This window comes from Streptomyces sp. NPDC001532 (assembly GCF_040298625.1).
Classification (GTDB): Bacteria; Actinomycetota; Actinomycetes; order Streptomycetales; family Streptomycetaceae; genus Streptomyces.
This window is the reverse complement of sequence record NZ_JBEPAL010000008.1, coordinates 1-57,122: the sequence shown is the minus strand read 5'-3', so window position 1 is coordinate 57,122 and position 57,122 is coordinate 1. Positions and strand designations below refer to the sequence as shown.

The 57,122-nt window shown below is 69.4% G+C and carries 53 protein-coding genes and 1 pseudogene (1 of these 54 running past the window's edge); 27 read left to right on the top strand and 27 right to left on the bottom strand.

The features are described from left to right. Positions 1-1,201, bottom strand: partial view of a chromosomal replication initiator protein DnaA gene (dnaA, locus tag ABT232_RS10250; protein ID WP_351838574.1) — the 5' portion only. Its footprint begins 779 nt before the window's first position; 1,201 of the gene's 1,980 nt are visible here — the first part of the coding sequence; its start codon is at positions 1,199-1,201; the stop codon falls past the left edge of the window. Between the two features lie 395 nt (positions 1,202-1,596). Between dnaA and rpmH the strand changes: the two genes are divergently transcribed. The 9 genes from rpmH (at position 1,597) to ABT232_RS10205 (ending at position 8,495) form a co-directional block, all read left to right on the top strand. Further along, positions 1,597-1,734 carry a 50S ribosomal protein L34 gene (gene rpmH / locus ABT232_RS10245; RefSeq protein WP_003956500.1) on the top strand — a complete coding sequence of 46 codons (138 nt, stop codon included), beginning with the start codon at positions 1,597-1,599 and terminating at the stop codon, positions 1,732-1,734. A 21-nt stretch (positions 1,735-1,755) separates the two neighbouring features. After that, positions 1,756-2,127 (top strand): ribonuclease P protein component, encoded by a 372-nt coding sequence (rnpA, locus tag ABT232_RS10240; RefSeq protein WP_351838571.1) that lies wholly within the window; start codon positions 1,756-1,758, stop codon positions 2,125-2,127. Continuing rightward, complete coding sequence (yidD, locus tag ABT232_RS10235; RefSeq protein ID WP_351838568.1) at positions 2,124-2,492, top strand: membrane protein insertion efficiency factor YidD; 369 nt, start codon at positions 2,124-2,126, stop codon at positions 2,490-2,492. The genes rnpA and yidD overlap by 4 nt, the downstream gene beginning before the upstream one ends. Before the next feature lie 3 nt (positions 2,493-2,495). Further along, entirely contained in the window at positions 2,496-3,767 is a 1,272-nt protein-coding gene (gene yidC, locus ABT232_RS10230) for a membrane protein insertase YidC (RefSeq protein WP_351838565.1), read from the top strand. 15 nt (positions 3,768-3,782) lie between these two features. Then, a complete protein-coding gene (locus ABT232_RS10225) occupies positions 3,783-4,295 on the top strand; it encodes a Jag family protein (protein WP_351838562.1) in 513 nt (170 codons plus the stop codon). Positions 4,296-4,413: 118 nt separating this feature from the next. Then, positions 4,414-5,130: a 16S rRNA (guanine(527)-N(7))-methyltransferase RsmG gene (gene rsmG / locus ABT232_RS10220; protein ID WP_351838559.1), complete on the top strand. Its 717-nt coding sequence runs from the start codon at positions 4,414-4,416 to the stop codon at positions 5,128-5,130. 328 nt (positions 5,131-5,458) lie between these two features. Continuing rightward, positions 5,459-6,532, top strand: a complete 1,074-nt coding sequence (locus ABT232_RS10215; RefSeq protein ID WP_351838894.1) for a ParA family protein — start codon at positions 5,459-5,461, stop codon at positions 6,530-6,532. Continuing rightward, the gene (locus tag ABT232_RS10210) at positions 6,529-7,629 is read left to right on the top strand and encodes a ParB/RepB/Spo0J family partition protein (protein WP_351838556.1); all 1,101 of its coding nucleotides are present in this window, start codon (positions 6,529-6,531) and stop codon (positions 7,627-7,629) included. Before ABT232_RS10215 ends, ABT232_RS10210 begins: the two co-directional genes overlap by 4 nt. A gap of 248 nt (positions 7,630-7,877) precedes the next feature. Further along, a complete protein-coding gene (locus tag ABT232_RS10205) occupies positions 7,878-8,495 on the top strand; it encodes a GNAT family N-acetyltransferase (RefSeq protein WP_351838554.1) in 618 nt (205 codons plus the stop codon). A 102-nt stretch (positions 8,496-8,597) separates the two neighbouring features. On the opposite strand, the gene trxA is transcribed toward ABT232_RS10205, so the two are convergent. The 7 genes from trxA to ABT232_RS10170 all read right to left on the bottom strand — a co-directional run bounded on the left by trxA (position 8,598) and on the right by ABT232_RS10170 (position 18,420). Then, a complete protein-coding gene (gene trxA, locus ABT232_RS10200) occupies positions 8,598-8,930 on the bottom strand; it encodes a thioredoxin (protein WP_351838551.1) in 333 nt (110 codons plus the stop codon). A gap of 46 nt (positions 8,931-8,976) precedes the next feature. Then, a complete protein-coding gene (trxB, locus tag ABT232_RS10195; protein ID WP_351838549.1) occupies positions 8,977-9,948 on the bottom strand; it encodes a thioredoxin-disulfide reductase in 972 nt (323 codons plus the stop codon). Positions 9,949-10,108: 160 nt separating this feature from the next. Continuing rightward, positions 10,109-11,089: an RsmA family anti-sigma factor gene (locus ABT232_RS10190; RefSeq protein ID WP_351838546.1), complete on the bottom strand. Its 981-nt coding sequence runs from the start codon at positions 11,087-11,089 to the stop codon at positions 10,109-10,111. Then, positions 11,086-11,820, bottom strand: coding sequence for an RNA polymerase sigma factor SigM (gene sigM / locus ABT232_RS10185; RefSeq protein WP_351838543.1), 735 nt, complete (start codon positions 11,818-11,820; stop codon positions 11,086-11,088). The genes ABT232_RS10190 and sigM overlap by 4 nt, the downstream gene beginning before the upstream one ends. An 18-nt stretch (positions 11,821-11,838) precedes the next feature. Beyond that, a complete protein-coding gene (locus ABT232_RS10180; protein WP_351838541.1) occupies positions 11,839-13,551 on the bottom strand; it encodes a protein kinase family protein in 1,713 nt (570 codons plus the stop codon). Positions 13,552-13,689: 138 nt separating this feature from the next. After that, positions 13,690-15,963, bottom strand: coding sequence for a murein biosynthesis integral membrane protein MurJ (gene murJ / locus ABT232_RS10175; RefSeq protein ID WP_351838539.1), 2,274 nt, complete (start codon positions 15,961-15,963; stop codon positions 13,690-13,692). 45 nt (positions 15,964-16,008) lie between these two features. After that, a complete protein-coding gene (locus ABT232_RS10170; protein WP_351838536.1) occupies positions 16,009-18,420 on the bottom strand; it encodes a DUF6049 family protein in 2,412 nt (803 codons plus the stop codon). Between the two features lie 256 nt (positions 18,421-18,676). Here ABT232_RS10170 and ABT232_RS10165 point away from each other — a divergent pair, with 256 nt between their 5' ends. Continuing rightward, entirely contained in the window at positions 18,677-20,128 is a 1,452-nt protein-coding gene (locus tag ABT232_RS10165; RefSeq protein WP_351838533.1) for a CCA tRNA nucleotidyltransferase, read from the top strand. Positions 20,129-20,251: 123 nt separating this feature from the next. Here the strand turns inward: ABT232_RS10165 and ABT232_RS10160 are convergent, their stop codons facing one another. The 4 genes from ABT232_RS10160 to ABT232_RS10145 all read right to left on the bottom strand — a co-directional run bounded on the left by ABT232_RS10160 (position 20,252) and on the right by ABT232_RS10145 (position 24,049). Then, the gene (locus ABT232_RS10160) at positions 20,252-20,761 is read right to left on the bottom strand and encodes an LppU/SCO3897 family protein (RefSeq protein WP_351838530.1); all 510 of its coding nucleotides are present in this window, start codon (positions 20,759-20,761) and stop codon (positions 20,252-20,254) included. A 121-nt stretch (positions 20,762-20,882) separates the two neighbouring features. Continuing rightward, complete coding sequence (locus ABT232_RS10155) at positions 20,883-22,160, bottom strand: MFS transporter (protein ID WP_351838527.1); 1,278 nt, start codon at positions 22,158-22,160, stop codon at positions 20,883-20,885. Positions 22,161-22,237: 77 nt separating this feature from the next. Beyond that, positions 22,238-23,320 carry an inositol-3-phosphate synthase gene (locus ABT232_RS10150; RefSeq protein ID WP_351838525.1) on the bottom strand — a complete coding sequence of 361 codons (1,083 nt, stop codon included), beginning with the start codon at positions 23,318-23,320 and terminating at the stop codon, positions 22,238-22,240. A gap of 45 nt (positions 23,321-23,365) precedes the next feature. Next, positions 23,366-24,049, bottom strand: coding sequence for a PadR family transcriptional regulator (locus ABT232_RS10145; protein ID WP_351838523.1), 684 nt, complete (start codon positions 24,047-24,049; stop codon positions 23,366-23,368). A 735-nt stretch (positions 24,050-24,784) separates the two neighbouring features. Here ABT232_RS10145 and ABT232_RS10140 point away from each other — a divergent pair. Together ABT232_RS10140 and ABT232_RS10135 are read left to right on the top strand one after the other, a co-directional pair. Then, positions 24,785-27,058 carry a transglycosylase domain-containing protein gene (locus tag ABT232_RS10140; protein WP_351838520.1) on the top strand — a complete coding sequence of 758 codons (2,274 nt, stop codon included), beginning with the start codon at positions 24,785-24,787 and terminating at the stop codon, positions 27,056-27,058. A 152-nt stretch (positions 27,059-27,210) separates the two neighbouring features. Next, positions 27,211-28,716, top strand: coding sequence for a glycosyltransferase family 87 protein (locus ABT232_RS10135; protein WP_351838517.1), 1,506 nt, complete (start codon positions 27,211-27,213; stop codon positions 28,714-28,716). 93 nt (positions 28,717-28,809) lie between these two features. Here ABT232_RS10135 and ABT232_RS10130 read toward each other — a convergent pair whose 3' ends face one another. The 3 genes from ABT232_RS10130 to ABT232_RS10120 all read right to left on the bottom strand — a co-directional run bounded on the left by ABT232_RS10130 (position 28,810) and on the right by ABT232_RS10120 (position 31,530). Continuing rightward, positions 28,810-29,841, bottom strand: coding sequence for an alanine racemase (locus ABT232_RS10130; protein WP_351838514.1), 1,032 nt, complete (start codon positions 29,839-29,841; stop codon positions 28,810-28,812). 101 nt (positions 29,842-29,942) lie between these two features. Next, positions 29,943-31,064 (bottom strand): peptidoglycan bridge formation glycyltransferase FemX, encoded by a 1,122-nt coding sequence (gene femX / locus ABT232_RS10125; RefSeq protein ID WP_351838511.1) that lies wholly within the window; start codon positions 31,062-31,064, stop codon positions 29,943-29,945. 163 nt (positions 31,065-31,227) lie between these two features. After that, positions 31,228-31,530: a hypothetical protein gene (locus ABT232_RS10120; protein WP_351838509.1), complete on the bottom strand. Its 303-nt coding sequence runs from the start codon at positions 31,528-31,530 to the stop codon at positions 31,228-31,230. A gap of 286 nt (positions 31,531-31,816) precedes the next feature. Between ABT232_RS10120 and rpsF the strand changes: the two genes are divergently transcribed. The 4 genes from rpsF (at position 31,817) to rplI (ending at position 33,512) form a co-directional block, all read left to right on the top strand. Continuing rightward, entirely contained in the window at positions 31,817-32,107 is a 291-nt protein-coding gene (rpsF, locus tag ABT232_RS10115) for a 30S ribosomal protein S6 (RefSeq protein WP_004985983.1), read from the top strand. 77 nt (positions 32,108-32,184) lie between these two features. Next, positions 32,185-32,766, top strand: coding sequence for a single-stranded DNA-binding protein (locus ABT232_RS10110; protein WP_351838506.1), 582 nt, complete (start codon positions 32,185-32,187; stop codon positions 32,764-32,766). A 45-nt stretch (positions 32,767-32,811) separates the two neighbouring features. Next, positions 32,812-33,048, top strand: coding sequence for a 30S ribosomal protein S18 (gene rpsR / locus ABT232_RS10105; protein ID WP_003949403.1), 237 nt, complete (start codon positions 32,812-32,814; stop codon positions 33,046-33,048). Between the two features lie 17 nt (positions 33,049-33,065). Then, positions 33,066-33,512, top strand: a complete 447-nt coding sequence (gene rplI / locus ABT232_RS10100) for a 50S ribosomal protein L9 (protein WP_351838503.1) — start codon at positions 33,066-33,068, stop codon at positions 33,510-33,512. Positions 33,513-33,716: 204 nt separating this feature from the next. Here rplI and ABT232_RS10095 read toward each other — a convergent pair whose 3' ends face one another. Further along, a complete protein-coding gene (locus tag ABT232_RS10095; protein ID WP_351838500.1) occupies positions 33,717-35,054 on the bottom strand; it encodes an MATE family efflux transporter in 1,338 nt (445 codons plus the stop codon). A 460-nt stretch (positions 35,055-35,514) separates the two neighbouring features. Between ABT232_RS10095 and dnaB the strand changes: the two genes are divergently transcribed. Continuing rightward, on the top strand, positions 35,515-36,990 hold the full coding sequence (gene dnaB, locus ABT232_RS10090) for a replicative DNA helicase (RefSeq protein ID WP_351838497.1): 1,476 nt from the start codon (positions 35,515-35,517) through the stop codon (positions 36,988-36,990). 94 nt (positions 36,991-37,084) lie between these two features. Further along, positions 37,085-38,470: a serine hydrolase domain-containing protein gene (locus ABT232_RS10085; protein ID WP_351838493.1), complete on the top strand. Its 1,386-nt coding sequence runs from the start codon at positions 37,085-37,087 to the stop codon at positions 38,468-38,470. A 93-nt stretch (positions 38,471-38,563) separates the two neighbouring features. On the opposite strand, the gene ABT232_RS10080 is transcribed toward ABT232_RS10085, so the two are convergent. Beyond that, on the bottom strand, positions 38,564-39,016 hold the full coding sequence (locus ABT232_RS10080; RefSeq protein WP_351838490.1) for a GNAT family N-acetyltransferase: 453 nt from the start codon (positions 39,014-39,016) through the stop codon (positions 38,564-38,566). Positions 39,017-39,025: 9 nt separating this feature from the next. Continuing rightward, positions 39,026-39,484, bottom strand: coding sequence for a MarR family winged helix-turn-helix transcriptional regulator (locus ABT232_RS10075; protein ID WP_351838487.1), 459 nt, complete (start codon positions 39,482-39,484; stop codon positions 39,026-39,028). Between the two features lie 141 nt (positions 39,485-39,625). Here ABT232_RS10075 and ABT232_RS10070 point away from each other — a divergent pair, with 141 nt between their 5' ends. Both ABT232_RS10070 and ABT232_RS10065 read left to right on the top strand, forming a co-directional pair. Then, on the top strand, positions 39,626-40,834 hold the full coding sequence (locus ABT232_RS10070; RefSeq protein WP_351838484.1) for an MFS transporter: 1,209 nt from the start codon (positions 39,626-39,628) through the stop codon (positions 40,832-40,834). 142 nt (positions 40,835-40,976) lie between these two features. After that, entirely contained in the window at positions 40,977-41,399 is a 423-nt protein-coding gene (locus tag ABT232_RS10065; protein ID WP_351838481.1) for a GlcG/HbpS family heme-binding protein, read from the top strand. A 104-nt stretch (positions 41,400-41,503) separates the two neighbouring features. Here ABT232_RS10065 and ABT232_RS10060 read toward each other — a convergent pair whose 3' ends face one another. Further along, positions 41,504-42,370, bottom strand: coding sequence for a GNAT family N-acetyltransferase (locus ABT232_RS10060; RefSeq protein ID WP_351838478.1), 867 nt, complete (start codon positions 42,368-42,370; stop codon positions 41,504-41,506). 222 nt (positions 42,371-42,592) lie between these two features. Here ABT232_RS10060 and ABT232_RS10055 point away from each other — a divergent pair, with 222 nt between their 5' ends. Both ABT232_RS10055 and ABT232_RS10050 read left to right on the top strand, forming a co-directional pair. Beyond that, positions 42,593-43,225 carry an HAD family hydrolase gene (locus tag ABT232_RS10055; RefSeq protein WP_351838475.1) on the top strand — a complete coding sequence of 211 codons (633 nt, stop codon included), beginning with the start codon at positions 42,593-42,595 and terminating at the stop codon, positions 43,223-43,225. A 342-nt stretch (positions 43,226-43,567) separates the two neighbouring features. Further along, positions 43,568-45,073, top strand: coding sequence for a globin domain-containing protein (locus tag ABT232_RS10050; RefSeq protein ID WP_351838472.1), 1,506 nt, complete (start codon positions 43,568-43,570; stop codon positions 45,071-45,073). A 94-nt stretch (positions 45,074-45,167) separates the two neighbouring features. Here ABT232_RS10050 and ABT232_RS10045 read toward each other — a convergent pair whose 3' ends face one another. From ABT232_RS10045 to ABT232_RS10025, 5 genes are all read right to left on the bottom strand, one after another. Further along, positions 45,168-45,650, bottom strand: a complete 483-nt coding sequence (locus tag ABT232_RS10045; protein WP_351838469.1) for an NUDIX domain-containing protein — start codon at positions 45,648-45,650, stop codon at positions 45,168-45,170. 73 nt (positions 45,651-45,723) lie between these two features. Beyond that, positions 45,724-46,629 carry a LysR family transcriptional regulator gene (locus ABT232_RS10040; RefSeq protein WP_351838466.1) on the bottom strand — a complete coding sequence of 302 codons (906 nt, stop codon included), beginning with the start codon at positions 46,627-46,629 and terminating at the stop codon, positions 45,724-45,726. Between the two features lie 373 nt (positions 46,630-47,002). Then, positions 47,003-48,145: a cystathionine gamma-lyase gene (locus ABT232_RS10035; protein ID WP_351838463.1), complete on the bottom strand. Its 1,143-nt coding sequence runs from the start codon at positions 48,143-48,145 to the stop codon at positions 47,003-47,005. Beyond that, entirely contained in the window at positions 48,142-48,633 is a 492-nt protein-coding gene (locus tag ABT232_RS10030) for a low molecular weight protein-tyrosine-phosphatase (RefSeq protein ID WP_351838460.1), read from the bottom strand. Before ABT232_RS10030 ends, ABT232_RS10035 begins: the two co-directional genes overlap by 4 nt. Positions 48,634-48,638: 5 nt before the next feature. Then, on the bottom strand, positions 48,639-49,016 hold the full coding sequence (locus ABT232_RS10025) for a phage holin family protein (protein ID WP_351838458.1): 378 nt from the start codon (positions 49,014-49,016) through the stop codon (positions 48,639-48,641). A 57-nt stretch (positions 49,017-49,073) separates the two neighbouring features. On the opposite strand from ABT232_RS10025, the gene ABT232_RS10020 reads away from it, so the two are divergent. The 4 genes from ABT232_RS10020 (at position 49,074) to ABT232_RS10005 (ending at position 51,805) form a co-directional block, all read left to right on the top strand. Continuing rightward, positions 49,074-49,391 (top strand): cupin domain-containing protein, encoded by a 318-nt coding sequence (locus tag ABT232_RS10020; RefSeq protein WP_351838456.1) that lies wholly within the window; start codon positions 49,074-49,076, stop codon positions 49,389-49,391. 126 nt (positions 49,392-49,517) lie between these two features. Beyond that, positions 49,518-49,730, top strand: coding sequence for a DUF5326 family protein (locus ABT232_RS10015; RefSeq protein ID WP_351838453.1), 213 nt, complete (start codon positions 49,518-49,520; stop codon positions 49,728-49,730). Positions 49,731-50,553: 823 nt separating this feature from the next. Further along, positions 50,554-51,267, top strand: a complete 714-nt coding sequence (locus ABT232_RS10010; protein ID WP_450871785.1) for an IclR family transcriptional regulator — start codon at positions 50,554-50,556, stop codon at positions 51,265-51,267. Positions 51,268-51,367: 100 nt separating this feature from the next. Next, complete coding sequence (locus tag ABT232_RS10005) at positions 51,368-51,805, top strand: SsgA family sporulation/cell division regulator (RefSeq protein WP_351838451.1); 438 nt, start codon at positions 51,368-51,370, stop codon at positions 51,803-51,805. A gap of 144 nt (positions 51,806-51,949) precedes the next feature. On the opposite strand, the gene ABT232_RS10000 is transcribed toward ABT232_RS10005, so the two are convergent. Next, entirely contained in the window at positions 51,950-53,551 is a 1,602-nt protein-coding gene (locus ABT232_RS10000; RefSeq protein ID WP_351838448.1) for a YibE/F family protein, read from the bottom strand. 253 nt (positions 53,552-53,804) lie between these two features. On the opposite strand from ABT232_RS10000, the gene thiC reads away from it, so the two are divergent. Further along, positions 53,805-55,610, top strand: coding sequence for a phosphomethylpyrimidine synthase ThiC (gene thiC, locus ABT232_RS09995; RefSeq protein WP_351838446.1), 1,806 nt, complete (start codon positions 53,805-53,807; stop codon positions 55,608-55,610). An 84-nt stretch (positions 55,611-55,694) separates the two neighbouring features. On the opposite strand, the gene ABT232_RS09990 is transcribed toward thiC, so the two are convergent. Together ABT232_RS09990 and ABT232_RS09985 are read right to left on the bottom strand one after the other, a co-directional pair. Then, entirely contained in the window at positions 55,695-56,561 is an 867-nt protein-coding gene (locus ABT232_RS09990; protein ID WP_351838443.1) for a hypothetical protein, read from the bottom strand. A gap of 193 nt (positions 56,562-56,754) precedes the next feature. Further along, positions 56,755-57,122: pseudogene (locus ABT232_RS09985) on the bottom strand (serine/threonine protein phosphatase); the annotation flags it as partial.

The following is a 57,122-nucleotide window of genomic DNA, read 5'->3' as shown; positions in this document are numbered from 1 at the left end:
AGTTGATGAACTCGTTGGTGAACTCCTCCGAGCTCACGTACCGCACCCGGGTGCCCGGGTAGAGGCTCCGCGCGTAGTGCCCGATCGCGTGCAGCAGGTGGGTCTTGCCCAGCCCGGACTCGCCGTAGATGAACAGCGGGTTGTAGGCCTTCGCGGGTGCCTCGGCGACGGCCACCGCGGCGGCGTGCGCGAAGCGGTTGGAGGCGCCGATGACGAAGGTGTCGAAGAGGTACTTCGGGTTGAGCCGCGCGGTCGGCTCGCCGGGACCGCTCGCCGGTGCGGGCTGCGCGGCCAGCGGGCCGGGGGCACCGCCACCCGCGGAGGGCGGCTGGGCGCCGGCCGGGCCGCGGTGCACGGGCCCGCCGCCCGACGGCTCGGGCATGTCCCGGCGGCCGCCCTGCTGGTCGTAGTCACCACGCGACGCCTCGTACTCGGAGCGCTTCTGCTCGTACTCCGACCGCTTCTGCTCGTACTCGGAGCGCTGCTGGTCGTACGACGGGCGCTCGACGTCCTGCGGGCGGTAGTCCTGGGACGGCGCGCCGTAGCGGTCGCCGCCCGCCGGGCCGCCGTAGGAGTCGTTGCCGGAGGACCCGTAGGGGTCCTGGGAGGGAGGCGGCCCGTAGGAGTCCTGCCCGCGCGAACGGTACGTGTCCTGCGGCGGCGAGGCGTACGGGTCCCGGTCGGGGAAGCCGAGGCGCTGCTGCTGCCAGCCGTACTCGTCCTGCGCCGGCCGCGGCCAGGCGCCCGGCTCGGGCCGCTGGTACTCCGCCGGGTAGGCCGGGCGGGCCGTCGGAAGCTGGTCGTCGGAGGGCCCGGGCAGCGGCTCGGCGCGGTGGCGGCCGTAGCCCTCGTACGGGCCGGAGGGGAGCTCGGGCTCCTCGTAGCGCGGCTGGGCGGGAGGCGCCGAGGGGGCCGGGGGCTCGCCCGCGGAGTCGTCGACGGTGATCGCGATGCGGATCGGTCGGCCGCACTCGCGGCTCAGCGTCTCGCTCACGATCGGCGCGAGGCGGCCTTCCAGGACGCCCTTCGCGAACTCGTTCGGAACGGCCAGCAGGGCGGTGTCGGCGACCAGCGCGAGCGGCTGGCAACGCCGGATCCAGTGCTCGTCCTTGGCCTCGACACCCTGCCCACGGCCCTCTCCGAGGAGTTGCTCCAGTACGCGTGGCCACACTGCGGCAAGATCGGCAGGTACGTCAGCCACAGGGCACGCTCTCTCACAGGTCCCACGAACGTGTGGTTGTGGGACGGGTCGGGATGTAAATCGGGGAGGGTAGGGATAAGGGAACGAATCGGAGTCCAGTCACGGTAGTCAGCGCGACCGGTACGGTTCAAGTTGTTGTCCCCAGCCTGTGGATAGTGTCCCTCAGGCGCCGCCGGTTTGACCGGATGGCGTAGTCGCGCGTACCGTAACCAGGTCGAGTTGTCGATGGCTGCTGCCGCCTGCCTCCGATGGGCACAGATCACGTCCCCGCCAGTGTGGGGGTAGTCCGGTGATCGGAAAGCGGTGCACTCGGGCGTAACGCGAGCTACTCGTGGGCGCACGGTGACAGCCAGGACGGCACCCCGCCACCACCGATTTATCTCTGGAGCCCCCGAGTGAGCAAGCGCACCTTCCAGCCGAACAACCGTCGTCGCGCGAAGACCCACGGCTTCCGGCTGCGTATGCGCACCCGTGCCGGCCGCGCGATTCTCGCGTCCCGCCGTAGCAAGGGTCGCGCCCGCCTGTCCGCCTGATCCCGGTCAGGTCATGCCGTCGTGCTGCCCACCGAGAACCGGCTGAGGCGGCGCGAGGACTTCGCGACCGCGGTACGACGAGGACGCCGAGCCGGCCGCCCGCTGCTCGTCGTCCATCTTCGAAGCGGTGCCACGGACCCGCACGCGCCTGGGGAGAGCGCTCCCCCGACGCGTGCGGGTTTCGTCGTCAGCAAAGCCGTGGGCGGTGCGGTCGTGCGCAACACGGTGAAGCGCAGGCTTCGCCATCTCATGCGCGATCGAGTCGCCCAGCTTCCCCCCGGTAGCCTGGTAGTCGTACGTGCGTTGCCCGGTGCGGGCGACGCCGACCACGCCGAACTGGCCCGAGACCTGGATGCCGCTCTTCAGCGGCTGCTGGGAGGGGGCGCGCGATGAAGTACCCACTGCTGGCGCTGATCAAGCTCTATCAGTGGACCATCAGCCCGCTGCTCGGGCCGGTGTGCAAGTACTACCCGTCGTGTTCCCACTACGGCTACACGGCCATCGACCGGCACGGGGCTCTCAAGGGCACCGCACTTACGGCCTGGCGCATCCTGCGTTGCAATCCCTGGTCGCTGGGCGGCGTGGACCATGTCCCGCCGCGCAAGCGTCCACGGTGGCACGAGATGCTGCGCAACGCCTGGAGCGCACGCAAGGGCGGGCCCTCCGCCGCCGAAACGGCCACCGAAGAGAATGTCCCTACGCACGACGTTCCTTCGAGCCCGGCCGCAGAGACCCCGCCCCATGCCCAAGGAGCATGATTAGTGGACACGATTGCCAGCCTCTTCAGCTTTATCACCACACCCGTCTCGTGGGTCATCGTCCAGTTCCACTCGCTGTACGGTGCGATCTTCGGCCCTGACACGGGCTGGGCCTGGGGCCTGTCCATCGTGTCCCTGGTGATCCTGATCCGTATCTGCCTGATCCCGCTCTTCGTGAAGCAGATCAAGGCGACCCGGGCCATGCAGACGCTCCAGCCGGAGATGAAGAAGATCCAGGAGCGCTACAAGAACGACCGGCAGCGCCAGTCCGAAGAGATGATGAAGCTGTACAAGGAGACGGGTACCAACCCGCTCTCCTCGTGCCTTCCCATCCTGGCGCAGTCCCCGTTCTTCTTCGCCCTGTACCACGTGCTCAACAGCATCGCGTCGAACGACACCATCGGCGTGATCAACGACCGGCTGCTGGAGAGCGCGCAGAAGGCCCACATCTTCGGCGCCCCGCTCGCGGCGAAGTTCACCGACAGCTCGGACAAGGTCGAGGCGCTCGGATCCTCGATCACCGATGTGCGGATCGTCACGGCGATCATGATCGTCCTGATGTCGCTGTCGCAGTTCTACACGCAGCGCCAGCTGATGACGAAGAACGTCGACACCTCGGTGAAGACCCCGTTCATGCAGCAGCAGAAGATGCTGATGTACGTCTTCCCGGTCATCTTCGCCGTCTTCGGCATCAACTTCCCGGTCGGTGTCCTCGTCTACTGGCTGACCACCAACGTGTGGACCATGGGCCAGCAGATGTACGTCATCCACAACAACCCGACCCCGGGTTCCAAGGCCCAGGCCGCTTACCTGGAGCGCCTGTACAAGCACGTCACCAGCCACGGCAAGACCCGCAGCCGGCGTGAGCGCGCCATCGTCAAGGCGATCGTCGCCAAGGGCCGCGACCGCAACGACCACGAGCGCAAGTTCATCAACGGCCTCAGCAAGGCCGGGCTCGCCGCCCAGGCCGACGGCACCGTGGTGAAGAGCGACAACACCGTGGTCGTCGAGGCCGAGGACGGTACGACCACGACGGCCGCCGCAGCCGCCAGGCGGCAGCAGCCCAAGCGGCAGTCCAAGTCCCAGCGCCAGACCGGCGGCGCCAAGCCGGCGGGTGGCGAGAAGACGTCGCTGATCAAGTCCGACGAGCCGCAGGACAGCAAGTCCACGGGCTCCGAGGGCAAGGCGGCGTCCAAGTCCGGTGGCGGCCGCAGCCGCGCCCAGTCCGGCCAGCGCAAGGGTCCGCAGCGGCCCAAGTCCCCGTCCAAGAAGTAAGAAGGAGTCCATCCCGTGACGGAAGGCACCACCTCCGCCGCTGCCGAGGGTGCAGACACCCTGACTCGCCTGGAGCAGGAGGGCGAGATCGCGGCGGACTACCTCGAGGGTCTGCTGGACATCGCCGACCTCGACGGCGACATCGACATGGACGTCGAGGGCGACCGCGCGGCTGTCTCGATCATCAGCGACTCGGGCAGCCGTGACCTCCAGAAGCTGGTCGGCCGGGACGGCGAGGTGCTGGAGGCGCTCCAGGAGCTCACCCGCCTGGCAGTGCACCGGGAGACCGGGGACCGCAGCCGCCTGATGCTGGACATCGGGGGCTACCGGGCCAAGAAGCGCGCCGAGCTCTCCGAGCTGGGCGCCAAGGCCGCCGCCGAGGCCAAGAGCAGCGGCGAGCCCGTGAAGATGCGGCCGATGACCCCGTTCGAGCGCAAGGTCGTGCATGACGCGGTGAAGGTCGCCGGCCTGCGCAGCGAATCCGAGGGCGAAGAGCCGCAGCGCTTCGTCGTCGTGTTGCCCAACTGATTCGGTACGCGCGTTCCTTCGGCCCCGTCTGTTGCGCAGACGGGGCCGAACTTTGTCAGCCTGATAGTTCTGGAGGTCGGCGCTCGGCGCGCCGATGCGGTACGGAAGGACGGTCCCCGTGACGGAGGCAGCTGAGCTCCCCCCTGCGCCCGAACAGGCTCGTGACGTATTCGGCGATCGCTTCGCGGACGCGGTGCGCTACGCCGAGCTCCTGGCCGAGGCAGGCGTACAGCGGGGGCTCATCGGCCCACGCGAGGTGCCTCGCCTGTGGGAGAGGCACCTGCTGAACTGTGCGGTGCTCTCGGAGGTCGTGCCCGAGGGCGTGACGGTCTGCGATGTCGGGTCCGGCGCCGGCCTGCCCGGCATCCCGCTGGCTCTGGTCCGGGACGACCTGAAGATCACGCTCCTGGAGCCGCTGCTGCGGAGGACGACCTTCCTGACCGAGGTCGTGGAGCTGCTGGGACTGGACCATGTGACCGTCGTCCGCGGCCGGGCCGAGGAGGTCATGGGCAAGCTGCCCCCGGTCCACGTGGTGACGGCCCGAGCGGTGGCACCGCTGGACCGGCTGGCCACCTGGGGCATCCCGCTGCTGCGTCCCTATGGCGAGATGCTGGTCCTCAAGGGCGCCACCGCGGAGGAGGAGCTGAAGAGCGCCGCCACGGCACTGAGCAAGCTCGGCGCGGTGGGAACCTCGATCCTGCATGTGGGCGAAGGGATCGTCGACCCGCTGTCCACGGTGGTGCGGGTGGAGGTCGGTGAGAGCCCCGGCGGAGTGCGTTTCGCGGCCAAGCGAGCCAAGGCGGCCCGGACCGGGCGGGCGCGTCGGCGACGCTGACCGCTCCCGACGCATCGTGCCTCACACGCGACGCGTCATACTCCACGTACTCCACACAAGCTGCCCCGCCTACGCACGCCGGAGTGTCGCGGCAGTTCGGCCACGGCCGCTGTGCATCGTGTTTCACGTGAAACGTCGCTCACTGTTGCACGGCATCATCAGCCGCGGCCGGGCTGCGGCCGAACCCCGCGACCGCAAGCCTCTCGGTTCTCTCGGCGAGGCTCCCCTTTCCTCCGACGGCAGGCCCCTCCTGAGGGGTACGGAGTTGTCCCCAGAGGTGGATTTCTCCACAGAAGGCCAGGCCTCACTGGTTCACGACCCCGAAGACATGGGAGGCTCTGTTCATTGCGAGCCTGAAGTCGAGGAGAGTGAATCCTTGCGGTCCGACGCCAACATCGCGGGACCGATGACCGATCCGGTCCCCGGTCCCCGTACCGAGTCGACGGGAGCGGATGTTTCACGTGAAACACCGCCCCCGATGGACGACACTCCCATCGGTCGTGCTGCCCAGCTGGCGGTGGAGGCACTGGGTCGTGCCGGTGAGGGCCTGCCACGGCCCGAGCAGACCCGAGTCATCGTGGTCGCCAACCAGAAGGGTGGGGTGGGCAAGACGACGACGACCGTCAATCTTGCCGCCTCGCTGGCTCTGCATGGCGCCCGCGTCCTGGTGATCGACCTGGATCCGCAGGGCAACGCGTCCACGGCGCTGGGCATCGACCATCACGCCGAGGTGCCGTCCATCTACGACGTACTGGTCGACAGCAGGCCGCTCTCCGAGGTCGTGCAGCCGGTCCCCGATGTCGAGGGCCTCTTCTGTGCCCCCGCCACGATCGATCTCGCCGGTGCGGAGATCGAGCTGGTGTCGCTGGTGGCCCGGGAGAGCCGGCTTGAGCGGGCGATCCAGGCCTACGAGCAGCCGCTGGACTACATCCTCATCGACTGCCCGCCCTCGCTCGGTCTGCTGACGGTCAACGCGTTGGTCGCGGGTCAGGAGGTCCTGATCCCGATCCAGTGCGAGTACTACGCACTGGAGGGCCTGGGCCAGCTGCTGCGCAATGTCGATCTGGTACGGGGGCACCTCAACCCCGTCCTGCATGTATCGACGATTCTGCTCACCATGTACGACGGCCGGACGCGCCTTGCGTCCCAGGTCGCGGAAGAGGTGCGCACCCACTTCGGTGACGAGGTGCTGCGGACGAGCATTCCTCGCTCGGTCCGTATCTCCGAGGCGCCGAGCTATGGGCAGACGGTACTGACTTACGATCCCGGATCGAGCGGTGCCCTCTCCTATCTTGAGGCGGCACGGGAAATCGCGCTGAGAGGTGCGGGCGTCAGCTATGACGGGACGCACGCCCATATCGGCGCTCAGAGCGACCAGAGCATGGTGGAGGGGATCCAGTGAGCGAGCGACGGAGGGGGCTGGGCCGTGGTCTCGGGGCGCTGATCCCTGCGGCCCCGACCGAGAAGACGCCGGCACAGACAGCGGTAGGTGGAGCCGGTTCGACGTCTCCTGTGGCGGTCCCGGTGCTGACCACCGATCGTGGCGTGGCGGCCGCCAAGGTGGCCACACTGCCGCCTGTTTCACGTGAAACCGAGGGACTGTCGCTCAACGGCGGGGCGGACATGCCCGCTCCGCCCGTGGGCGCTCACTTCGCCGAGATTCCTCTCGACGACATCGCGCCGAATCCTCGGCAGCCGCGTGAGGTCTTCGACGAGGACGCGCTGGCCGAGCTGGTGACCTCCATCAAGGAGGTCGGTCTGCTCCAGCCGGTCGTCGTGCGGCAGCTGAGCACGGGTCGCTACGAACTCATCATGGGTGAGCGGCGCTGGCGGGCCTGCCGTGAGGCCGGCCTGGAGGCGATCCCGGCGATCGTGCGGGCGACCGACGACGAGAAGCTTCTCCTGGACGCCCTCCTGGAGAACCTGCACCGGGCCCAGCTGAACCCGCTGGAAGAGGCCGCCGCCTACGACCAGCTGCTGAAGGACTTCAACTGCACGCACGACCAGCTGGCGGACCGCATCGGTCGATCCCGCCCGCAGGTCTCCAACACCCTGCGGCTGCTGAAGCTCTCTCCGTCGGTGCAGCGCCGGGTGGCCGCGGGAGTCCTCTCCGCCGGCCATGCCCGGGCTCTGCTGGCCGTGGAGGACTCGGAGGAGCAGGACCGGCTCGCCATCCGTATCGTGGCGGAGGGCCTGTCCGTACGGGCCGTCGAGGAGATCGTGACCCTTATGGCGTCGCGGCCCAAGACGGCTCAGCGGTCCAAGGGCCCGCGGGCTGGCTCGCTGGTCTCTCCGGCGCTGTCGGACCTGGCGACCCGGCTCTCGGATCGCTTCGAGACGCGTGTGAAGGTCGACCTGGGCCAAAAGAAGGGCAAGATCACGGTCGAGTTCGCCTCCGTGGAGGACCTTGAGCGCATCCTCGGCACGCTCGCTCCGGGCGAGGGGCCGGTTCTGCAGAAGAGCCTGCTGGACGATGACTCCGAGGAGACCGAGGCCTGAGCCTCCGGCCGGGCGGCTCGGGCCGTCCGACCGCCCGTGCGGGCCGTGTCCGGTGTGTACCGGAACACGGCCCGCACTTTGCTTTTTGGCGGTATCTAGTGAATCGCTTCGTGGATACGATGCGTTGGGGTGGGCGTGGCACGAGGGCTTGGACGCGGTCGGTGAATTCGACGGCGGCCTGTTGACCGAACGGGCGCTCTGGCAGCCGCCCGCGAAGCTAGGGGCGAAGGAAGCGAGGATCAGCCTTCATGGGGCGTCGGCTCGTACCGCTCACGCTGGACAACCTTCAGGACCTTCCCCAGCGCTGCCGGGCGTGTGTCTTCTGGGAGTTGGACCCCGTCAGTGGTGAGGCCGCGGTGAAGGCGGGCACGGAGGCGCTGGAGAAGGAGTCCTGGATCTCCGCCGTGCTCCTGGACTGGGGATCCTGCGGACGCGTCGTGTACGTCGACGATGTGCCGGTGGGCTTTGTGCTCTACGCGCCGCCTGCCTATGTGCCCCGCTCGACGGCATTTCCCACCAGCCCTGTCTCGCCCGACGCGGTACAGCTGATGACGAGCTTCATTGTGCCGGGCTACCAGGGGCAGGGGCTGGGCCGGATGATGGTGCAGACCGTCGCCAAGGATCTGCTGCGACGCGGGTTCAAGGCGATCGAGGCGTTCGGTGACGCCCGCTGGAAGGAGTCGGCCTGTCTGTTGCCCGCGGACCATCTCCTTGCGGTGGGCTTCAAGACGGTTCGGCAGCACCCCACACACCCGCGGCTGCGGCTGGAGCTGCGGACCACGCTCTCCTGGAAGGAAGACGTGGAGATGGCGCTGGACCGGCTTCTGGGGGCGGTACAGAAGGAGCCGGCCCTTCGACCGCTGTAGGCGCGCTTGCACAGACACGACTGGCATAGACACGAATGGGCCGACCCTTGCGGGTCGGCCCATTCGTGTTTCACGTGAAACGTCGTGCGTTCCCGTGGGAGGTCACTCGGCGATGAAGTCCTCGAGGTCGCGGATGATCGCGGCCTTCGGCTTGGCGCCGACGATGGTCTTGGCGACCTCGCCGCCCTGGTAGACGTTCAGGGTCGGGATCGACATGACGCCGTACTTGGCGGCCGTACCCGGGTTCTCGTCGATGTTGAGCTTGACGATCTCGATCTTGTCGCCGTACTCGGCGGCGATCGCCTCAAGGGACGGCGCGATCTGGCGGCACGGACCGCACCAGGCGGCCCAGAAGTCCACCAGGACGGGCTTGTCGTTCTTGAGGACGTCCTGCTCGAAGGTGTCGTCGGTGACGTTCTTCAGGGTGCCGGCCACAGCGGGCTCCTTAACTGATGGTGCGTGGGGCGGATGGGGGTGATGGTCAGACAGTGGTCTTCTCGGGCTCGGCCTTCTGCTCGTTGTCCGCGAGGGCCGCGAGGAAGCGCTCCGCGTCGAGGGCGGCGGAGCAGCCGGTGCCGGCCGCGGTGATCGCCTGGCGGTAGGTGTGGTCCACCACGTCACCGGCGCCGAAGACACCGGTCAGGTTGGTCCGGGTGGAGGGCGCCTCCACCTTCAGGTAGCCCTCCTCGTCCAGGTCGAGCTGGCCCTTGAACAGCTCGGTGCGCGGGTCGTGGCCGATCGCGATGAACAGGCCGGTCACCGGCAGGTCCGAGAGCTCGCCGGTCTTGACATTGCGCAGCTTCAGGCCGGACAGCTTCTGCTCGCCTTGGACCTCGGCGACCTCGCTGTCCCAGACGAACTTGATCTTCGGGTCGGCGAAGGCACGCTCCTGCATCGCCTTGGAGGCGCGCAGGGTGTCCCGGCGGTGGACGATCGTCACGGACTTGGCGAAGCGCGAGAGGAAGGTAGCCTCCTCCATCGCGGTGTCACCGCCGCCGATCACAGCGATGTCCTGGTCCTTGAAGAAGAAGCCGTCACAGGTGGCACACCACGAGACGCCACGGCCGGAAAGAGCGTCCTCGTTGGGCAGGCCGAGCTTGCGGTGCTGGGAGCCGGTGGTGACGATGACGGCCTTGGCCCGGTGGACCGTACCGGCGGTGTCGGTGACGGTCTTGATCTCACCGGTCAGGTCTACGGAGACGATGTCGTCCGGGATCAGCTCGGCGCCGAAGCGCTCGGCCTGGGCGCGCATGTTGTCCATGAGCTCGGGGCCCATGATGCCGTCCTGGAAGCCCGGGAAGTTCTCGACCTCGGTGGTGTTCATGAGCGCACCGCCCGCGGTGACAGCGCCCTCGAACACCAGCGGCTTCAGCGACGCGCGCGCGGTGTACAGCGCCGCGGTGTAGCCGGCGGGCCCGGAGCCGATGATGATCACGTTACGGACGTCGCTCACGGCTTGTTTCCTCGTCTCTGGACGGCGTCGTTTGACCGGTGGGAGCTCGTTCCAGAACTCTCACCCCACCCAACGGATCCTAAGGGGCGCGCATTCCCGCTGTGTCCGGGCACACGGGCGGGTGACCGCCATACGAGACGGGATCTGGGAACACCGTGGCTCAGGAGCGTGTGTAGGAGTGCTCCAGCAGCACCTTCGCCTTGGCCGGTGAGGCCTGGCCCACGCAGGTCGAGTCCACGATGTAGGCGGTCACCCGTGAGGAGTCCGAGGCATCGGGCAGGACGACGAGCAACGCCTTGGTCCCCTGGAAGATGCCTTGCTCCGTCGCCAGGGCCGCCTCGTCGCGGCCGATGCCCTGCTGAACGCAGGCGGGGACGTCCACCGTCGGCTGCTGCCTGAAGGTTCGAGGGGACGCGGAGTTGGGGGCGGACTCGACACCCCACTCAGGGGCGCGGGAGCCGCTCCTCGGGCTCTCCTTGTCCGCGAGGAGATCCGCCACCTGAGTCTCCAGCCGTCCTTCGGAGAAGGTGTCGGCGGCGGTGGCCACCTGGTCCTGGGCCGACGTGCCCGACGGGGTTCCGGTCAGCGATGTCCACAGCACGCCACCGAGTCCCAGTGCGGCGGCCGAGAGGACGGCGCCCAGGACGGCGGTCCTGCGCCGGTTGCCACGCGTGCGTTCCTTGCGACCGGGGCCGGTGGAGGAGGAGCGGGCACGTCCGGCCGGACGGTCGGCCGTCGGCGACGCCTTCGATGTTTCACGTGAAACACGCGCGCTGCCGTCCTTGGCCACCGGGGAACCGGCCGGGGAATCCACCGGAGAAGCTTGGCTCTCCGGCTCCTCGGTCTCATCGCTCGCTGTGAGCTCCCTGGAGTCCTCGGGTGCCGAGGCGTTCAGCAGAGCCTCTGCGGCGAGGGCGGCGTCGATCCGGCCGGCGATCTCGGCGGGCATCCGCGGGGGACCCGGCAGAGTGCCGAGCAGCCCTCGGATCTCCTCCAGCGAGGCATGGACGTCGGCGCACAGCTCGCACGCCTCCAGATGCCGTCGTAGGTCCGTGCTGCGGGACGGCGGGAGCAGCCCCTCGGTGAGGTCGGAGATCTCGGTGACGTCCGGGTGCCCGGCTGTGTCCGTCGTGGAAGTCACGCTCGCCCACCTCCGCCCTTCACAGCAGCTGAATCGCTTGTCCCGGCATCCTGCGGTCCCGTGTCACGTGATCCCGTGTCGCTTGGTTCCGCTGCCGGTGGGACGGATGTCCCCTGCGTCCGGTTCCGCCCTTCACCCGACCGGCTGGCGTCAGGGGCCTTTTCCGGCCTCAGATGGGTGAGGAGCGGCAGAAGTCTGGCTCTGCCGCGTGCGCAGCGGCTCTTCACCGTCCCGGTCGGCACATCGAGGACCCGGGCCGCTTCGGCGACGGGATAGCCCTGCATGTCCACCAGGACGAGGGCCGCCCGCTGGTCGGGCGGGAGCGTGCCGAGCGCTTCGAGGAGCTGGCGGTGCAGCTCGTTGCGCTCGGCCGGTGCCGAGGCCGACTCGTGCGGCTCCAGCAGCAGCTCCAGGCGCTCGGTGTCGTCGACGGGAGCGGTCTTCCGCGAGGCGGCTTTGCGGGCGCGGTCCAGGCAGGCGTTCACCGTGATGCGGTGCAGCCAGGTGGTGACGGCCGACTTGCCCTGGAAGGTGTGGGCGGCGCGGAAGGCCGAGACGAGGGCGTCCTGCACCGCGTCGGCGGCCTCCTCGCGGTCGCCGAGGGTGCGCAGGGCGACGGCCCACAACCGGTCGCGGTGCCGGCGGACCAGTTCGCCGAAGGCGTTCGGATCGCCGGCGACGTGCCGTGCCAGGAGGACCTCGTCAGGTGCATTTTGCTGGTCGCTCTGCACGCCCCCGCCCCCGCCCTTTCAGCCGGTCACCTTGATGTCGACCACCCTGCCGCGGTACTGCCCGGTGTCCGACTGGAGCGGCAGTTCGGTCAGCCAGACCAGCAGATACCGGGACTTGATCGCCTTGCCCGGCTTGAGGTCCACCGTGGTGCCTGATCCGTCGGCGACCTTGGTGTAGCCGTCGAGGCTCTGGGGCCGTGTCTCCCCCTCGGCGGCGCGCAGCTCGACGGAGGTGCTGCCCACGAAGGAGACGGAGACGTTCTGGACCTCCTGGACCTTGCCGAGGTCGAGGATGACGCCCACGCCGGACTTGAGGTTGCCGAACTTGGCGCCCAGGTAGTAGTCGGTCTGCCAGTAGGTGCCGGGCGTGCTGTCGTAGACCTTGCTTATGTCGCCGGGCTTCTCGGAGCCGTCTCTGCCCAGGGGGTCGAAGTCCAGGGCGCTCTTGATGGCGATCGGCTGGGGCTTCTTCGGCTTCTCGACGTTCTTGTCGTCGCCGTCCGTCGTCTGGGTCTGGTTCGGGTCGTCGGTCTTGTCGCCGTGGTCCATCAGGGCGTCCGCGAGCTGCCAGCTGCCGAGGCCGAGGGCCGCGATCAGGAGGGCGGAGACGGCCCACTTGAGGGCCTTGCCCGTGCGGCTCTGCAGCGGAGGCGGCGGGGCCGGGACCGGCTGGGTGACGCCGGGGTGCGGCGCGGTGCGGCCGTAGGAGCCCTGCTGGTACGTCGTGCGCTGGTACTCGGGCGGCGCGGTGAAGGCCGGCTCCGGCGGGCGGATGCGGGGCATCTCGCTGATCGCCTTGACCAGCTCTTCCGGGGTGGTGCAGGGCGACTCGTGGCGGGAGGCCGTGGCGCCGTCGTTGACGAGCGCGCGCATGGCGAGCTCCGACAGGCCGCGGTGCACACCGGCCCGCACCTGGTCCGGGGCGATCAGACCGATGTCCTTGGGCAGCCCGGACAGACCGTAGGCGTCGTCTTCGTACGGCCAGCGCTGGGTGAGCGCCGCGTACAGCAGGGCGCCGATGGCCTCTGTGTCGGAGCGCTGCGAGGTCTCCGAGGTGATGCCGCGCAGCGCGGCGTTCACGGCGAGGCCGCGGATACGCCACTGGCCGGAGGAGGTGCGCAGTACGGCGTTGGGGTTCAGGCGCAGATGGGCCAGGCCCTCGCGGTGCGCGGCGGCCATGGCGGAGGAGATCTGGCTGACCATCTGGTAGGCGTCGTGCGGCTCCAGGGGGCCCGCGGCCAGCAGGGTGGTCAGTTCGGTGGCGTCCGGCAGCCACTCGTGCACGACGTACACGAGGTCGTTCTCCTCGACGGCGTCGAGGACCTGGACGAACCGGGGGTCGCCGAGCAGTGCGGAGGAGCGGGCCGCGGCCAGCACCGAACGCGCGCGGCTGTGGTCCGCCGGCAGGACGTGCACGCCGACGGCACGGCGGAGTTTCTCGTCGACCGCGCGCCAGCTGCTGAATCCGTCCAGACGGGTGACGCACTCCTCCAGCCGGTACCGTCTGGCGAGCTTGTGGCCGCTGTGCAGCTCGGGCGGCGAGGCCTTCTTCCCGGGACCCTCGGTCCCCCCACTCCCCTGTGCCTCGTTGTGCTCCGTGTCCCGCTCCCGCTCCCGCTTCTGGGCCACCCCGTCGGCCGTGGACTGGTCCGCCTGGTCCGCCTCGGCGGTCAGCGGCTCCTCGCCGCTGTTGTCTGCCACGTCGACGGCAGCCGTGCTCCGTTCCGCCACCGTCGTTCCTGCCTCCCCAATCGTTGCGCGCCGTACGACCCCGTGCGCGCCGTCCGACGCCGAACCCAATTGTGCCCACAGTCCGCCGCTATGCACGACACACGGTGGCGGTCGAAGGTTGTGCGCCTACCCCCGTTGTCAGCGGCCCAGACGTCCGCGCACCATACCTACCAGCGAATTCAGCTCTTCGATACGCATCCGGCGGGCGGCGATGAAGAAGATCCCCAGCAGGACCGCCCCACCGGCCAGCAACGCGGCGAAGGAGCCGAGGACACCCTGACCGAGGGCCTGGGTGATCCCGTAGCAGGCCGCGCCGCTCAGCAGGGCCGCCGGCACCGAGGCGATGCTCAGACGCGCGTACGTGCGCAGCACGCGGGCGCCGTCCAGGTCGCCGCCCAGGCGCTTGCGCAGCCGGCGCCAGGCGACGCCGACACCGATGACGTAGGCCAGACCGTACGAGGCGGCCATGCCGACGACCGCCCAGCGGGCAGGCAGCAGCAGGTAGCAGAGCGCGGACGCGCTCGCGTTCACCGCGGCCACGATGACCGTGTTGTAGAACGGCGTGCGGGTGTCCTCGTAGGCGTAGAAGGCGCGCAGGACGACGTACTGCACCGAGTACGGGATCAGGCCGATGCCGAACGCCATCAGCATGTAGCCCATGTTCGTGGCCGCGCTCGTGCCCGAGGAGCCGAAGATCAGGGTGCACATGGGCACGCCGAGGGCGACGAAGCCGAAGGCGAGCGGCACGATCGCGACGGCGGTGGTGCGCAGGCCCTGGGAGATGTCGTCGCGGACGGCGCCGCTGTCGTCCTCGGCGGCCGAGCGGGAGATCCGCGGCAGCAGCGCGGCCATCAGGGACACGGTGATGATCGCCTGCGGCAGGCCCCAGATGAGCTGGGCGTTGGCGTAGGCGCTGAACCCGGTGCCGTCGATCTTGGTGTCCACGACCGAGGCGGTGGCCAGCTGGGTGACGACCAGCGCGCCCGCCTGGTTGGCGAGGACGAAGAGGATGGTCCACTTGGCGAGCATCGCGGCCTTGCCGAGGCCGTGGCCCTTCCAGTCGAAGCGCAGCCGCAGCTTGAAGCCGGTCTCGCGCAGGTACGGGATCATCGCCAGGGCCTGGACGACCAGACCCAGCAGGATGCCGATGCCCAGCAGCCGCACGCCCTGCGGCGGGATGTTCTCCACGGTCATGCCGGAGTGCTCGGCGGTGCCGTAGACCCACAGGAACATGCCCAGCGTCACGATGATGACGATGTTGTTCAGGACCGGGGTCCACATCATCGCGCCGAAGCGGCCGCGCGCGTTGAGGATCTGGCCCATCACCACGTGGATGCCCATGAAGAAGATCGAGGGCAGGAAGTACCGGGTGAAGGTGACCGCGATGTCGTAGGCGGCGGGGTCCGAGGCCAGCGGGTTCGACAGGGCGCGGACCAGCAGCGGGGCGGCGAGCATCGCGAGGCCGGTGAGGACTCCGAGGATCACCATGACCAGGGTCAGCAGCCGGTTGGCGTAGGCCTCGCCGCCGTCCTCGTCGTCCTTCATGGCGCGTACGAGCTGGGGGACGAAGACCGAGTTCAGACCGCCGCCGACGGTCAGGATGTAGATCATGGTCGGCAGCTGGTAGGCCACCTGGAAGGACTCGCCGAGCAGCATCAGTCCCAGCGCGGAGACGATCATCGCCGAGCGGATGAAGCCGGTGATCCGGGAGACCATCGTGCCCGCCGCCATCACGGCGCTGGACTTCAGCAGGCCGGCGGCCCGGCCGCCCTTCTTCGGGGCGGCGGCGGGCGCCGGGACGGTGGGCTCGGGCGTCTGCTGCCGATCGGGCCCGGGGTGCTGCTCCGCAGGCGCCTGGTACTGCTCGGGCGAGGCGTAGGGCCCGCCCGTCCCCGGCGCGGCGGCCGGTCCCGGCACCGCCGGGTGGTGGGCGCTCGGGCGGACGCCGCCCTGCTGCTGGTCCCGGAAGAGGTGGGCGAAGGCGTCGTGCTCGTGGCGCTCGTCGCCGGCCTGCGTGACCAGGTCGTCGACGCCCACGTACTGCGTGGTGCGCGGGTCGTCGCCGTACGGCAGGTACTGGGTGGCGCCGTCCGGCTCGGGGGCCGGGGGCTGCGCCCACACGTTCGGGTCGGGGGCGTACGGCGACTGCGGCGGCTGCGCGTACAACTGCTCCGCCGGCGGATACGTGCCCGGGGGCGGCGGAGGGTGCGCGGCACGGTCGTAGAGCGCCTCGGCGACCGGGTCCTGGGCGGTGAGGTCCTGCGCCCGGTAGGGGTCCTGCTCGTAGGCGTCCTGGAGGTACATGTCCGCGGGGTGCTGCGGCGGCACCTGGCCATGCTCGGGCGGCGGGCCCTCGGGGTAGCCCGAGCTGCCCACGGCCTGGCCGTGGTCACCGTCGTACGGCGCGTTCATCGCTTACCCCACCTCATCGTCCCGGGCCGACCGGCCACGACATCCTCAACGGTCCACTCTCTCACCCGTGCCGGACGGGTCGGTGCTTTCCGCTGCGGCGTTTGGTGTCGGGTCACTCGGCTGCTCCGGCTCGTCCGCCTCGGGCCGGGTGCCGGACTCCCTCTGGGGACGGTCGTCGTGGTCCTCGGGGTTCTCCGGCGTGTCGGCGGGCTGCTCCGCGTCCGCGGCGCCGTCCGCCGCGACCGCCTCCTCCGGGCCTTCCTCGGCCTCCCGGGCCGCCGCGCGCTTGCGCTGCGTGTACATCCGGAAGCCGGCGAGGACCAGCAGCAGGACACCGCCGCCGATGACGAGCATCACGGTGGGAGTGATCTCGGTGACCCGCACGTCGAAGGTGACGGAGTCGCCGTACGGCTGACCGTCCTCCGTGAAGAGCTGGGCGACCACGGTGACCCGGCCGTTGGCGTTGGCGGACGTGGTGAACTTCACCGACTGGCTGTGTCCGCCGGAGACGGTGACGGGCTGCTCGTCGTAGGCCTCGCCGGCGATCTCCAGCCGGGTCGGGCTGGTGGAGGTGAGCCGCAGCACCAGGTTGTCGACGCCCTGCACCAGGTTGTTCTGCACGGTCACCGGGATGGTGGCGCTGCGGCCGGAGAGCTTGGTCTCCGACTTCTCGATCAGCTTGACCTGGTCGGTCAGCCCGTCGAGGTAGTTCTCCACGCCGTCGCGGTAGCTCTCCGCCTCCGCGGAGCGGCCGCGCCAGGACGTGGACATCTCACGGTTCAGGGCCCGCCCGAAGGGGGTCACCACGCGGCTCTCGTCGCTGAGGATCACCTTGAAGCCGTCGAGCTTGTGCTGCGTGGTGGCGATCTGGTCGAAGGCCGCGCGGGGCAGTTCCCGCTTGCGCAGCCCGGACGGGTACGCGGAGGCCGCCGGGACCTTCGTGGTGGCACCGGAGTCCGGCCGGGCCTCGGCGGCGGCGGTCAGGTCCTGGATCTCGGTCCAATTGCCGCCCTGGAGGGCCGTGACCGCCTCGGCCATCGCCCGCGCCTGGCTGGCGGTCGGCGTGCGCTGCGGCGCGACGACGATGCTGCGCTGCTTGTCCGACTGCTGGTTCAGAGCGAGGCTCTGGGCGAGGAACCGCTGCACGGCGAGTGTGCCGGCGGACGCCTTCGTCAGATCGCCCTCGAAGGCCCTCGACAGCCGCGCGTCCGCGACCACCGCCGTGGTGCCGCCCCCGATGGGACGGGCCGCGGACGGCGTGTACGGCAGGCCGGCGGTCTCCTGGAGGCTGTCGCTGCGCGCGATCACCTTGTCGGCGCCCGCGGAGGTGGCGACCTTCACGATCGACGGATCGATCGCGCCCTCTACGGGCCAGGCGAAGTCGGTGCTCGGCGTCACGTGGAGGATCGGCTCGACCGTGTTGGCGATCACGTCCGTGGCCGCCTTGTACTGGCTCAGCGAGCCGGTCACGTTCGTGCCGTTGTGCGCGAGGGAGGCCAGGTCCGGGTCGCCGAAGGGCACGGCGACGACCTGCTTGCCGGCCACCGCCTTCTGGAGTTCGGCCAGCCACTGGTTGGCGACCGCCTGATGGCGGCCCGGCGTGGTGTCGTCGCCGGCCTGCACCTCGTAGCTGCGGGTCATCGCGTCGACGGACGCCAGCAGGTCCGGGTCGATCACCCAGGTGACGTCCAGGTCCTTGCCCAGTGCCACCATCTGCGCCAGCCGGCCGCCCGGGGCGATCTCCTCGGCGAGGTCCTCGTTGCGGAAGACCGGCGTCTGCTGCTCGTTCGAGCCCGTCTCCGCCGTCACATGAGCGGTGGAGACCAGCGGCCACAGGAACGTCGTCTTCGTGCGCGGGTCGGCCTCGTCGGGCTGCCACGGCAGGAAGGTGCGCTGGAAGCCCAGCACCTGCTCCCAGGGCTGCGCGGCGGTCTCACCGGTCAGCGAGACACCGAACTGGTAGACGCCGTCACCGCCGAGGTCCAGCTCGTCGACCGGCACCGAGATGCTGAACGGCTGAGCCACCCCCGGGGTCAGCTCGGCGAACTCCTGGGAGTAGTCGCCGCCGACCTCCGTGCCGTCGGAGCCGGGAACGTAGTCGGTGCCCTTGGCGGCGGCGTCGACCTCCGAGCGCGTGGTCAGCTCCGGGCCGACCCGCAGGTCCACCTCGGCGCCGGTGACGGGCTCCTTGCCGTTGTTGGTCACCGTGCCGGAGACCGTCAGGGTGTCGCCCTCCGAGGGGACGGCGGGGCTGAACGAGTCGAGGGCCACCGCCACCGTGCGTGACCCGGAGGCCGCCTGCGCGGAGTCCTGGCCGGCCGCGTCGGCCGAGGGGATGGCGGACAGCTGGAGCAGCCCCGCGAGCAGCGGCGTCCCGGCGACCAGCGCACCGACCCGCAGCAGCCATCGGCGGGCAGGTGAGGGACACGTCCCCTGGAAGTCTGCCGCCTCGGCCACGCGCTCGCCCGTCCCTCGTCGTCGTCAGTGGTCGTCGGAATGTGCGTCCACGCATGGTAACGATGCGCGCTGAGGGGAAGTGCCGCGGACTGCTCCACAAGATCGGGGGACGGGCGCTCGCTGTCCGGTATGCGCACGTATAAAGAGGAGCGCCGACGTACGTCACATGGGGCGGTCTTGTGTGGGTATCGGCGTCGGGCCGCAGCCGGATAATCGGGGCGCCCGCGGTCGCCCGGGCCACGTACCCTCTTCTGTTGTGCCGAACGCCAACGAAGAGACCCCCAGCGCCCTCAGCCAGGAGCAGCACCGCGCGGTGACCGAGCCGCTGCGGGTCGCTCCTGTCGCCGACGACCTCGCCCGCCGCTTCCAGGAGGCCGGGTTCTCACTCGCCCTGGTCGGCGGCTCGGTACGGGACGCGTTGCTCGGGCGGCTCGGCAACGACCTGGACTTCACCACCGACGCCCGGCCCCAGGACGTGCTGAAGATCGTGCGGCCCTGGGCGGACGCCACTTGGGACGTCGGGATCGCCTTCGGCACGGTCGGCGCGCAGAAGGACGGCTACCAGATCGAGGTCACCACCTACCGGTCGGAGGCCTACGACCGGACCTCGCGCAAGCCGGAGGTGTCGTACGGCGACTCCATCGAGGAGGACCTCGTCCGGCGGGACTTCACCGTGAACGCGATGGCGGTGGCCCTGCCGGAGAAGAAGTTCATCGATCCGCACGGCGGCCTCGACGATCTCGCGGCGCGGGTGCTGCGGACCCCGGGCACGCCCGAGGCGTCCTTCTCGGACGACCCGCTGCGGATGATGCGGGCCGCGCGCTTCGCCGCGCAGCTCGACTTCGAGGTGGCCCCCGAGGTCGTCACCGCGATGTCGGAGATGGCCGGCCGGATCGAGATCGTCTCCGCCGAGCGGGTGCGGGACGAGCTGAACAAGCTGATCCTCTCCGCGCACCCCCGCAAGGGTCTGGCGCTGCTGGTCGACACCGGGCTCGCCGCCCATGTGCTGCCCGAGCTGCCGGCTCTGCGGCTGGAGAGCGACGAGCACCACCGGCACAAGGACGTCTACGACCACACGCTGATCGTCCTGGAGCAGGCGATCGCGCTGGAGCAGGACGGCCCCGACCTGACGCTCCGGCTGGCCGCGCTGCTGCACGACATCGGCAAGCCGCGCACCCGTCGCTTCGAGAAGGACGGCCGGGTCTCCTTCCACCACCACGAGGTGGTCGGAGCGAAGATGACCAAGAAGCGCATGATGGCGCTGAAGTACTCCAACGAACTGGTGAAGGACGTCTCGCGCCTGGTCGAACTCCACCTGCGCTTCCACGGCTACGGCACCGGCGAGTGGACCGACTCCGCGGTGCGCCGCTATGTCCGCGACGCGGGGCCTCTCCTCGACCGTCTGCACAAGCTGACCCGCTCGGACTGCACCACGCGGAACAAGCGGAAGGCGGCGGCGCTCTCCCGGGCGTACGACGGTCTGGAGGACCGCATCGCCCAGCTGAAGGAGCAGGAGGAGCTGGACTCCATCCGGCCCGACCTGGACGGCAACCAGATCATGGAGATCCTGGGCATCAAACCGGGCCCGGAGGTGGGCCAGGCCTACAAGCACATGCTGGAGCTCCGGCTGGAGAACGGGCCGATGGGTCCCGACGAGGCGGTCGCGGCACTCAAGGAGTGGTGGGCCGCGCAGTCCGTGGAGGGCTGAGCGCATGAGAAGAGGTCATGTTTCACGTGAAACATGACCTCTGCGGGAGCCTCACAGGACATCCCGGAAGTGAAGAGGGGCGCTGTTTCACGTGAAACAGCGCCCCTCTCCACATGTGCCGTACTACTTGTCCTTCAGGCAGAGCAGGAAGTCGCTGCCGTCGCCGGACTCCGTGTACGAGTACTGGTAGTCCTTGGCCTTCGAGGCGCACGTGGTCTCGGCCGTCATCGCGGTGTACGAGCCTTCGACCTTCGCCAGCACCACGTACTCGGCCTTGGCGTCCGAGCAGTCGACGACCTCCAGGTCCGGGTTGTTGTCGTCGGTGCTGCCGCGGTGCATACAGTCGCCGACGGCGGCGGTGTTGGCGTCGTCCCGGCTGGCTATGAAGCCGCCGATGGCCACGGAGGCCACCGCGATCACGATGACGATGTTCTTGATCGTCTTGAAGCTGAGCTTGCGGCGGGGCTGCTCCGGGACCGGCGCGTAGGGAGCGGCACCCTGCTGGGGGAACCCGGGCTGGGGCTGACCCTGAGCGAAGGGGTTCTCACCCTGGGGCTGGCCCTGGGCGTACGGGTTCTGGCCCTGCGGCTGGCCCTGCGCGAACGGGTTGCCCTGAGGCGGCGGAGTGGTCACTGGGGGTCCCCCTATGAACTGGGTGCGTGACGCGCGATGAACGACGCGCATAAAGAGCGAGTAAGACCCACGTAAGTTATCGGCCCCCACTGACACCGCCGTACTCGGGAGGGAGTCTGTGTCATTGATGTGACACTCGGCGGAGCTCAAAGCGGGCCATAGCAACCGCAACCGCCGCGTAGATGAAGGCGACGACGACCACCAGCGCTGCCGACCGTCCGTCAGGCGGCAGCATCAGCGCGGCCACTCCGGCGGCGCCGACGAAGGCGACATTGAACAGGACGTCGTAGACGGAGAAGGTCCGGCCGCGGAAACCGTCCTCGACGGATGACTGCACGATGGTGTCCGTGGCGATCTTCGCCCCTTGAGTGGTCAGCCCCAGCACGAAGGCCGCCGCGAGCAGCGGGCCGGTGGCGAAGAGCAGCCCCAGGGCCGGCACCAGGACGGCGGCCACCGCGGCGCACATGACGATCCAGCGGCCGGGTCCGAGCCGGCCCGCCGCCCAGGGCGTCAGCACGGCCGCCGCGAAGAAGCCGGCGCCGGACACCCCCAACGCCAGCCCGAGGAGGGCCAGTCCGTCGTCCGGGTCCGAGGTGAGCTCGTACCGGCAGAGCATCAGCAGCATGACGGTCAGGGCGCCGTAGCAGAAGCGCAGCAGCGTCATCGAGGCCAGCGCCCAGGCGGTCTCCCGGCGTGCCGGTGTGGTGAGGTGACGTACTCCGGCCGCCAGATCGCTGACGGTGCCGGAGAGCGCCGCTCCCAGACGGGGGCGCACCAGTTCGGGATCGGGGCCGAGGAGTTCTCGGGACATCCGCAGTGAGGCCGCGGCCCCGCACAGGTAGAGCGCGGCACCCAGCAGGACCACCGCGGCGTCGGAGTCGGACACCAGCAGCCGTACGACGAAGGCGAGGCCGCCGCCCGCGGTCGCGGCGAGGGTTCCCGCGGTCGGGGAGAGGGAGTTGGCGACCACCAGGCGCTCGGTGTCGACCACGCGTGGCAGCGCGGCGGACAGGCCGGAGAGCACGAAGCGGTTGACGGCGGTGACGCAGAGGGCGGAGACGTAGAAGAGCCAGTCCGGGACGTGACTGATCATCAACAGCGCCGTGACCGTGGCGAGCAGGGCGCGCAGCACATTGCCGTAGAGGAAGACCTGGCGGCGGCGCCAGCGGTCGAGCAGGGCGCCCGCGAAGGGGCCGACCAGGGAGTACGGCAGCAGCAGTACCGCCATGGCGGAGGCGATCGCGGTGGGCGACGTCTGCTTCTCCGGTGAGAAGACGACGTAGGTGGCGAGGCCGACCTGGTAGACGCCGTCGGCGCCCTGGGACAGCAGCCGTACGGCGAGCAGGCGCCGGAAGTTCCGGAAGCGGAGCAGGACGCGCAGATCACGTACGACGGCCATGGGCCCAGCCTCACATATGGCGAGGGCCCCCGGGCGCAATGCCTCGGGGGCCCTCGGAGCCCATGGGGGAGCGAGCTTTAGCGCTCGACCTCGCCCGCGATGAACTTCTCGACGTTGGTGCGGGCCTCGTCGTCGAAGTACTGGACCGGCGGGGACTTCATGAAGTACGACGACGCCGACAGGATCGGGCCGCCGATGCCGCGGTCCTTGGCGATCTTCGCGGCGCGCAGGGCGTCGATGATGACACCGGCGGAGTTCGGGGAGTCCCAGACCTCGAGCTTGTACTCCAGGTTCAGCGGGACGTCACCGAAGGCGCGGCCCTCGAGGCGGACGTAGGCCCACTTGCGGTCGTCGAGCCACGCGACGTAGTCGGACGGACCGATGTGGACGTTCTTCTCGCCCAGGTCGCGGTCGGGGATCTGCGAGGTGACGGCCTGCGTCTTCGAGATCTTCTTGGACTCCAGGCGCTCGCGCTCGAGCATGTTCTTGAAGTCCATGTTGCCGCCGACGTTCAGCTGCATGGTGCGGTCCAGGATGACACCGCGGTCCTCGAACAGCTTCGCCATGACGCGGTGCGTGATGGTGGCGCCGACCTGCGACTTGATGTCGTCACCGACGATCGGCACGCCCGCCTCGGTGAACTTGTCCGCCCACTCCTTGGTGCCGGCGATGAAGACCGGGAGGGCGTTGACGAAGGCGACCTTGGCGTCGATGGCGCACTGGGCGTAGTACTTCGCCGCGTCCTCGGAGCCGACGGGCAGGTAGCAGACGAGGACGTCGACCTGCTTGTCCTTGAGGACCTGGACGATGTCGACCGGCTCCTCGGCGGACTCCTCGATGGTCTCGCGGTAGTACTTACCGAGGCCGTCGAGGGTGTGGCCGCGCTGGACCGTCACGCCCGTGGAGGGCACGTCGCAGATCTTGATGGTGTTGTTCTCGGAGGCGCCGATGGCGTCCGCGAGGTCGAGACCGACCTTCTTCGCGTCGACATCGAACGCGGCGACGAACTCCACGTCACGGACGTGGTACTCGCCGAACTGGACGTGCATCAGGCCCGGGACCTTGGACGCCGGGTCGGCGTCCTTGTAGTACTCGACGCCCTGCACCAGCGACGCGGCGCAGTTGCCCACGCCGACGATGGCTACGCGAACCGAACCCATTCCGGTTGCTCCCTGTGTGTACTCGGTGAGGCCCTGACGGGGGTCTCACGTGGCGGTGTCGTCGGGCGTATCCGGCCGGGTGTCGTCCCCGGTCCGGGGCAGGCCGCCCGGCGCTCCAGATGTGGTGTCCTGCTGAGCGGGCTCCCCGGAGGCCGGACCACGAAGGTCCCGCCCGGCCCGCTCGCTCTCGATGAGCTCGTTCAGCCAGCGCACTTCGCGCTCCACGGACTCCATTCCGTGGCGCTGGAGCTCGAGGGTGTAGTCGTCGAGGCGCTCTCGGGTGCGCGCCAGGGAGGCGCGCATCTTCTCCAGGCGCTCCTCCAGCCGGCTGCGGCGGCCCTCCAGCACGCGCATGCGTACGTCACGCGAGGTCTGCCCGAAGAAGGCGAACCGCGCGGCGAAGGTCTCGTCCTCGTACGCGTCGGGGCCGGTCTGGGAGAGCAGCTGTTCGAAGTGCTCCTTACCGTCCGCCGTCAACCGGTAGACGATCTTCGCTCGACGGCCGGTCAGCGAGGCGGTCAGCGCGTCCTCGGGGGTATGCCCCGGCTCTTCGATCAACCAGCCGTTGGCGACCAGCGTCTTGAGGCAGGGGTAGAGCGTCCCGTAGCTGAACGCGCGGAACACACCCAGCGACGTATTGAGCCGTTTACGCAGCTCATAGCCGTGCATAGGAGATTCACGGAGCAGACCGAGTACGGCGAACTCAAGGATCCCGGAACGCCGGCTCATGATCGCCTCCTCCCCTCCGCGGTCGTGCCCGTCACGGTCTTTATGTCGTGCTGATGTATCGACTCGATACATCACGACGATAGAACGACCCCTCTCGTGCGACAAGAGGGGGGTGGGTGAGCGGCGTCACATCACCGATTCGTAGGAAGCGAAGTGCCTGTTTTGGGGTGAACTTCGGAGCTAGGCGGGTTTTGCCGCTGCGTAGTCTGTGCGGCATGCACACCACCGGGAACCGAGTTGCGTCTGGGGGCGTCCTTGTCCCCGGTGCAGTACGGGTGAATGCGGGACCGACCGCGTCCGTACTTCGGGGGGACCGGAAACCAGCCGCCGTTTCCAGGCGCGCAAAGGTGCGCCTGCCCTAGGAGTAATCGTTCGATGAGCGAGCACCGTCGCAAACCGCCGCAGCCGCAGGGAGGCGGACGTGCCGCGGCCCGACGCGGCCAGTCCGGCTCGTCCTCCGGCCGCCGAGCGGCACCGCGAGGCGCCACCGGGTCTCCCTCCGACGCGTACGGGTCGGGATCTCACGCACCGGGAGGCGAGCAGCCGCAGTACGGCAGCCGCGCCGAGGCCCGACGTGCTGCCCAGAGGAGCAGTGGCGGACGCCGCAAGGCGCCCGAGAACGGCCGGCGCGGTCCCGGCGGTCCGGCAGGCCCCGGGCGCGGGCGCGCCGCCGCCTCCGACCGGAAGCGGTTCATCGACTACCCGCGCGCCAGCAAGTACGGCTGGCAGCGCTGGATGCCTTCCTGGAAGCTGGTCTCCGGCCTCTGCCTGGCCTTCTTCGGCAGCCTCGTCGCCATCGCGGGCATCGGCTACGCCATGGTGGGCGTCCCCAGCGACGAGAACGCCGCCGCACTGTCGCAGAACAACGTCTACTACTGGGCGGACGGCAGCCAGATGGTGGCGACGGGCGCCGGTGAGAACCGGCAGAACGTCACCATCGAGCAGATCCCCAAGGACATGCGGTGGGCGGTGATCTCGGCCGAGAACAAGTCCTTCTACGAGGACTCCGGCGTCGACCCCATGGGCATCGTCCGTGCCCTGGGCAACATGGCGACGGGTGGTGACACCCAGGGTGGTTCGACGATCACCCAGCAGTTCGTCAAGAACACCTACCTCACCCAGGAGCAGACCGTCTCCCGGAAGTTCAAGGAGATGTTCATCTCGATCAAGGTGGGCAACGAGCTCACCAAGGACGAGATCCTCCAGGGCTACCTGAACACCTCGTACTACGGCCGGGGCGCCTACGGCATCCAGGCCGCCGCCCAGACCTACTACGGCAAGGACGCCAAGAACCTCAGCGCGAGCGAGTGCGCCTTCCTCGCGGCCCTGCTGAAGGGCCCGACGTACTACGACCCGGCGGGTAACGAGAGCATCGACGCCTCGGCGACCGCCGACGCCAACCGCGAGCGTTCCGAGAAGCGGTGGCGCTGGATCCTCGGCGAGATGAACAAGGACGGCCATCTCTCGGACGCCAAGTACCAGGAGGCCGTCCAGAAGTATCCCGAGCCGCAGGGCCGCAAGGCGATCAAGGGTATGACCGGCCAGACCAGCTACCTGGTCGACACCGCCAAGAGGTACGTGCTGGCCCACTCCGACATCTCGGAGGCCAAGTTCGACCAGGGTGGCTACCAGATCTACACGACCTTCGAGAAGAGCAAGGTCGACGCCCTGGCCAAGGCCGTGAAGAAGATCGAGAAGGAGCGCATCGACCCGAAGCGGAAGCTGGACCAGCACGTCCAGTTCGGCGCCGCGTCGGTGCGGCCGAACGACGGTGCCATCGTCGCGATCTACGGCGGCGCGGGCTACGAGAACGGTCACTTCACCAACAACGCCGACACCTCCGGTGTCCCGGTCGGCTCGACCTGGAAGCCGTTCGTCCTCGCCGCCGCCATGCAGTACGGCACCTACAAGAGCGACGGCGTCGGCCTCTCGCCGATGAGCAAGTACAACGGCAACGACCACCTCAAGGTGCAGAAGCCGGACGGCAGCTACTACCTCAAGAAGGACAACTCGCTCTTCTACCAGGAGAACGAGAGCGATCATCCCTGGGGCTACATCACCCTGCACAAGGCGATGGAGCAGTCCGTGAACACGCCGTTCGTGCAGCTCGGTGTCGATGTCGGCATGGACAACGTGGCGAAGGTCGCCGAGAGCACCGGCATCCTCAAGCAGAGCTTCTCCGACATCAACCCGTCGTTCGCGCTCGGTACCTCGACCCCCAGCGCGATCCGCATGGCCGACTCGTACGCGACCTTCGCGGCGTCCGGCAAGCAGGCCGACCCGTACTCGGTCAAGGAGGTCAAGGAGGGCGGTCAGCCGCTCCCAGGCTTCGAGAAGCCCAAGGTCGCCCAGGCGATGCCCGAGAACGTGGCCAACAACGTCACCAAGGTCCTCGAGAACGTCATCGAGAACGGCACGGGTCAGAACGCCAAGGCCCTGGGGCGCACGGCGGCCGGCAAGACCGGTACCACCGACGAGAACAAGTCGGCCTGGTTCGTCGGCTACACCCAGCAGCTGTCGACCGCGGTCGCGATGTTCCGTGAGAACCCCAAGAACCACGCGCTGCTCTCCATGAACGGCACAGCCGGTGTGGACTCGATCCACGGTGGTGACATCCCCACCTCGGTGTGGACCGAGTACATGAAGGTGGCGCTGAAGGGCAAGTCCGACCCCGGCTTCCCGGCGGCCGGCGAGATCGGTGAGGTCCTCGACCAGGTGGGTGCCCCGTCGCCCACGCCGAGTGTCACGGCCACGCCCACCGAGACGGAGACGGAGGAGCCCAGCCCGACGCCGAGCACATCGGAGCCCGAGCCCACTCCCAGCCCGTCTGCGAGCGAGACCTGCACCTTCGGCTGGTGTGGCGAGAACGGTGGAGCGGACACGGGCGGTGGTGGCACCGACGGCGGGGTGACCTCCTCACCCACAGCCACGGAGACCACCGGAAGCAGCAACGGCGGAGGAAACGGGAACGGCAGCGGAGGATTCTTCGGAGGAACCGACTCCGAGTAGCGGAGACCGCCGCCCGCCCGTAGTGCCCCTGTTTCACGTGAAACCCTTCGTTTCACGTGAAACAGGGGCACTTTGCTCTTCGGCCACGACGCCCCGTCCGCCATGGACGGAGGTCACCGTGGACTCTCAGCCTGGTACGGCAGGATGGCCCCATGCCCAGTGCAGAAACGACGCAGACGAGCGCGCACGAGCCGGATCCGGTGCGGCCGACGAAGGCCGACGAGGTCTCCGCGGCCGGCAGCGAGCTGATCGGCGGACCCATCGGGCGGCGCGCCCTGCTCGGGACGTCCTGGTGGACTCCCGTGCGGGTGATCGCGCTGGTGGCGATCGGCGTGTTCGCCCTCGGACTGGTCCAGAAGGCCCCCTGCTACAACGGAGCCTGGTTCTTCGGGGCCAGCTCGCAGTACACGCACGCGTGCTACTCGGACATCCCGCACCTCTACCAGGGGCGCGGTTTCGCCGACGGACTCGTGCCGTACTTCGACCGGCTCTCCGGTGACATGGAGTACCTGGAGTATCCGGTGCTGACCGGTGTCTTCATGGAGGTCGCCGCCTGGCTCACCCCGGGCAGCGGCAGCATCCAGCACCAGGAGCAGTGGTACTGGATGGTCAACGCCGGGATGCTGATGGTCTGTGCGGCCGTCATCGCCGTCTGCGTGTCCCGGACGCACGCCCGGCGCCCGTGGGACGGCCTGCTGGTCGCTCTCGCTCCCGCGTTCGCGCTGACCGCCACCATCAACTGGGATCTGCTGGCCGTCGCTCTGACGGCCGCCGCGATGCTGATGTGGGCCCGGGGGCGCTCGCTCGCCTTCGGCGTCCTCCTGGGGCTCGCCACGGCCGCCAAGCTCTATCCCGTCTTCCTGCTCGGCCCTCTGTTCGTGCTGTGCTGGCGGGCGGGCAAGTGGCGGGACTTCGGCAAAGCCCTGGGAGGCGCGGCCTTCGCCTGGGTGGTGGTGAACGGGCCGGTGATGCTCTTCGCCTTCGAGGGCTGGTCGAAGTTCTACCGGTTCAGTCAGGAACGCGGCGTCGACTTCGGCTCCTTCTGGCTGATCCTGGCCCAGAACTCCAGCGACCCGCTCAGCACCGAGACCGTCAACACCCTGGCCACGCTGCTGATGCTGCTGTGCTGCGCGGGCATCGCGGCGCTCACCCTCACCGCCCCGCGCCGGCCGCGCTTCGCCCAGCTGGCGTTCTTGATCGTCGCGGCGTTCATCATCACCAACAAGGTCTACTCACCGCAGTACGTGCTGTGGCTGGTGCCGCTGGCCGCGCTGGCCCGGCCCAGGTGGCGGGACTTCCTCATCTGGCAGGCGTGCGAGGTCATGTACTTCCTGGGCATCTGGATGTACCTCGCCTACACGACCAGCGGTGACGCCCACAAGGGACTGCCGACCGACGGCTACCACTGGGCCATCGGCGTGCATCTGCTGGGGACGCTGTACCTGTGCGCCGTCGTCGTGCGCGACATCTTCATGCCGGAACGGGACGTGGTGCGCCGGGACGGCGACGACGACCCCTCGGGCGGGGTGCTCGACAAGGCGGAGGACGTCTTCGTCTTCGGGCCTGCGGCACATCCGGGGCGCCATGCGGCCCACTTCGACGGACCGCAGGTCGACTGGGGCGTCGGCGCCGCCAAGACCTCGGAGAGTTCGCCCTGAGCGAACACCGTGCCAGGGCTCCACGAGAAAGGCCGTACGCGGGACTCCGCGTACGGCCTTCTGCGTGTACGGCCTTGTGTGTCCCTGAAGGGCTCAGCGGTCCACGAGGCGGTCGAACTGGGTGGTGGTGTGCCGCAGATGGGCCACCAGCTCGTCGCCGACCTTCGGCTCCGGGGCGTCGGAGGGCACGAACAGGATGGACACCTGCATGTGCGGAGGCTCGGCGAACCAGCGCTGCTTGCCGCCCCAGACGAACGGAGAAAGGTTCCGGTTGACCGTGGCGAGGCCGGCCCGGGCGACGCCCTTGGCGCGCGGCATGACGCCGTGCAGCGCCTTCGGGGCCTCCAGGCCCACCCCGTGCGACGTACCGCCCGCCACGACCACCAGGAAGCCGTCGGAGGCCGCCTTCTGCTGCCGGTAGCCGAAGCGGTCGCCCTTGGTGACCCGGGTGACGTCCAGGACCGCGCCGCGGTACTCGGTGGCCTCGTGGTCGCCCAGCCACAGCCGCGTGCCGATCCGCGCGCGGAACCGGGTCTGCGGGAACTGCTGCTGGAGCCGGGCCAGTTCCTCGGCCTTGAGGTGGCTGACGAACATCGTGTGCAGCGGCAGCCGGGCCGCGCGCAGCCGGTCCATCCAGCCGATGACCTCCTCGACGGCGTCCGAGCCGTCGGTGCGGTCCAGCGGCAGATGGATCGCGAAGCCCTCCAGACGCACGTTCTCGATGGCGGAGTGCAGCTGCGGCAGGTCCTGCTCGCTGATGCCGTGCCGTTTCATCGAGGACATCACCTCGATGACCACCCGGGCACCCACCAGGCCGTACACACCGTCGATCGACGACACCGAACGCACCACCCGGTCGGGCAGCGGCACGGGCTCCTCGCCGCGCCGGTACGGCGTCAGCACGAGCAGGTCACCGCCGAACCAGTCCTTGATGCGCGCGGCCTCGTACGTGGTGCCGACGGCGAGCATGTCGGAGCCCAGCCGGGTGGCCTCCTCCGCCAGCCGCTCGTGTCCGAAGCCGTAGCCGTTGCCCTTGCAGACCGGGACCAGGCCCGGGAACTGCTCCTGCACGTGCTTGTGGTGCGCCCGCCAGCGCGCGGTGTCGACGTAGAGCGTGAGCGCCATGGCCGGACCTGGAACCTTTCTCGTGGCTGCGGTGTATCAGAGGTATGGAAGCTGTCGGAGCTGTCGAAGCCGTTGTGGCTATCGAAGCAAATGCCCGGGTCTCAGCGACGCGACATGTAGATGTCGAGCGCCTTGTGGAGCAGCTTGTTCAGCGGGAAGTCCCACTCGCCGAGGTACTCGGCCGCCTGGCCGCCCGTGCCCACCTTGAACTGGATCAGGCCGAAGAGGTGGTCGGACTCGTCCAGCGAGTCGGAGATGCCGCGCAGGTCGTAGACGGTGGCGCCGAGCGCGTAGGCGTCGCGCAGCATCCGCCACTGCATCGCGTTCGAGGGCCGGACCTCACGGCCGATGTTGTCGGAGGCGCCGTAGGAGTACCAGACGTGCCCGCCGACGATCAGCATCGTCGCCGCGGAGAGGTTCACACCGTTGTGCCGGGCGAAGTACAGCCGCATGCGGTTGGGGTCCTCGGTGTTGAGGGCCGTCCACATGCGCTGGAAGTACGACAGCGGGCGGGGCCGGAAGTGATCGCGCACCGCGGTGATCTCGTACAGCCGCTGCCACTCCTCCAGGTCGTGGTAGCCACCCTGGACGACCTCGACGCCAGCCTTCTCGGCCTTCTTGATGTTCCGGCGCCACAGCTGGTTGAAGTTCTTGTGCACCTCTTCCAGGGACCGGTTCGCCAGCGGCACCTGGTAGACGTAGCGGGGCTGCACATCGCCGAAGCCGGCACCGCCGTCCTCGCCCTGCTGCCAGCCCATACGGCGGAGCTTGTCGGCCACCTCGAAGGCGCGGGGCTCGATGAAGTCGGCCTCGATGTCGCGCAGCCGCTTCACATCAGGGTTCTGGATGCCCTGCTTGATGGAGGAGGCCTCCCAGCGCCGGATGATCACCGGCGGGCCCATCTTCACGGAGAACGCGCCCTGCTGCTTGAGGTGGGCCAGCATCGGCTGGATCCAGTCATCGAGATTGGGCGCGAACCAGTTGATGACCGGGCCCTCGGGCAGATAGGCGAGGTAGCGCTTGATCTTCGGCAGCTGGCGGTAGAGGACGAGGCCCACACCGACCAGTTCACCGGTGCGCTCGTCGAACCAGCCGAGGTTCTCGGAGCGCCACTCCGCCTTCACGTCTGCCCATGCCGGGACCTGCATGTGACTCGCCGACGGCAGGCTCTGGATGTATGCCAGATGCTGCTCGCGACTGATGGTCCTCAGGGTCAGGCTCATTCGGGGCGCTCCTCGGGCTGGTGTGTCCCCATGGGTTCAGGGGCTCCGGCTCTAGCGCCGAAGCCTACTGCGCCCGGGGAGCGCCCTCACTGGGCGCAGGGCACCTTCGCCCCGGCCTGTGGGCCGCCGGGGCGGAAGGCGTTGTCGGCAGGGCGGTGCGGTGTCAGCCGAAGAGACCGCCGTGGGCCATGCCGAGGAAGAAACCGACTCCGGAGGCACCGAGGCCCAGGATCAGTCCGAAGCGTTCGCGGGTCGTCTCCGAGATCCACTGGCCGTAGGCGCCGGTGCCGATCCCCACCAGGCCGGTCCACGAGCTCAGCAGATGCAGGCTGTGGAACTGCGCGGTGATGAAGGAGACCACACCCAGGAGCAGGGTCACCGCCATCAGGGCGTCCTGGACGGGATGGGCCCGGCCGTCGGTGGCGAAGAGGGAACCGGCGGTGTTCGGTCGCAATGCCTGTGCCATGAGGCACCTCCTTGCGGAAGGCGGCGCACTGTAGCGCCATACACACCCGATGTGTCCAGATTGACGGTCTACCCGGCCGGATTTCAACCGGAAGCTCGTGTGCGGGTACTCTGTACCGTCTGCACCGGTGTCTGCCCAGGCACGCCCGGATCCCGTCCGGCCGACCTGGGGACCACCGCTCACCGACCCTCGATTGTCAGTGGCGGCCGATACCGTTGCGTACGCATCACGACCCTCCTGCCACGGAACGACCGTGGCCGCTGAGTCCAAAGGAGGTGGGTTCCACATGCGTCACTACGAGGTGATGGTCATCCTCGACCCCGATCTGGAGGAGCGCGCTGTCTCCCCCCTGATCGAGAACTTCCTCTCTGTCGTCCGTGACGGCGGCGGAAAGGTCGAGAAGGTCGACACCTGGGGCCGTCGTCGTCTCTCGTACGAGATCAAGAAGAAGCCTGAGGGCATCTACTCGGTCATCGACCTGCAGGCCGAGCCTGCGGTCGTCAAGGAGCTCGACCGCCAGATGAACCTGAACGAGTCGGTCCTCCGGACCAAGGTCCTCCGTCCCGAGACCCACTGAGCTCCTCCGCTCAGCTGATCTCGGGTACCGAGTAGCAACACCAGCAGCCAGCAGCAAACCCGCCGAGAGGTTCACCCATGGCAGGCGAGACCGTCATCACGGTCATCGGCAATCTTGTCGACGACCCCGAGCTGCGCTTCACCCCCTCCGGTGCGGCGGTCGCGAAGTTCCGTGTCGCGTCCACCCCCCGCACCTTCGACCGTCAGACCAACGAGTGGAAGGACGGCGAGAGCCTGTTCCTGACCTGCTCGGTCTGGCGTCAGGCGGCGGAGAACGTCGCGGAGTCCCTTCAGCGAGGCATGCGCGTCATCGTGCAGGGCCGGCTGAAGCAGCGGTCCTACGAGGACCGTGAGGGTGTCAAGCGCACGGTCTTCGAGCTGGACGTCGAGGAAGTCGGCCCCAGCCTGCGCAACGCCACGGCCAAGGTCACCAAGACCACCGGCCGCGGTGGCCAGGGCGGTTACGGCGGCGGCGGTGGCGGCGGCCAGCAGGGCGGCGGCTGGGGCGGTGGCCCCGGCGGCGGTCAGCAGGGTGGCGGCGCTCCCGCCGACGACCCGTGGGCGACCGGCGCTCCCGCCGGTGGCAACCAGGGTGGTGGCGGCGGCTGGGGCGGCGGCTCCAGCAGCGGTGGCGGCTACTCGGACGAGCCTCCCTTCTAAGGGCCGGCTCGCATCCCAACTTCTTGATCACACAGGAGAATCACCATGGCGAAGCCGCCTGTGCGCAAGCCGAAGAAGAAGGTCTGCGCTTTCTGCAAGGACAAGGTCACGTACGTGGACTACAAGGACACGAACATGCTGCGGAAGTTCATTTCCGACCGCGGCAAGATCCGTGCCCGCCGCGTGACCGGCAACTGCACGCAGCACCAGCGTGACGTCGCCACGGCCGTCAAGAACAGCCGTGAGATGGCGCTGCTGCCCTACACGTCCACCGCGCGCTAAGGGAGGGTGACCGAAACATGAAGATCATCCTCACTCACGAGGTCTCCGGCCTCGGTGCCGCCGGCGAGGTCGTCGACGTCAAGGACGGCTACGCTCGCAACTACCTGATCCCGCGGAAGTTCGCTATCCGCTGGACCAAGGGTGGCGAGAAGGACGTCGAGCAGATCCGTCGTGCTCGCAAGATCCACGAGATCCAGACCATCGAGCAGGCCAACGCTGTGAAGGCCCAGCTCGAGGGTGTCAAGGTCCGCCTGGCCGTTCGCTCCGGCGACGCCGGCCGTCTCTTCGGTTCCGTCACCCCGGCCGACATCGCCTCGGCGATCAAGGCTGCCGGTGGCCCCGAGGTCGACAAGCGCCGCATCGAGCTCGGCACGCCGATCAAGACCCTGGGCGCCTACGAGACGTCCGTGCGTCTGCACCCCGAGGTTGCCGCCAAGGTCAACGTCGAGGTCATCGCGGCCTGATCACCGCGTTCGGCTTGAACAGCTGAGAGAGGGGCCGTACCCGTCAGGGTGCGGCCCCTCTCTGTTCTCTCTGTTCTCTCTGTTCTCTCTGTTCTCTCTGTTCTCTCTGTTCTCTGGATGAGCGGAAGGTCTGGGTCGAGTCGGCCTGAGGCTGTTTCACGTGAAACGACGGTTTCACGTGAAACGTTCAGCGCCGACGGTCGCTCAGCGGGTCGCGCCGGTCACGATCCAGCGGCCGGAGCGGGTGCGTATCCACAAGGTGGCCATCCGTACGGTCATCATCAGCGTCATCGCTGTCCACAGGGCGGTGAGCCCACCGCCGAGTGCGGGGACGAGCAGGGCCACTGGAGTGAAGACGGCCAGTGTGAGCACCATCGCCCAGGCGAGATACGGGCCGTCGCCGGCCCCCATCAGGACACCGTCCAGGACGAAGACCACTCCACTGATCGGCTGGGACAGCGCCACGACGAGCAATGCGGACAGGGCGGCGTCCGTGACGGCCGAGTCGCTGGTGAACAGCGGCAGGAAGAGCGGGCGGGAGATGATCACCAGCAGGCCGAGCAGGACACCGACCGCGACACCCCACTGCACCATGCGGCGGCAGACATCTCGGGCGCCCTGGGCATCACCGGCGCCGAGGTAGCGGCCGATGATGGCCTGCCCCGCGATGGCGATGGCGTCGAGTGCGAAGGCGAGCAGGCTCCAGAGCGACAGGATGATCTGGTGAGCGGCGATATCGGCATCACCGAGCCGTGCCGCGACGGCGGTGGCGATCATCAGGATGGCCCGCAGCGAGAGGGTGCGGACCAGCAGGGGGACGCCCGCCTGGGCGGAGGCCTTGATGCCGGCGGCGTCGGGCCGCAGCGAGGCTCCATGACGACGGGCACCCCGCACGACGACGACCAGGTAGGCGGCGGCCATACCGCACTGAGCGATCACCGTGCCCCAGGCGGAGCCCGCGATGCCGAGGTCGGCGCCGTAGACGAGGCCCGCGTTGAGGGCGCCGTTGGCGACGAAGCCCGCGATGGCGACGTACAAGGGTGTCTTCGTGTCCTGAAGTCCGCGGAGCACGCCCGTCGCGGCGAGGACGACGAGCATGGCGGGGATGCCGAGCGCGGAGATGCGCAGATAGGTGGTGGCGTAGGGGGCCGCGGTGTCGGAGGCGCCGAACAGCTCCACGAGGGCCGGTGCCGTGGGAAGGAAGACGGCGATGACGCCGGCGCCCAGCAGCAGCGCCAGCCAGATGCCGTCCATGCCCTGCCGGATGGCGGCTTTGAGTTCACCGGCGCCCACCCGGCGGGCCACGGCGGCGGTGGTGGCGTAGGCGAGGAAGACGAAGACGCTCACCGCTGTCATGAGGAGCGCGGAGGCGACGCCGAGGCCGGCGAGCTGTGCGGTCCCGAGGTGGCCCACGATGGCGCTGTCGGCCAGGACGAACAAGGGCTCGGCGACCAGTGCGCCGAAGGCCGGAACGGCGAGCGAGACGATCTCTCGATCGTGCCGTCGCTTGGTGGTTCCGGGGGTCGCGGGAGCCTGTGTCATGAGCACCAATCTAATCGTCCACAGGTAAGAGATGCAAAGGGTTCAAGACCCTTACTTGACGTCTTGTCCTGTGCGCTCTTGTGCACGGTTCGCAGTGATCTTGATCCGACTGGGGAAGTTTTTCTTCTGCACAGCCGGTGGACGGCAAAGGTGCAGCTCAGAGCCGTTTCTCACAGCGGCGGGAGTTCTTGTTCACAGGGCTGTCCACCGTGTCGTGCACAGGTTTCGGGCAGTTCTCCACAGCATCGCGCCCGTCGTCCACATGGCCTGTGGATAACCAGATTGGCTGACGGTGCCCGGGGGCCTACCGTGGTCCGGCGCCCGCTCCGTTCGCCGTCCGGGAAACCGTCATAAAACCGGCGCGGCAGAACCGGAGTTGGGCTTCTCGTTTTGTCAGTGCCGTGCCGTAGAAAAGACAGGCGCGGCGAGGTCCGCTCCGCGGACGGGAGGAGGTGGCTCGGTGAGCATTTCCGAGCCCTTGGACGATCCGTGGGCCGACAGCGGTCCCAGTGATCGCCTGCCCTCCCGTCGCCGTGCCGACGGGGGCCGGGGCCGGGACGAGCAGCACGACCGCGGCAGTGAGAACGGCGCTTGGGAGGGCGGCGGCTCGGCCTTCGAGCGGGTGCCGCCCCAGGACCTCAACGCCGAGCAGTCCGTCCTCGGCGGCATGCTGCTCTCCAAGGACGCCATCGCCGACGTCGTGGAGATCCTCAAGGGCCATGACTTCTACAAGCCGGCCCACGAGACGATCTACCAGGCGATCCTGGACATCTACGCCAAGGGTGAGCCGGCCGACCCCATCACCATCGCCGCCGAGCTGACCAAACGCGGTGAGATCAACAAGGTCGGCGGCGCCTCGTATCTGCACACCCTGGTGCAGACGGTGCCCACGGCGGCGAACGCCGAGTACTACGCGGAGATCGTCCACGAGCGCGCCGTCCTGCGCCGCCTGGTCGAGGCCGGCACGCGTATCACCCAGATGGGATACGCGGCCGACGACGACGTCGACGAGATCGTCAACCGCGCCCAGGCCGAGATCTACGCGGTCACCGAGCAGCGCACCAGCGAGGACTACCTGCCGCTGGGCGACATCATGGAAGGCGCCCTCGACGAGATCGAGGCCATCGGCTCGCGCAGCGGCGAGATGACCGGTGTGCCCACGGGCTTCACCGACTTCGACTCGCTGACCAACGGTCTGCACCCCGGCCAGATGATCGTCATCGCGGCCCGTCCCGCCATGGGTAAGTCGACGCTCGCGCTGGACTTCGCCCGTGCCGCGTCGATCAAGAACAACCTGCCGAGCGTCATCTTCTCCCTGGAAATGGGCCGCAACGAGATCGCGATGCGTCTGCTGTCCGCCGAGGCCCGGGTCGCCCTGCACCACATGCGCTCCGGCACGATGACGGACGAGGACTGGACCCGGCTGGCCCGCCGGATGCCCGATGTCTCCGCCGCCCCGCTCTACATCGACGACTCCCCGAACCTGTCTATGATGGAGATCCGCGCCAAGTGCCGCCGCCTCAAGCAGCGCAACGACCTCCGTCTCGTCGTCATCGACTACCTCCAGCTGATGCAGTCCGGTGGCTCCAAGCGGGCCGAGAGCCGGCAGCAGGAGGTCTCCGACATGTCCCGTAACCTCAAGCTGCTGGCCAAGGAACTGGAGATCCCGGTCATCGCGCTCTCCCAGCTGAACCGTGGTCCCGAGCAGCGCACCGACAAGAAGCCGATGGTCTCCGACCTGCGAGAGTCCGGCTCCATCGAGCAGGACGCCGACATGGTCATCCTGCTCCACCGCGAGGACGCCTACGAGAAGGAGTCTCCGCGCGCGGGTGAGGCCGACCTGATCGTGGCCAAGCACCGTAACGGCCCGACCGCAACGATCACCGTCGCCTTCCAGGGCCACTACTCCCGGTTCGTGGACATGGCGCAGACCTGATCCGCGGGGAGTCGTCCGGCGGTCGCCACACGGTCCGGCGGGCCCGGCGCGAATGGATTCGACTCCTCGCACCCGGCCGGGATGGACTGGGGGCATGACGACATCTCAGGAAGAGCTGCTCCCCGGCACCCGGCGGGCCCTGCTGCACCGGATCGCCGTGGCGCAGGCCGAGGGCCGGACACCGTCGCTGGTGGCGACGGTGGTGCGGGGCGGGCGTGCGGTGTGGCACGGGGCGCGGACCTCGGTGGAGGGGCACGCGCCGGACGAGAACGTGCAGTACCGGATCGGCTCTATCACCAAGACCTTCACCGCGGTTCTCGTCCTCAGGCTGCGAGACGAGGGAGTCCTCGACCTAGGGGACCGGCTGGAGCAGCATCTGCCCGGCACCGGCGCGGGGGAGGCGACCATCGCCGAGCTGCTGGCGCACACCAGCGGCCTGGCCGCCGAGACCCCCGCGCCGTGGTGGGAACGCACCCCGGGAACCCTGAGGCCGGAGCTCGCGGACGTACTCGGCGAGCAGCCCTTCCTGCATCCGGCGGGCCGCCGTCACCACTACTCGAACACCGGCTACACCCTGCTCGGTGCGCTCGTCGAGAAGCTGCGCGGCGCCCCCTGGGAGGACGTGCTGCGCCGCGAGGTACTGGAACCACTGGGCCTTCGCCGGACGAGCGGGCAGCCGTCGGCGCCGCACGCCGGCGGCTGGGCGGTGCATCCGTGGGCCGACGCCATGCTGCCGGAACCGTTGGAGGACCTGGGGCGGATGGCGCCTGCGGGACAACTCTGGTCCACCTCGGCGGACTTGGCCAGGTTCGCCGTGTTCCTGGCGCGCGGCGACGAGCGAGTGCTCAGCGCGGAGAGCGTACGGGAGATGCGGACGCCCGCCGCACCGGCGGAGGCCACCGATGTGACCGACGGCGCCACCTACGGGCTCGGCCTGCAGATCCAGCACCGGAACGGCCGGTTGCTGGTCGGTCACTCGGGCTCGCTGCCGGGCTTTCTGGCGAACCTCACCCTCAGCGTGGACGACGACCTGGCGGCGGTCGTGCTGACGAACTGCACCTCCGGACCACTGCCGGCGACGCTGGGCGCGGACCTCGTCCGTATCGTCGCCGAGGCGGAGCCCCGGATCCCCGAGCCCTGGCGTCCCCTGCCGGAAGTCGATCCGAAGGAGCTGGAGTTGACCGGGCACTGGTACTGGGGGACGCAGGTGTTCACCCTGCGGCTCACGGCCGACGGCGGCGTCTCGCTCGGTCCTCAGGCCACCGGCGGTCGTCGTTCGCGGTTCCGGGCGAACGGTGACGGGACCTGGACCGGGCTGGAGGGCTACTACGCCGGAGAGCTGCTGCGCCCGGTCCGGCGCCCGGACGGGTCCGTGAGCCATCTGGACCTCGCCTCGTTCGTCTTCACACGGCGGCCGTACGACGAGACAGCGGATGTGCCGGGCGGTGTGGATCCCGAGGGCTGGCGCGGACTCAAGTAACCCCAGGGGACTCCTTGGTGTCGCCCCGCTCCCCCAAGGGGCTCTGTTTCACGTGAAACAGAGCCCCATCGGCGTTCTGGAGCGCCGCAGAGATCAGAGCTGAAGCTTGAAGCCCACATGGGACGCCGTGAAGCCCAGCCGTTCGTAGAAGCGGTGAGCATCGACGCGGGAGCTGTCGGACGTCAGCTGGACCAGCTGGCAGCCCTCCTTCCGGGAGGTCTCGACCGCCCACTGGATGAGCTCGGTGCCAAGCCCGCCGCCGCGCTCCTCGGCGTGGATGCGTACGCCCTCGATGATCGAACGGGTGGCGCCGCGCCGGGAGAGGCCGGGGATGATCGAGAGCTGAAGCGTGCCCACCACACGGCCCTCGCGGATCGCCACGACCAGATGCTGGTTCGGATCGGCGGCGAGCCGCTGCCAGGCGGTCAGGTACGGGGTCAGGTCGTCCGGTGACTCGCGCTGGACGCCCAGGGGGTCGTCGGCCAGCATGGCGACGATCGCCGGGATGTCCTCGGCGACCGCGGCACGTATGTCAAGATCTCCCATGCCCGCAGCCTATGCGGGCACCTTGCCCGACTCCACGACCCGCACCAGGGGCGCCAGTTCGGGCGTCTTGGCCGCCTCGTCCAGCGCCTCGCGCAGCGCGGCGTCATTGGTCGGCCGCGCCTCCTCCAGCAGCTTCAGGCCCGTCTCGGTGACGTTGGTGTAGATGCCGCGGCGGTCGGTGGGGCACAGGTAGCGCTCCAGGAGTCCGCGGTCCTCCAGCCGGGTCACCAGACGTGTCGTGGCGCTCTGGCTGAGGACGACCGCGTCGGCGACCTGCTTCATCTGGAGGTGTCCGCCCTCCCCGTCGTGCTGCCGGCTGAGCACGTCGAGCAGCGAGTACTCGCGCACGCTCAGGCCGTGCCCGGACTGCAGGGCGCGCTCGATGTGCGCCTCGATCCGGCCGTGAAGCAGGGAGAGGGCGCACCAGCCCTGGGCGAGGGCGGTGAGCGCGGGGTCCGTCGCTGTCATTGGCTTTCCTCCGTCCCGGAGCGGCTGCATCCAGGATAGAGCAGCCCCGAAATAGCCCGCGATTGCATTTAGCCCGCGCCTGCAACTATTGTGAACGCACGCAAAGCGCTCCTGCAATCTTCTGGAAAGGTGTACCACCCCATGCCTCTCGCGCTTCTGGCCCTCGCGATCGGGGCCTTCGGGATCGGAACGACCGAGTTCGTGATCATGGGCCTGCTGCCCGAGGTCGCGGGCGACTACGGGGTGTCCATCCCCACCGCCGGTTACCTGGTGACCGGCTACGCCCTCGGCGTGATGTTCGGCGCCCCGCTGATGACGGTCCTCGGCACCAAGATCTCCCGCAAGCGGATGCTGATGCTGCTGATGGGCCTGTTCATCATCGGCAACCTGGTCTCCGCCGTCGCCCCTGTCTTCGCCGTCATGCTCATCGGCCGGGTGATCGCCTCACTCGCCCACGGTGCCTTCTTCGGCATCGGCTCGGTCGTCGCGGCCGACCTCGTCGCCCCGGACAAGAAGGCCGGAGCCATCGCGATGATGTTCACAGGACTCACCGTCGCCAACGTCGTCGGCGTTCCGCTGGGCACCCTGGTCGGCCAGTCCATCGGCTGGCGGGTCACCTTCGCCGTCGTCGCCGCGCTCGGCGTGATCGGCCTCGTCGGTATCGCCCGGCTCGTCCCCGACATGCCCAAGGCGGAGGGCGTGCGCCTGCGTCACGAACTGGCCGCCTTCAAGAACGTCCAGGTCCTGCTGGCCATGGCGATGACCGTCCTCGGCTTCGGCGGCGTCTTCGCGGCCATCACCTACATCGCGCCGATGATGACCCACGTCGCCGGCTTCGCGGACGGCTCTGTCACCTGGCTGCTGGTCCTCTTCGGGCTCGGCATGGTCGGCGGCAACCTGGTCGGCGGCAAGTTCGCGGACCGTGCCCTGATGCCGATGCTCTACGTCTCCCTGGGCGCCCTCGCCGTCGTGCTCGCGCTCTTCACGCTCACCGCACACGACAAGATCCTCGCGGCCGTCACGATCACGCTGATCGGTGCCCTGGGCTTCGCCACCGTCCCGCCGTTGCAGAAGCGGGTGCTCGACCAGGCGCACGGCGCCCCGACCCTGGCCTCCGCCGTGAACATCGGCGCCTTCAACCTGGGCAACGCGCTCTCCGCCTGGCTCGGCGGCCTCGTCATCACGGCCGGATTCGGCTACACCGCCCCCAACTGGGTGGGTGCCGCGCTGGCCGGGGGCGCCCTGCTCCTCGCCTTCGTCTCAGCGGCCCTGGAACGCCGCGACAACGCTTCCGACGCCGTGCGGGTGCCCGACACCCTCACCCAGCAGCCGGCCGCCGTCCACCACTGACCCGATCCGGCGGTCCCCGCGAGACCAGGGCCGTTCTCGCGAAGCCGGCCGGACCACCGTTCCCCCCACGGACACGGGCCGCACCGCAGGGGCCGTCCCCGCGGCCGGCGGCCCACAGCACCACTCGTAAGGAGAACCCCTGATGAGCACGACCACCGCTGTCGCCCCCCTGACCACCCAGGAAGCCGAGACCCTGGTCGCGACGGCCTACCGAGCCGCCGAAGCCGCCGGTGTCACGGTCAGCGTCACCGTGCTGGACGCGGGCGGCCACCTCCTGGCCTTCCGGCGGGACGACCGGGCCGTGCTGATCTCCGGGGAGACCAGCACCCGCAAGGCGTACACCGCCCTGCAGCTCGACGCCCCCACCGCCGACCTCGTCGACGCGGTCAAGCCCGACGGGCCCTTCCACAGCCTCCCGACCGCCCTCGACAAGCCGCTGCTGTTCATCGCGGGCGGTGTACCGGTGCGGCGGGACGGCCGGCTGATCGGTGCGATCGGTGTCGGCGGCGGTGCCCCGGAGCAGGACCACGGCTTCGCCACCGCCGCCGTGGAAGCCCTCGCCTGACAGCGGCTTTCCAACAGCCGGCGAAGGGTTCGGAAGAGCGCAGAGAGAAGACGGCAGACGCCGGTCCCCGACGGGGGCCGGCGTCCTGTGTGCCCGGGCGTGGTTCAGCCCGCGGCCACCGTCACGGGTGCGAAGCGCCGGCTCCAGTCACCGGGCAGCTCGCCGATGCCGTACGTCATGACCGCGTTGAACGCGACAGACACCAGCCCTCGCGCCTTCGCCCACGCCAGCAGCTCCTCATGGCGTACGTCGATGTCGGTGCGCAGCGGGCGGTCGGTGTGGGCGGCTAGGGAGGCGATCAGCGCCTTGGCGGTCTCGGTGTCCCGGGCGATCAGCGGACCGACCACATGTGTCTCCATGTTGGGCCAGGCGGCCGTGTAGCCGATGATCCGGCCGTTCTCCTCGGCGACGCGCAGCTGGTCGGCGAAGGCGGGCAGCCGGGTGACGATGTGCGTGCGGTCCGCGCCGAACACCTCTTCGTCAAGCCTCAGGATCGCCTGCAGATCCTCCGCCGTGGCCGACCGCGTGGAGATCTTCGGCTCCGATCCACCCGCGGTGAAGTGCCCCCTGAGCATCTCGGCCCGGCCGGTGACCTTGAAGCCCAGTTCCTCGTAGAGCGGGCGTCCGTACGGCGTCGCGTGCAGGGTCAGCGGGGTCGGGCCCATCGCGGTGACGATGTGACGCATCAACCGGCGTCCGATGCCCTTGCGGGCGTGCCGATCGGCGACCAGCACCATGCCGACGGCCGCCAGGTCGGGACGGTCGTAGGGGCCGTACTCGGTGACGACGCAGGCGCTGACGAGCCCGCCGTCAGGGTCGTCGATGCCGTACCCCTTGCCTGCGGTGAGGAGGAAGCCCCACTTGTGCTCCTCGCGTGGCCACCCCCGGTTCTCGGACAGGTCGGCGCAGGCGGTGAGATCGCGAAGCGTCAGACGGCGGATGGGCAGAGCGGCGAGGGAAGGAGTGGGCACGCAGGTCAGGCTGTCCGACGGGCCCCCTCGGCGTCCACCTGTTTCGGGTGAGACGTACGTCCTTTTGGCCATGCTGTTGCCCTGTGCCGGGTGCGAGGACACGGAGGCGGACGACGGCGAGGTGTTTCACGTGAAACATCGGAGAACGAACGGGCATCAGCCGTGAAATAGGCGGTCCGCGGACCGGTGGCCCGGCATGGTGCCCCGGTAGCCTCGAGCGCCATGGCGAGACTTCATCTCTTCGATCTCGACGGCACCTTGCTGCGCGGAACATCCGCACCGGTGGAGATCTCCCGACAACTCGGCCTGGAAAGGGAGACCCTGGCACTCGACCGGGCGGTGTCGACCGGAGAGATAGGCCCGCCGGAGTATGCGAAGCGCGTGCACCGACTCTGGGCGGAGCTGACCGAGGCACATGTGGCGGCTGCCTTCACCGGGGCGCCGTGGCTGGCCCGCATCCGCGATGTCTGGGCGGAGATCAGGGAGCGGGGAGATTACTGCGCCGTCGTCTCGTTGTCCCCCTCGTTCTTCGTGGAGCGGCTCACCGGCTGGGGCGCCCATGCGGCCCATGGGTCCCGCTTCCCCGCCGTGCCGTTCACCGAGCCCGTTGACCCGACGGGGGTGCTCAGTGCGGCGGCCAAGGTGCTGATCGCTGAGCGGCTGTGCGAGCAGTTCGGGGTGACGCGGGCCGACTGTGTGGCGTACGGCGATTCGGCCTCGGACAAGGACCTCTTCGCTGTCGTACCTGTTTCCGTCGCGGTCAATGCGGACCGGCACCTGACCGGTCTCGCGACCCATGTCTATGAGGGGGAGGATCTGTGGGATGCCTATGAATTGGTCCGCCGCGCCCGGTAATTGGAAGAATTCATGGTTCGCCCCATGGTCGGATTCGTGAGGGGCCGAGGGGGGACTTGTGTGCGGGGCGGTGGCCGGTATGGTCGAGTCCGGTTCCCGTTCGGGAAGGGCCGCGTGCCTCCCGGCCGGGAACAAGAACAAGGCAAAGAAGCCTGACGGGACGGAGAGAACGAGGACCCGTGTTCCGGGTTATGCGGCCGCCGCATCGGCGGGACAGGTTCGATGGGGCCGCATCGGACACGGCAGCACACGGGGAATGCAAGCCGTCTGCGGGGGAAGCAGGCACCTTCCGAGCGCGGAAGTGCGCAGACCGACCGAGAGATGTTCGAGGCGAGGCACAGCATGGACGCTCCGACCACCACGTCGGCCGACAACGGCACTTCCGACGGCGGGGGCGGCTGGTTCGCGCCGCGCAAGCAGCCGGTGACGGCACCGGAGGGCGAGCGGGACAGCGCATCCGCCCCTGAGCCCACCGGGATATCCCCGGCGCCCCCGATACCCACGCCGGAAGGGACGGCTGCCCGCCCCGAGGAAGCCCCGCACCGCGTTCCCGCCCAGCACCCCACTCAGCACCCCACCCAGCGTCCGACGCTGTACCAGCCTTCGCCCGCTCAGCCCTCTCAGCCCGGACGGTCCGGGCCGCGCGGCTCGTCCGCTCCGACCGGTCTCGCCGGGCCGCACGCCCCCACCGCACCCGCAGAGGCCCCGCAGCCGACCGCCCCGGCCCGCCAGGCGTCACCGGACGCGGTGCTCGTCCAGCGGACCATGGCCGAGATAGGCCCGGTCGCGGACAAGGTCACCTCCTACTTCTACGCACTGCTCTTCGTGCGCCACCCCGACCTGAGGCCGCTCTTCCCGCCCGCGATGGACACCCAGCGGGACCGGCTGCTCAAGGCGCTGCTCACCGCCGCCGAGCACATCGACAACACCCCGGTCCTCGTCGACTACCTGCAGAACCTCGGCCGGGGACACCGCAAGTACGGCACCCGTCCCGAGCACTACCCGGCCGTCGGGGAATGCCTGATCGGTGCGCTGAGCCGGTACGCGGGTGCCGTCTGGGACCCGGAGACGGAAGCCGCCTGGGTCCGGACGTACACGACGATCTCGCAGATCATGATCGACGCGGCGGCCGCCGATGAGCTGCGCGCACCCGCCTGGTGGCACGCCGAGGTCGTCTCGCACGATCTGCGGACGCCCGACATCGCGGTGATCACCGTCCGCCCCGACCAGCCCTACCCGTTCCTCGCCGGCCAGTACACAAGCGTGGAGACGCCCTGGTGGCCGCGGATCTGGCGGCACTACTCCTTCGCCTCGGCGCCCCGCTCCGACGGGCTGCTCACATTCCATGTGAAGGCGGTCCCCGCGGGGTGGGTCTCCAACGCCCTGGTGCACCGCGCCCGGCCCGGTGACGTCATCCGTCTCGGCCCGCCGGCCGGCTCCATGACCGTCGACCACACCACCGACAGCGGACTGCTCTGCCTGGGCGGCGGCACCGGCATAGCCCCCATCAAGGCGCTGGTCGAGGATGTCGCCGAGCACGGCGAGCGGCGACCCGTCGAGGTCTTCTACGGAGCCCGCACCGACCACGACCTGTACGACATCAACACGCTGCTCCGGCTCCAGCAGAGCCACTCCTGGCTCTCCGTGCGCGCCATCATCGACCAGCAGGCGCACCTCCAGCTGCCCGACGCCATCCGCGAGTACGGCCCCTGGAACGAGTTCGACGCCTATCTCTCGGGGCCGCCCGGCATGATCCGCAGCGGGGTGGACGCGCTCAGGTACGTCGGCATCCCCTCCGACCGCATACGGCACGACTCCGTGGAGGAACTCGTCGTCATGGGCAGCTGAGCCGCCCGAGCGGAGCCAAGGCCGCCCGAGCCCGTCCGAGCACGACAAGGCCTGCCCCAGGGGAGCCGTCAGTGCGGCGCGAGTCCCCGGAGCGTCAGCCCAGGTCGGGCGCGTGCATGGCGCGTACGCCCTCGACGTTCCCGTCGAGGTAGTGCCGCAGCGACAGCGGGACGAGGTGAACGGAGGCAATGCCCACCCGGGTGAACGGCACGCGCACGATCTCGTACTCGCCCGCCGGTCGCTCCACCTCGGGGCCGTGCCGCAGTGCCGGGTCCATGGACTCCAGGCGGCACACGAAGAAGTGCTGCACCTTCACCCCGGTCGCCCCACCGTCCTCACCGATGTGCTCGACCGTGTCCACGAAGCACGGCACCACATCGGTGATCTTGGCGCCGAGTTCCTCGTAGACCTCGCGGTGCAGGGCGTCGACGACGGTCGGGTCCTCCGGCTCGACCCCGCCACCGGGCGTCACCCAGTAGGGATCGACACCGGGCTTGGTGCGCTTGATCAGGATCAGGTCGTCACCGTCCAGCAGAACGGCACGGGCGGTGCGCTTGACCACGGGTCGGACGGTCATGACTGAAATGTGGCCCCGCTGGTTCCACGTGAAACATCGCGAAACGTGACCGATGGGGCTCATGGAGTGACGCTCAGCACCAGTCGGCCGCCGACTGCTGCAACCACTCGTGAGCCCGTGCGATATGCGGCATCGCCAGCGTCCCGGTACGCACCACCAGGAAGTACGTACGCAGCGGCGGTATCGCGGGATCGTGCAGGGCGACGACATCCCCTCGTTCCAGCGCGTCGGCGCACAGATAGCGGGGCAGTACGGCGAGTCCGGCGCCGGTGATCGTGCAGGCGAGCACCGCGCGCAGATCGGGGACGATCACCGTTCCGGAGGCGGCCGGGCGGGAGTTGAAGACGGAGGCCCAGTAACGGGCGACGAAGGGCAGGGACTCGTGAACCTCGACGACGGGCAGGTTCTCCAGGGCGGCCGCCCCTTTGCTGCGCGGCGTCCCCTCGCCGATGCGCTCGGCCCAGCGCGGGGCGGCGACCAGGACATGCTCTTCATCGCAGAGCGGGGTGGGGATGAGCAGGGCGCCTCGTGGACGGGCTGTGCTGATGCCGAGATCGTGGTGCCCGGCGGCCACCCCCTCCAGGACCTCCTCGGCGTTCCCGAAGGACGCGCGCAGGGACAGCCCCCGTCCCTCCTCGCCGGTCAGCGCCGCCAGGGCCGGCAAGGCTCGCGCAGCGGTGAACTCAGGAGGTCCGGCGAGATGCAGGGTGCGTAAGGAGGACTCTTCGTCCAGCCCGGTCTCGGCTATCTCCACCAGAGCGTCGAGATGCGGGGCGGCCTTGTGGGCGAGCTCGTCGCCGATGGTCGTCGGGGTCACGCCGCGGGCCTGCCGCAGGAACAGCGGACGGCCCAGCTGGCGTTCCAGAGTGCGGATCTGCGAGGTGACGGCGGGCTGGGAGAGGCCCAGCAGGGCGGCAGCGCGGGTGAAGGAGCCGGCCCGGTGCACCGTCACAAAGGTGCGCAGCAAGGCCAGGTCCATGGTGGTGTGCCCCCTTACCTCGCTGCCTCCCGGCCCTCGGGCAGGGCCCAACTATAAATAAGTCGATAGGTCTCTGTCGCTACGGTGATTGGACACTGACACAGAGTCAACTAGCCTTGTTCGCGCGGTTCTTCGCGCGCAGAACCGAGGACGGTCCGAGCCACGAGGGGGGAGGCTCGGACCGTCCGTTCGACGTATGGCGGGTAGCCGGAAGAGCGAGAGCACCGCAGCGGCCGGGGCTACGGAGGAGGAGACCCGCCGACGGAGAAGGCCCGCCGACGAGGAAGGCCCGTCGAGGAGGAGGCCCGCCGGAAGGGCAGCCCGGCCGAGGAGGAAGGCCCCGCCGAGGACGGGGCCGGGGCCGCCGTCGTGATCAGCCGGCCGACTCGTCCAGCGCCCGCAGCAGATCGGCCACCAGGTCCTCGGGGTCCTCGGCGCCGACCGAGAGCCGGATGAAGCCCTCCGGCACCGCGTCCCCGCCCCAGCGCCCGCGCCGCTCGGCCGTCGAACGCACCCCGCCGAAGCTCGTCGCGTCGTCCACGAGCCGCAGCGCTTCGAGGAAACGTTCCGCTCGCTCCCGCGTCGGCAGCGTGAAGGACACCACGCAGCCGAAGCGGCGCATCTGCTGCGCGGCGATCTTGTGGGACGGGTCCTCGGGCAGGCCCGGATAGCGCAGCCCCGTCACCTCGGGCCGCTGCCGCAGCGCCTCGGCGACCACCAGGGCACTGGCGTTCTGCCGGTCCACGCGCAGCTGGAGGGTGGAGATCGAGCGATGCGCCAGCCAGGCCTCCATCGGGCCCGGGATCGCCCCGATGATCTTGCGCCAGCGCCGTACGGCCGTCATCGCCTCGCCGGAGCGTCCGGTGACGTAGCCCAGCAGGACGTCACCGTGCCCCGTGAACTGCTTGGTGCCGCTGGCCACGGAGAAGTCGGCGCCCAGCTCCAGCGGGCGCTGGCCGAGCGGCGTGGCGAGGGTGTTGTCGACGGCCACCAGGGCGCCGCGCGCGTGGGCCGCCTCGACGAGCCGGCGGATGTCGCAGACGTCCAGACCGGGGTTGGACGGGCTCTCGATCCACAGCAGCTTCGCCCCGTCCAGGACGTCCAGCTGCGCGTCGCCGCCCGTCGGCGCGGTGCGCACCTCGATGCCGTACGCCTCCAGCTGCGCCCGTACCAGCGGCAGCACCTGGTAGCCGTCGCTGGGCACGACGACCGTGTCGCCCGCGCGCAGCTGGGAGAAGAGCACCGAGGAGATGGCGGCCATGCCGGAGGCGAAGACCAGCGTCTCGACGCCGTCCTCCCCGGGCGCCTCCAGCTCGCCGATCGCCTGCTCCAGATGGGTCCAGGTCGGGTTCTCGTCGCGGCCGTAGGTGTACGGCCCGGTGGGCTCGCCCGGCAGGTGGAAGTGCGCGGCGAACACCGGCCCCGGCAGGGTGGGCTCGTACTTCACCGGCTCCGGCAGCCCCGCCCGCACCGCGCGGGTGCCGTCACCGCTCGTCAAACGCCCCGAATCGCTCATGCCGCCTGTCCTTCCACGTGCTCACGTACCGCGGCGAGCAGACCGGCGCTCGCCGCCTCCACCATCTCAAGGCACTCCTCGAAGCCGTCCATGCCCCCGTAGTAAGGGTCCGGGACGTCGAGGTCGTCGCCGGCCGCCGGGTCGTAGGAGCGCAGCAGCCGCACCTTCCGCGCGTCCTGCTCGCCGGGCGCGAGACGGCGCAGCGCCGTGGCGTGGCCGGCGTCCAGGGCGACGACCAGATCGAGCCGGTCGAACCAGTCGGCGCGGAACTGGCGTGCGGTGTGCGCGCTGTCGTACCCGTGCTCCTCCAGTACGGCGACGGTGCGCGGGTCGGCCGGGTCGCCCTCGTGCCAGCCGCCGGTGCCGGCGCTGTCCACCACGACCACGCCGTCGAGCCCGGCCTCCTCGACGCGGGCGCGGAAGACGGATTCGGCCATCGGGGAGCGGCAGATGTTGCCGGTGCAGACAAAACAGACGCGGTACGTCATCGCACTCAGTCCTTGTCGGGCAGGACGACGTTGAGCGCCCAGGAGACGATCGAGATGATCAGGCCGCCCACGACGGCGGTCCAGAAGCCCTCGACATGGAAGCTCAGGTCCAGCTTGTCGGCCAGCCACGAGGTCAGCAGCAGCATCAGGGCGTTCACCACCAGGGTGAACAGACCGAGCGTGAGGATCAGCAGCGGCAGGCTGAGCAGTTGCACGATCGGCTTGACCAGGACGTTCACCACGCCGAAGATCAGCGCCACCAGCAGCAGGGTGCCCACCTTCTTGCCCGTGCTGTCACCGGTGAGGGTGATCTTGTCGAGCAGCCACACGGCGACGGCGAGGGCACCCGCGTTGGCAATCGTCTTGACTAGGAAATTCATCATGTGTCTGATCGTGGCAGACGAGATCCGCTACGAGCAGGGGCGCGAGGCTACCTAAAGATGAAGGCATTCCGGCTGGACGAACTGGAGGCGGAGCGCGCCGCCAACGACGGGGCCTACCTGCAGTTTCTGCGGGAGCGGAACATGTCGGTCGGCCTGTACGCGCTGGACGCGGGGGAGCACGACCGGCAGCAACCGCACAATCAGGACGAGGTGTACTTCGTCGTCAGCGGCCGTGCCGCGATCACCGTCGGCATGGAGACCACCCAGGTCGCGCGCGGCAGTGTGGTGTACGTCCCGGCCGGCGTCGCTCACAAGTTCCACCACATCAGCGAGGATCTGCGGGTCCTGGTGGTGTTCTCTCCGCCCGAGAGCTGACCTGTCGGCCCTCGATTCCCTAGGGGACCGGTCAGGGGAGGACAAGGGATGCGAGGCCCCCGTCGGGCCTGCTCGCGGACCTAGCATCGAGGGCAGGACATCGAGAGCGAGAGAAAGGCGAGGGCGATGCGAGAGATCTTCGCGGGGCTGCCGTGGTGGGTGAAGTGGGTCGCGGTGCCGGTCATCGCCCTGGTGGTGTTCGGCGGTCTGATAGCCAGTGTGGTCGGCTTCGTGATCGCTCTGCTGTTCAAGGTGCTGCTCTTCGTGGCACTGGTGGGCGGACTCGTCTACGTGGTGCGGAAGTTCACGGCCGGTTCGTCCTCGCGGGGCGACTGGTAGACGAGTGGGTGACGGGGACCGGTGACGAGGAGGACCGGTTCCCTCGGGCGAGGGAAGTTTCCCCGGACAGAGCGTCTGCGGGCCATGGCGGACGGTTAGAGTCCGGAACCCCCCCCCGCGGGACGACGACCCCGCGAGCGGCGTACACCCCCGTACATCCCACCCGTGTTCCCCCGCACGGGCTGCCCCCCTCGCGCTTCGGGAGTGCCCCATGGCCACGGCTGACACCGCCCCCGCAGGATCACAAGCACCCCCCGCCCCCACCCGCTCTCCTCACCCCGCCCCTCCCCTTCGCGTCCGGCCCCCCGAGCAGCCTTCACCGCCGGGAGCGTCCCCCAGGCGCCCGCAGGAGCAAGCGGCCCCTCCGCAACAGCCGACACCGCGGTCCCGCCCGTCGGGCACCCCTGCCGGCCCCGTCACCTCATCCGGACCGGCTGCCCGTCCCGGCCCGACCACCCCGTCCACGGCCCCCTCTGGCCCCGCCACCCGACCCGGCCCCGCCACCTCACCCACGACCCGATCCGGCCAAACGGCCTCTCCCGGTACGACTACGACCCGGTCGGGCCCGCCCTCCCCTCCAGGTACGGCTGCGACCCGATCCGGCCCCGCCATCCCACCCAGTGCGGCTGCGCCCGCCCCCCGATCCGGTCCACCCTCCCCATGTCGCCCGGCGACCCCGGCCCTCTTGTCCCGCCCGGCGCCCCCTCAGGCCCGGTCGACCCCGGTGCCGTCATCCCGCCCCGGCACTCCTCTCGCGGCCCCTCCCGAGGCCCCTGCCGCGCAGCAGCCGACCTCGACCCTCATCGGATCGGTCCAGCGCGCGATGCGCCTCCTGGAGTGCGTCGCCGAGCACGAGTACGGCGCTCCCGCCAAGCAACTGGCCCGTATGACCGGCCTCGCGCTGCCCACGACGTACCACCTGCTGCGCACCCTGGTGCACGAGGGCTATCTGCGCCGGGAGAAGGGCCTGTTCTTCCTCGGTGCGGCAGCCGAGCGACTGAGCAGCAGCGGAGCGCAGGAGAAACGTCGCAGCACGATTGCGGAGGCGCTCGCCCACTGGCGGGATTCGATCGGCGTGCCCGTGTACTACGCGATCTACCGGGAAGGCGAGATCGAGGTCGTGTGCGTCTCCGACACCCCGGGCAACCCGGCGGTCGAGGAGTGGGCGGACTTCCGGGAGACCGGCCATGCGCACGCCATCGGACAGTGCCTGCTGTCGCAGCTCGACGAGGCGACCCGTCGCGATCACCTGGAGCGTTACCCCGTGCAGTCGATCACTCCGTACACCGTGCGTGACAACCGCATGCTGCTCCAGCGCCTCGCGAGGGTGGGACGGATGGAGCCGGTCGTGGAGCGGCAGGAGTACGCGCTGGGGACGGTCTGCGCGGCCATCCCGATCACGGTGGGTACGACGGCCGCGACGATGGCCATCTCCCTGCCGTGCCACCAGGCGGACCGACTGCTGCCCGCCGCACGGCAGTTGCAGAGCGAGGTGGGTCGCCTTCTGGGGTCGCTGGCGATCTCTATCAGTATCTGAAAACTCACTCCTTGTGATCTCCCGTGTACTTTCAGCAAGATGCCACCAGTATTCAACGGTTGATTCCCGGCCAGTCGACGGCAAAAGACGGGGTTACACGATGCGCGAGTCCGTACAGGCAGAGGTCATGATGAGCTTTCTCGTGTCCGAGGAGCTGTCCTTCCGCATTCCGGTGGAGCTGCGCTACGAGACGTGTGATCCCTATGCGGTGCGACTGACCTTTCACTTGCCCGGTGACGCCCCGGTGACCTGGGCCTTCGGTCGCGAGCTGCTGATCGACGGCGTGGGTCGGCCCTGTGGGGAGGGTGATGTGCGGGTCTCCCCGGTCGAGCCCGACTCCCTCGGTGAGGTGCTGATCCGGCTTCAGGTCGGCGCCGACCAGGCGCTGTTCCGCTCCTCGTCGGCGCCGCTCGTCGCCTTCCTCGACCGCACCGACAAGCTGGTGCCGCTGGGGCAGGAGGGCTCGCTCGCCGATTTCGACGCCCACCTCGACGAGGCGCTGGACCGCATCCTCGCCGAGGAGCAGAGCGCGGGCTGAAGCAGCGCTTACTACGGTTGGCGTAACGCTTCTGCTTGGCGTTTTGGCATTTAGGCGTATCGACGTCCGGCGGGGGCGCACAGCCCCCGCCCGATACCCGCCACTCCCCTCGTCCTCGTCCTCAGCATCAGCCTCAGCACCACGTCAGCGCTTGCGCCGCCGCCCCCGGCCGCCGCGGCCCGTCGGGGTCCGGACACCGTTCGCGCCGCCGTTGCCGGCGCCGGCCATCCCGGGTGTGGCGGGCGCGGTCTCAGGGCGGTCCGCGGAGACGACCAGTGCGGCCAGGGCCGTGGTGACCGGCACCGACGCCACCAGGCCGATCGAGCCCACCAGGGTGCGCACGATCTCCTCGGCCACCAGCTCGCTGTTGGCGACCGTCCCCACGCTGCTCTGGGCGATCGAGAACAGCAGCAACAGCGGCAGCGCGGCGCCCGCGTAGGCGAGGACGAGCGTGTTGACGACCGAGGCGATGTGGTCCCGGCCGATCCGGATGGCCGCGCGGTACAGCCCCCGCCAGCCCATCGTGGGGTTGGCCTCGTGCAGCTCCCAGACCGCCGAGGTCTGGGTGACCGTCACATCGTCGAGCACACCGAGCGAACCGATGATGATGCCCGCCAGTAGCAGACCGCTCATGTCGATCGACGGATACAGGCCGTGGATCAGCCCGGTGTTGTCGTCGGTGTTGCCGGTGAGCGCGGCCCAGTCGACGAAGACCGAGCCAAGGAAGCCGATCAGCAGCAGCGAGATCAGGGTGCCGAGCACCGCGACGGATGTGCGGGCCGAGAGGCCGTGGCACAGATACAGCGCGATCAGCATGATGGCGCTCGACCCGATCACGGCCACGAGCAGCGGGTTCGAGCCCTGGAGGATGGCCGGCAGGATGAAGAGGCTCAGCACCATGAAGCTGAGGGCCAGCGCGATCAGGGCCATCACACCCCGCATCCGCCCGACGATCACCACGGCGAGGGCGAAGATTCCGGCGAGCACCGTCATGGGCACCCTGCGGTTCACATCGGTCACCGAGTACTGAAGGTCCTCCGGCGCGGAGGGCTCGTAGGCGACGATCACCTCCTGGCCCTCGTGCAGCTGCCGCGACTGGTCCGGCTGGACGATCTCGGTGAAGGTACGGCCGGTGTCCTCGCCGGTGTCCACCCGGATCGTCGCCTTCTTGCAGGTTCCGTCGGCCTGCTGCTGGGCGGAGGAGCCCTCGGCGGTGGAGGTGTCTCCGGTCGGGGGAGGCGCCGAGGCGTTGACCGAACCGCAGTCCACCTCCTCGACCTTGGTGACGGTGGCCTGCTGGGTCTGCCGGTCGAAGCCGACTCCGGTCCTCTCGTGCGGCGGAGCGCCACCCGGCCACAGCACCACGAGCCCGACCAGCACGGCGGTGGCGAACGGAATGATCACCGCGGCGATCAGCTTGCGCAGATGCTTGGAGACCGGTGCGGCGGGCCCATGACTGTGCGAGTGCCCATGCCCGCCTCCGGACCCGTGTCCGCCTCCGCCCCCGGACCCATGCCCGCCCCCGGACCCGTGCCCGCCTCCGCCTCCGGACCCGTGTCCACCACCAGCCCCGTGCCCATGCCCATGTCCGTGCCCATGCCCGTCACCGGACCCAGGACCGTGCCCGCCGCCCGCATCAGGTCCGCCTCCGGGACCGTTGCCGGCTCCTGGACCATTGCCGGCTCCGGGGCCGGCGCCATACGGGGGCTCGGGCGGTGGGAACGGGGGGTGCTGGCTCGTGGTCACCGACCGATCATCGCAAGAACGAACGAGGCCCCCTGGTCACCGCGCCCGAATTGACGCTAGCGTGGGGGCACCTTTGTACACGCGGGAGCTCGGAGCACCGGGCTGAGAGGGCGCTGACCTCCGTCCCAGCGATGTTTCACGTGGAACGTCATCTCACGCGAGTGACGTTCCCCACGAAACGTCGGCAGACGGATACCGCTGCGTCGACCGCCGAACCTGTTACCGGGTAATGCCGGCGTAGGGAGTAGGTCTCATGACCATCAAGGACGCGCGCACGCCTGCCTCCACGCAGAACGCCGAGGTCTCGACGGAGACGTCGGCGGACGAGGAGGCCGGGAAGTCCATCGGCTGGCACAAGGCGTATGTCGAGGGCACCCGCCCCGACCTGCGGGTGCCGGTCCGTCAGGTGCATCTCACCGACGGGCAGTCGGTCACGCTGTACGACACCTCGGGCCCGTACACCGATCCGCACGTCGATACCGACGTCCGCAGGGGCCTGCCGCCGCTGCGCGAGAACTGGATCATCGCCCGCGGCGACACCGAGGAGTACGCGGGCCGGCCCGTCCGTCCCGAGGACGACGGCATCAAGCACACCTCGCCGCGTGGCGGCCTGCGCAACCTCGACGCGGTCTTCCCGGGCCGCCCGCGGCAGCCGCGCCGCGGCTGTGGCGGCGAGGCGGTCACGCAGCTGGCGTACGCCCGCCGGGGCGAGATCACGCCGGAGATGGAGTACGTGGCCATCCGGGAGAACGTCTCTCCCGAGGTGGTCCGCGAGGAGATCGCGGCGGGCCGGGCCGTGCTGCCGGCCAACGTCAATCACCCGGAGATCGAGCCGATGATCATCGGCAAGCGGTTCCTGGTGAAGGTCAACGCCAACATCGGCAACTCGGCGGTGACGTCCTCCATCGAGGAGGAGGTCGAGAAGATGACCTGGGCGACCCGCTGGGGCGCCGACACGGTCATGGACCTCTCCACCGGCCGCAACATCCACACCACCCGCGAGTGGGTGCTGCGCAACTCCCCCGTCCCCATCGGCACCGTGCCGCTCTACCAGGCGCTGGAGAAGGTCGACGGCAAGGCCGAGGAGCTGACCTGGGAGATCTACAAGGACACGGTCATCGAGCAGGCCGAGCAGGGCGTGGACTACATGACGGTCCACGCGGGCGTGCGGCTGCCGTACGTGCCGCTCACCGCCAACCGCAAGACCGGCATCGTCTCCCGCGGTGGCTCGATCATGGCCGCGTGGTGCCTGGCGCACCACAAGGAGTCGTTCCTCTACGAGAACTTCGAGGAGCTCTGCGAGATCCTCGCCGCCTACGACGTCACGTACTCCCTCGGTGACGGCCTGCGCCCCGGCTCCATCGCGGACGCCAACGACGAGGCGCAGTTCGCCGAGCTGCGCACGCTCGGGGAACTCAACCGGATCGCCAAGCGGTACAACGTGCAGACGATGATCGAGGGCCCGGGCCATGTCCCGATGCACAAGATCAAGGAGAACATCGACCTCCAGCAGGAGATCTGCGAAGAGGCGCCGTTCTACACGCTCGGCCCGCTGACGACGGACATCGCTCCGGCCTACGACCACATCACCTCCGGCATCGGTGCCGCGATGATCGCCTGGTGGGGCACGGCGATGCTCTGCTACGTCACGCCCAAGGAGCACCTGGGGCTGCCCAACCGGGACGACGTCAAGACCGGCGTCATCACCTACAAGATCGCCGCGCACGCGGCCGACCTCGCCAAGGGGCATCCCGGGGCGCAGGAGTGGGACGACGCACTGTCCGACGCCCGCTTCGAGTTCCGGTGGGAGGACCAGTTCAACCTGGCTCTCGACCCGGACACGGCCCGCGAGTTCCACGACGAGACGCTGCCGGCCGAGCCCGCCAAGACAGCGCACTTCTGCTCGATGTGCGGGCCGAAGTTCTGCTCGATGAAGATCTCCCAGGACATCCGCCGGGAACACGGCGGCTCCCGGGTGGAGATCGAGCAGGGCATGGCGGAGAAGTCGAAGGAGTTCGCCGCGGCCGGCAACCGGGTCTACCTGCCGATCGCGGACTGACCCGACGTCGGTCCCGGCCTCGCGGCACGTCGGCGACCAGCCGTCTTCGGCTTGCGCTCCCCGCGTGGGGGCGCAAGCCGACGGTCACTCCGGCCGGTGCTCCGGGCCGCCGAACTCCGGGCTGGAGTAGTCCGGGCTGCTGAAGCTCGGCCGGTGCCCCGCCGCCGAGCCGTCGCCCGGACTGGTGAAGCCGGGGCGGCCGTAGCCCAGGTGGGGCATGCGGCTGGTCGGCGCCGGGGGCGTCGTGCGCCGCAGCGCGGCCGTGCCGGGTTCGGCGAGGGCGTCCCGCAGGAACGGCAGGATGCCGCGCTCCAGCAGTGCCTCGCGCCAGGCTTCTCTGGCCAGCGTCAGCTCGCCGCTCGGTTCGCCGTACGCACCGGTCTCCGGTGAGGGCCGGTTGCGCAGGGCGGTGAGCAGCAGTCCGACGGCGGCGACCAGGATCGCCAGGGCGGTCACGGCACCGAACACCCATCCGGTGGTCAGCATCGTGCGGGCGAAGGCCCGCTCGGGGTCGAGCATCTTCAGGATGTAGCCGACGAGCAGGAAGATCGCCGCCGCGGTTCCGGCCAGGACGGGAGCCAGGACGGCGACCACGGCCACGGCGCCCGCGCCCACGGTCTCGGCGGCCTCTCCCACGGTCGTGGCGAGCCCCAGCGGACTGGGACCCGGCTCGGTGGAGTCGGACGTGCGGACCGGTGACGCGGTGGACGGCGCCGGCCGGCGCAGTTCCTCGCGGACCTTCACATAGTGCTGGTACTCGGTCGCCGCGGCGGCCGTGATGAGGGCGGAGGCGCCGAGTGCCATGGTGCGCAGTTGTTCGGTGGTGAGCCGCTGTCCGACAGCGGCCAGTTCCGGGTGGTGAGGGGCGGAGCGCAGCGCCTCGTCGAGGAGCCGCTCGTACTCTTGGCGGTCCTCACTCAGCAGGTGCTGCGGAACGCTGTTCATCTGCATCCCCCGATGCTCCGTAGGGCTTGGGGCTCGCACGCTGACGAGCCGTCGGGCAGAAACGGAGGGGAGCCTGCTACGGATAAGGCGATGGTAGAGCGGTGACGGTGGGGGGTGACAGGGGGTTTACCGAAATTGGGCCCCGGCCTGGACCGTCACGCGACGGTCCGCCGTCCGGGGACGCCTGCCCGGTGAACGCTCAGCCAGTCAGGGGGAGTTGCTGGACCAGTAGCTTTCCGGCCATGGTCACTCCGCCGTCCATGGCGATGGCGAGCCCGTCGGCGTAGACGTGCGGTCCCTCGACCAGCGGACCGGTGCTGTCCTCGCCGTCCTCGGAGCCGACCTCGCCCAGCAGGTACGGAATCGGACTGTGGCCGTGAACGATGCGGGTGCCGCCGTACGTATCGAGCAGGGAGCGCACGGCGTCGGCGCCGCCCTCGTCGCGGAAGGAGAAGCGCTTGGTGAACTTGCGGAACAGGTCCCAGACCTCGTCCGCGTCGTTGCGGGTGATGGTCTCGCGGACGTTGTCGTTGACGGCCTCGATGGAGTCGCCGTAGTCGAGGTAGG

Coding starts and splice junctions, on each gene's coding strand:
- rplI (WP_351838503.1), top strand. CDS start 33,066: ATGAAGATCATCCTCACTCACGAGGTCTCCGGCCTCGGTGCCGCCGGC.
- ABT232_RS10140 (WP_351838520.1), top strand. CDS start 24,785: ATGCCTTCCTGGAAGCTGGTCTCCGGCCTCTGCCTGGCCTTCTTCGGC.
- ABT232_RS10135 (WP_351838517.1), top strand. CDS start 27,211: ATGCCCAGTGCAGAAACGACGCAGACGAGCGCGCACGAGCCGGATCCG.
- ABT232_RS10070 (WP_351838484.1), top strand. CDS start 39,626: ATGCCTCTCGCGCTTCTGGCCCTCGCGATCGGGGCCTTCGGGATCGGA.
- ABT232_RS10045 (WP_351838469.1), bottom strand. CDS start 45,650: ATGACCGTCCGACCCGTGGTCAAGCGCACCGCCCGTGCCGTTCTGCTG.
- ABT232_RS10075 (WP_351838487.1), bottom strand. CDS start 39,484: ATGACAGCGACGGACCCCGCGCTCACCGCCCTCGCCCAGGGCTGGTGC.
- ABT232_RS10010 (WP_450871785.1), top strand. CDS start 50,554: ATGCGCCTCCTGGAGTGCGTCGCCGAGCACGAGTACGGCGCTCCCGCC.
- rpsF (WP_004985983.1), top strand. CDS start 31,817: ATGCGTCACTACGAGGTGATGGTCATCCTCGACCCCGATCTGGAGGAG.
- ABT232_RS10035 (WP_351838463.1), bottom strand. CDS start 48,145: ATGAGCGATTCGGGGCGTTTGACGAGCGGTGACGGCACCCGCGCGGTG.
- ABT232_RS10145 (WP_351838523.1), bottom strand. CDS start 24,049: ATGAGCCGGCGTTCCGGGATCCTTGAGTTCGCCGTACTCGGTCTGCTC.
- murJ (WP_351838539.1), bottom strand. CDS start 15,963: ATGAACGCGCCGTACGACGGTGACCACGGCCAGGCCGTGGGCAGCTCG.
- ABT232_RS10120 (WP_351838509.1), bottom strand. CDS start 31,530: ATGGCACAGGCATTGCGACCGAACACCGCCGGTTCCCTCTTCGCCACC.
- ABT232_RS10085 (WP_351838493.1), top strand. CDS start 37,085: ATGACGACATCTCAGGAAGAGCTGCTCCCCGGCACCCGGCGGGCCCTG.
- femX (WP_351838511.1), bottom strand. CDS start 31,064: ATGAGCCTGACCCTGAGGACCATCAGTCGCGAGCAGCATCTGGCATAC.
- thiC (WP_351838446.1), top strand. CDS start 53,805: ATGACCATCAAGGACGCGCGCACGCCTGCCTCCACGCAGAACGCCGAG.
- ABT232_RS10095 (WP_351838500.1), bottom strand. CDS start 35,054: ATGACACAGGCTCCCGCGACCCCCGGAACCACCAAGCGACGGCACGAT.
- ABT232_RS10020 (WP_351838456.1), top strand. CDS start 49,074: ATGAAGGCATTCCGGCTGGACGAACTGGAGGCGGAGCGCGCCGCCAAC.
- ABT232_RS10130 (WP_351838514.1), bottom strand. CDS start 29,841: ATGGCGCTCACGCTCTACGTCGACACCGCGCGCTGGCGGGCGCACCAC.
- ABT232_RS10040 (WP_351838466.1), bottom strand. CDS start 46,629: ATGGACCTGGCCTTGCTGCGCACCTTTGTGACGGTGCACCGGGCCGGC.
- ABT232_RS10150 (WP_351838525.1), bottom strand. CDS start 23,320: ATGGGTTCGGTTCGCGTAGCCATCGTCGGCGTGGGCAACTGCGCCGCG.
- ABT232_RS10215 (WP_351838894.1), top strand. CDS start 5,459: ATGGGAGGCTCTGTTCATTGCGAGCCTGAAGTCGAGGAGAGTGAATCC.
- ABT232_RS10005 (WP_351838451.1), top strand. CDS start 51,368: ATGCGCGAGTCCGTACAGGCAGAGGTCATGATGAGCTTTCTCGTGTCC.
- ABT232_RS10055 (WP_351838475.1), top strand. CDS start 42,593: ATGGCGAGACTTCATCTCTTCGATCTCGACGGCACCTTGCTGCGCGGA.
- ABT232_RS10110 (WP_351838506.1), top strand. CDS start 32,185: ATGGCAGGCGAGACCGTCATCACGGTCATCGGCAATCTTGTCGACGAC.
- ABT232_RS10080 (WP_351838490.1), bottom strand. CDS start 39,016: ATGGGAGATCTTGACATACGTGCCGCGGTCGCCGAGGACATCCCGGCG.
- ABT232_RS10065 (WP_351838481.1), top strand. CDS start 40,977: ATGAGCACGACCACCGCTGTCGCCCCCCTGACCACCCAGGAAGCCGAG.
- ABT232_RS10155 (WP_351838527.1), bottom strand. CDS start 22,160: ATGGCCGTCGTACGTGATCTGCGCGTCCTGCTCCGCTTCCGGAACTTC.
- ABT232_RS10205 (WP_351838554.1), top strand. CDS start 7,878: ATGGGGCGTCGGCTCGTACCGCTCACGCTGGACAACCTTCAGGACCTT.
- ABT232_RS10015 (WP_351838453.1), top strand. CDS start 49,518: ATGCGAGAGATCTTCGCGGGGCTGCCGTGGTGGGTGAAGTGGGTCGCG.
- rpsR (WP_003949403.1), top strand. CDS start 32,812: ATGGCGAAGCCGCCTGTGCGCAAGCCGAAGAAGAAGGTCTGCGCTTTC.
- ABT232_RS09990 (WP_351838443.1), bottom strand. CDS start 56,561: ATGCAGATGAACAGCGTTCCGCAGCACCTGCTGAGTGAGGACCGCCAA.
- yidD (WP_351838568.1), top strand. CDS start 2,124: ATGAAGTACCCACTGCTGGCGCTGATCAAGCTCTATCAGTGGACCATC.
- ABT232_RS10025 (WP_351838458.1), bottom strand. CDS start 49,016: ATGATGAATTTCCTAGTCAAGACGATTGCCAACGCGGGTGCCCTCGCC.
- ABT232_RS10030 (WP_351838460.1), bottom strand. CDS start 48,633: ATGACGTACCGCGTCTGTTTTGTCTGCACCGGCAACATCTGCCGCTCC.
- ABT232_RS10050 (WP_351838472.1), top strand. CDS start 43,568: ATGGACGCTCCGACCACCACGTCGGCCGACAACGGCACTTCCGACGGC.